Annotated in this window: 60 protein-coding genes and 2 tRNA genes (1 of these 62 running past the window's edge); 41 read left to right on the plus strand and 21 right to left on the minus strand. The window is 60.5% G+C overall.

Going from position 1 to position 55420, the window contains the following annotated elements:
- Window positions 1-118: 118 nt before the first annotated feature.
- The 4 genes from hslO to orn form a co-directional block, all read right to left on the minus strand.
- Window positions 119-997, minus strand: coding sequence for an Hsp33 family molecular chaperone HslO (hslO, locus tag QWZ03_RS04650; protein WP_284197424.1), 879 nt, complete (start codon window positions 995-997; stop codon window positions 119-121).
- A 15-nt stretch (window positions 998-1012) separates the two neighbouring features.
- Window positions 1013-1594 (minus strand): MFS transporter, encoded by a 582-nt coding sequence (locus QWZ03_RS04655; RefSeq protein WP_290331680.1) that lies wholly within the window; start codon window positions 1592-1594, stop codon window positions 1013-1015.
- Window positions 1591-2091 carry a CinA family protein gene (locus QWZ03_RS04660; protein ID WP_284197426.1) on the minus strand — a complete coding sequence of 167 codons (501 nt, stop codon included), beginning with the start codon at window positions 2089-2091 and terminating at the stop codon, window positions 1591-1593. Before QWZ03_RS04660 ends, QWZ03_RS04655 begins: the two co-directional genes overlap by 4 nt.
- A 125-nt stretch (window positions 2092-2216) precedes the next feature.
- Window positions 2217-2762 (minus strand): oligoribonuclease, encoded by a 546-nt coding sequence (gene orn / locus QWZ03_RS04665; protein ID WP_290331681.1) that lies wholly within the window; start codon window positions 2760-2762, stop codon window positions 2217-2219.
- Between the two features lie 91 nt (window positions 2763-2853).
- Between orn and QWZ03_RS04670 the strand changes: the two genes are divergently transcribed.
- The 10 genes from QWZ03_RS04670 to QWZ03_RS04715 all read left to right on the plus strand — a co-directional run bounded on the left by QWZ03_RS04670 (window position 2854) and on the right by QWZ03_RS04715 (window position 11238).
- The gene (locus QWZ03_RS04670; RefSeq protein ID WP_290331682.1) at window positions 2854-4107 is read left to right on the plus strand and encodes a M48 family metallopeptidase; all 1254 of its coding nucleotides are present in this window, start codon (window positions 2854-2856) and stop codon (window positions 4105-4107) included.
- Window positions 4108-4109: 2 nt separating this feature from the next.
- A complete protein-coding gene (locus QWZ03_RS04675) occupies window positions 4110-4439 on the plus strand; it encodes a low molecular weight protein tyrosine phosphatase family protein (protein WP_290332046.1) in 330 nt (109 codons plus the stop codon).
- Between the two features lie 37 nt (window positions 4440-4476).
- The gene (locus QWZ03_RS04680; RefSeq protein WP_290331683.1) at window positions 4477-4791 is read left to right on the plus strand and encodes a 4a-hydroxytetrahydrobiopterin dehydratase; all 315 of its coding nucleotides are present in this window, start codon (window positions 4477-4479) and stop codon (window positions 4789-4791) included.
- A complete protein-coding gene (gene rsgA, locus QWZ03_RS04685; RefSeq protein WP_290331684.1) occupies window positions 4788-5651 on the plus strand; it encodes a ribosome small subunit-dependent GTPase A in 864 nt (287 codons plus the stop codon). The genes QWZ03_RS04680 and rsgA overlap by 4 nt, the downstream gene beginning before the upstream one ends.
- Window positions 5652-5788: 137 nt before the next feature.
- Complete coding sequence (rpsU, locus tag QWZ03_RS04690; protein WP_072427461.1) at window positions 5789-6001, plus strand: 30S ribosomal protein S21; 213 nt, start codon at window positions 5789-5791, stop codon at window positions 5999-6001.
- Between the two features lie 256 nt (window positions 6002-6257).
- Window positions 6258-6698, plus strand: coding sequence for a GatB/YqeY domain-containing protein (locus QWZ03_RS04695; RefSeq protein WP_284197431.1), 441 nt, complete (start codon window positions 6258-6260; stop codon window positions 6696-6698).
- Between the two features lie 156 nt (window positions 6699-6854).
- Window positions 6855-8747 (plus strand): DNA primase, encoded by a 1893-nt coding sequence (gene dnaG, locus QWZ03_RS04700; protein ID WP_308447515.1) that lies wholly within the window; start codon window positions 6855-6857, stop codon window positions 8745-8747.
- 215 nt (window positions 8748-8962) lie between these two features.
- The gene (gene rpoD / locus QWZ03_RS04705) at window positions 8963-10903 is read left to right on the plus strand and encodes an RNA polymerase sigma factor RpoD (protein ID WP_308447058.1); all 1941 of its coding nucleotides are present in this window, start codon (window positions 8963-8965) and stop codon (window positions 10901-10903) included.
- Window positions 10904-10912: 9 nt separating this feature from the next.
- A tRNA-Ile gene (locus QWZ03_RS04710) sits at window positions 10913-10989 on the plus strand.
- 173 nt (window positions 10990-11162) lie between these two features.
- A tRNA-Thr gene (locus QWZ03_RS04715) sits at window positions 11163-11238 on the plus strand.
- 266 nt (window positions 11239-11504) lie between these two features.
- Here the strand turns inward: QWZ03_RS04715 and yiaA are convergent.
- Window positions 11505-11948, minus strand: a complete 444-nt coding sequence (gene yiaA / locus QWZ03_RS04720; RefSeq protein WP_284197432.1) for an inner membrane protein YiaA — start codon at window positions 11946-11948, stop codon at window positions 11505-11507.
- A 218-nt stretch (window positions 11949-12166) separates the two neighbouring features.
- Window positions 12167-12562, minus strand: a complete 396-nt coding sequence (locus QWZ03_RS04725) for a GFA family protein (protein WP_290331685.1) — start codon at window positions 12560-12562, stop codon at window positions 12167-12169.
- Window positions 12563-12751: 189 nt separating this feature from the next.
- On the opposite strand from QWZ03_RS04725, the gene QWZ03_RS04730 reads away from it, so the two are divergent.
- Both QWZ03_RS04730 and QWZ03_RS04735 read left to right on the plus strand, forming a co-directional pair.
- Window positions 12752-13792, plus strand: coding sequence for a patatin-like phospholipase family protein (locus tag QWZ03_RS04730; RefSeq protein WP_290331686.1), 1041 nt, complete (start codon window positions 12752-12754; stop codon window positions 13790-13792).
- Between the two features lie 207 nt (window positions 13793-13999).
- Window positions 14000-15046, plus strand: coding sequence for an isopenicillin N synthase family dioxygenase (locus QWZ03_RS04735; RefSeq protein ID WP_290331687.1), 1047 nt, complete (start codon window positions 14000-14002; stop codon window positions 15044-15046).
- A gap of 13 nt (window positions 15047-15059) precedes the next feature.
- Here the strand turns inward: QWZ03_RS04735 and QWZ03_RS04740 are convergent, their stop codons facing one another.
- The 4 genes from QWZ03_RS04740 to QWZ03_RS04755 form a co-directional block, all read right to left on the minus strand.
- Window positions 15060-15881, minus strand: coding sequence for a DUF5829 family protein (locus QWZ03_RS04740; protein WP_290331688.1), 822 nt, complete (start codon window positions 15879-15881; stop codon window positions 15060-15062).
- A 71-nt stretch (window positions 15882-15952) separates the two neighbouring features.
- Entirely contained in the window at window positions 15953-17743 is a 1791-nt protein-coding gene (aspS, locus tag QWZ03_RS04745) for an aspartate--tRNA ligase (RefSeq protein WP_284197437.1), read from the minus strand.
- An 83-nt stretch (window positions 17744-17826) separates the two neighbouring features.
- On the minus strand, window positions 17827-18468 hold the full coding sequence (locus QWZ03_RS04750; protein WP_290331689.1) for a DUF502 domain-containing protein: 642 nt from the start codon (window positions 18466-18468) through the stop codon (window positions 17827-17829).
- A gap of 27 nt (window positions 18469-18495) precedes the next feature.
- A complete protein-coding gene (locus tag QWZ03_RS04755) occupies window positions 18496-18771 on the minus strand; it encodes an FmdB family zinc ribbon protein (protein ID WP_284197439.1) in 276 nt (91 codons plus the stop codon).
- A gap of 243 nt (window positions 18772-19014) precedes the next feature.
- Between QWZ03_RS04755 and QWZ03_RS04760 the strand changes: the two genes are divergently transcribed.
- The 7 genes from QWZ03_RS04760 (at window position 19015) to QWZ03_RS04790 (ending at window position 24844) form a co-directional block, all read left to right on the plus strand.
- Window positions 19015-19446: a DUF2147 domain-containing protein gene (locus tag QWZ03_RS04760; RefSeq protein WP_290331690.1), complete on the plus strand. Its 432-nt coding sequence runs from the start codon at window positions 19015-19017 to the stop codon at window positions 19444-19446.
- A 193-nt stretch (window positions 19447-19639) separates the two neighbouring features.
- Window positions 19640-20653 (plus strand): hypothetical protein, encoded by a 1014-nt coding sequence (locus QWZ03_RS04765; RefSeq protein WP_290331691.1) that lies wholly within the window; start codon window positions 19640-19642, stop codon window positions 20651-20653.
- Between the two features lie 435 nt (window positions 20654-21088).
- Window positions 21089-21805, plus strand: a complete 717-nt coding sequence (locus tag QWZ03_RS04770; protein ID WP_284197648.1) for a TetR/AcrR family transcriptional regulator — start codon at window positions 21089-21091, stop codon at window positions 21803-21805.
- 94 nt (window positions 21806-21899) lie between these two features.
- Window positions 21900-22679: a sulfite exporter TauE/SafE family protein gene (locus tag QWZ03_RS04775; RefSeq protein WP_290331692.1), complete on the plus strand. Its 780-nt coding sequence runs from the start codon at window positions 21900-21902 to the stop codon at window positions 22677-22679.
- Window positions 22680-22796: 117 nt separating this feature from the next.
- Window positions 22797-23582 carry an SDR family NAD(P)-dependent oxidoreductase gene (locus QWZ03_RS04780; RefSeq protein ID WP_290331693.1) on the plus strand — a complete coding sequence of 262 codons (786 nt, stop codon included), beginning with the start codon at window positions 22797-22799 and terminating at the stop codon, window positions 23580-23582.
- 68 nt (window positions 23583-23650) lie between these two features.
- Window positions 23651-24301, plus strand: a complete 651-nt coding sequence (locus QWZ03_RS04785; RefSeq protein WP_290331694.1) for a TetR/AcrR family transcriptional regulator — start codon at window positions 23651-23653, stop codon at window positions 24299-24301.
- A 339-nt stretch (window positions 24302-24640) separates the two neighbouring features.
- Window positions 24641-24844 (plus strand): cold-shock protein, encoded by a 204-nt coding sequence (locus QWZ03_RS04790; protein WP_284197446.1) that lies wholly within the window; start codon window positions 24641-24643, stop codon window positions 24842-24844.
- Window positions 24845-25138: 294 nt separating this feature from the next.
- Here QWZ03_RS04790 and apaG read toward each other — a convergent pair whose 3' ends face one another.
- On the minus strand, window positions 25139-25522 hold the full coding sequence (gene apaG, locus QWZ03_RS04795) for a Co2+/Mg2+ efflux facilitator ApaG/CorD (RefSeq protein ID WP_290331695.1): 384 nt from the start codon (window positions 25520-25522) through the stop codon (window positions 25139-25141).
- Window positions 25523-25643: 121 nt separating this feature from the next.
- Between apaG and rpe the strand changes: the two genes are divergently transcribed.
- From rpe to QWZ03_RS04850, 11 genes are all read left to right on the plus strand, one after another.
- Window positions 25644-26327, plus strand: coding sequence for a ribulose-phosphate 3-epimerase (gene rpe, locus QWZ03_RS04800; RefSeq protein ID WP_290331696.1), 684 nt, complete (start codon window positions 25644-25646; stop codon window positions 26325-26327).
- Window positions 26328-26361: 34 nt separating this feature from the next.
- Complete coding sequence (locus QWZ03_RS04805; RefSeq protein WP_290331697.1) at window positions 26362-27129, plus strand: SDR family NAD(P)-dependent oxidoreductase; 768 nt, start codon at window positions 26362-26364, stop codon at window positions 27127-27129.
- The gene (locus tag QWZ03_RS04810; protein ID WP_290331699.1) at window positions 27129-27797 is read left to right on the plus strand and encodes a phosphoglycolate phosphatase; all 669 of its coding nucleotides are present in this window, start codon (window positions 27129-27131) and stop codon (window positions 27795-27797) included. The genes QWZ03_RS04805 and QWZ03_RS04810 overlap by 1 nt, the downstream gene beginning before the upstream one ends.
- 164 nt (window positions 27798-27961) lie before the next feature.
- Window positions 27962-29425, plus strand: coding sequence for an anthranilate synthase component I (gene trpE / locus QWZ03_RS04815; protein WP_290331700.1), 1464 nt, complete (start codon window positions 27962-27964; stop codon window positions 29423-29425).
- Window positions 29426-29531: 106 nt separating this feature from the next.
- The gene (locus QWZ03_RS04820; protein WP_284197452.1) at window positions 29532-30101 is read left to right on the plus strand and encodes an aminodeoxychorismate/anthranilate synthase component II; all 570 of its coding nucleotides are present in this window, start codon (window positions 29532-29534) and stop codon (window positions 30099-30101) included.
- The gene (locus QWZ03_RS04825) at window positions 30094-30528 is read left to right on the plus strand and encodes a GFA family protein (RefSeq protein ID WP_290331701.1); all 435 of its coding nucleotides are present in this window, start codon (window positions 30094-30096) and stop codon (window positions 30526-30528) included. The genes QWZ03_RS04820 and QWZ03_RS04825 overlap by 8 nt, the downstream gene beginning before the upstream one ends.
- A gap of 74 nt (window positions 30529-30602) precedes the next feature.
- Window positions 30603-31814, plus strand: coding sequence for an NAD(P)/FAD-dependent oxidoreductase (locus QWZ03_RS04830; RefSeq protein WP_290331702.1), 1212 nt, complete (start codon window positions 30603-30605; stop codon window positions 31812-31814).
- A 130-nt stretch (window positions 31815-31944) separates the two neighbouring features.
- The gene (trpD, locus tag QWZ03_RS04835; RefSeq protein WP_290331703.1) at window positions 31945-32973 is read left to right on the plus strand and encodes an anthranilate phosphoribosyltransferase; all 1029 of its coding nucleotides are present in this window, start codon (window positions 31945-31947) and stop codon (window positions 32971-32973) included.
- Between the two features lie 3 nt (window positions 32974-32976).
- Entirely contained in the window at window positions 32977-33765 is a 789-nt protein-coding gene (trpC, locus tag QWZ03_RS04840) for an indole-3-glycerol phosphate synthase TrpC (protein ID WP_290331704.1), read from the plus strand.
- 448 nt (window positions 33766-34213) lie between these two features.
- Window positions 34214-35251 (plus strand): porin, encoded by a 1038-nt coding sequence (locus QWZ03_RS04845; protein WP_290331705.1) that lies wholly within the window; start codon window positions 34214-34216, stop codon window positions 35249-35251.
- A gap of 259 nt (window positions 35252-35510) precedes the next feature.
- A complete protein-coding gene (locus QWZ03_RS04850; RefSeq protein ID WP_290331706.1) occupies window positions 35511-36512 on the plus strand; it encodes a porin in 1002 nt (333 codons plus the stop codon).
- Window positions 36513-36703: 191 nt separating this feature from the next.
- Here the strand turns inward: QWZ03_RS04850 and QWZ03_RS04855 are convergent, their stop codons facing one another.
- Genes QWZ03_RS04855 through gpmI form a run of 3 tightly spaced genes read right to left on the minus strand, consistent with a single transcriptional unit; the run spans window position 36704 to window position 41083 of the window.
- Window positions 36704-38179: a S41 family peptidase gene (locus QWZ03_RS04855; protein ID WP_290331708.1), complete on the minus strand. Its 1476-nt coding sequence runs from the start codon at window positions 38177-38179 to the stop codon at window positions 36704-36706.
- Between the two features lie 31 nt (window positions 38180-38210).
- Window positions 38211-39542: a murein hydrolase activator EnvC family protein gene (locus QWZ03_RS04860; protein WP_290331709.1), complete on the minus strand. Its 1332-nt coding sequence runs from the start codon at window positions 39540-39542 to the stop codon at window positions 38211-38213.
- On the minus strand, window positions 39539-41083 hold the full coding sequence (gene gpmI / locus QWZ03_RS04865) for a 2,3-bisphosphoglycerate-independent phosphoglycerate mutase (protein WP_290331710.1): 1545 nt from the start codon (window positions 41081-41083) through the stop codon (window positions 39539-39541). Before gpmI ends, QWZ03_RS04860 begins: the two co-directional genes overlap by 4 nt.
- A gap of 135 nt (window positions 41084-41218) precedes the next feature.
- On the opposite strand from gpmI, the gene QWZ03_RS04870 reads away from it, so the two are divergent.
- Both QWZ03_RS04870 and QWZ03_RS04875 read left to right on the plus strand, forming a co-directional pair.
- Window positions 41219-41527 carry an ArsR/SmtB family transcription factor gene (locus tag QWZ03_RS04870; protein WP_284197462.1) on the plus strand — a complete coding sequence of 103 codons (309 nt, stop codon included), beginning with the start codon at window positions 41219-41221 and terminating at the stop codon, window positions 41525-41527.
- A gap of 262 nt (window positions 41528-41789) precedes the next feature.
- A complete protein-coding gene (locus QWZ03_RS04875) occupies window positions 41790-42689 on the plus strand; it encodes a hydroxymethylglutaryl-CoA lyase (protein ID WP_308447516.1) in 900 nt (299 codons plus the stop codon).
- Here QWZ03_RS04875 and QWZ03_RS04880 read toward each other — a convergent pair.
- Complete coding sequence (locus QWZ03_RS04880) at window positions 42669-42842, minus strand: hypothetical protein (RefSeq protein ID WP_290331712.1); 174 nt, start codon at window positions 42840-42842, stop codon at window positions 42669-42671. The genes QWZ03_RS04875 and QWZ03_RS04880 overlap by 21 nt on opposite strands.
- Window positions 42843-43254: 412 nt before the next feature.
- Here QWZ03_RS04880 and QWZ03_RS04885 point away from each other — a divergent pair, with 412 nt between their 5' ends.
- Genes QWZ03_RS04885 through QWZ03_RS04895 form a run of 3 tightly spaced genes read left to right on the plus strand, consistent with a single transcriptional unit; the run spans window position 43255 to window position 46648 of the window.
- Window positions 43255-43599, plus strand: coding sequence for an STAS domain-containing protein (locus tag QWZ03_RS04885; protein ID WP_290331713.1), 345 nt, complete (start codon window positions 43255-43257; stop codon window positions 43597-43599).
- Entirely contained in the window at window positions 43596-44549 is a 954-nt protein-coding gene (locus QWZ03_RS04890; RefSeq protein WP_290331714.1) for an MBL fold metallo-hydrolase, read from the plus strand. Before QWZ03_RS04885 ends, QWZ03_RS04890 begins: the two co-directional genes overlap by 4 nt.
- Window positions 44549-46648, plus strand: a complete 2100-nt coding sequence (locus QWZ03_RS04895; RefSeq protein WP_290331715.1) for a CHASE2 domain-containing protein — start codon at window positions 44549-44551, stop codon at window positions 46646-46648. The genes QWZ03_RS04890 and QWZ03_RS04895 overlap by 1 nt, the downstream gene beginning before the upstream one ends.
- A 21-nt stretch (window positions 46649-46669) precedes the next feature.
- On the opposite strand, the gene QWZ03_RS04900 is transcribed toward QWZ03_RS04895, so the two are convergent.
- Window positions 46670-47266, minus strand: a complete 597-nt coding sequence (locus QWZ03_RS04900; RefSeq protein ID WP_290331716.1) for an OmpA family protein — start codon at window positions 47264-47266, stop codon at window positions 46670-46672.
- Window position 47267: 1 nt separating this feature from the next.
- A complete protein-coding gene (locus tag QWZ03_RS04905) occupies window positions 47268-47708 on the minus strand; it encodes a FecR family protein (protein WP_290331717.1) in 441 nt (146 codons plus the stop codon).
- Between the two features lie 31 nt (window positions 47709-47739).
- Between QWZ03_RS04905 and QWZ03_RS04910 the strand changes: the two genes are divergently transcribed.
- The 4 genes from QWZ03_RS04910 (at window position 47740) to QWZ03_RS04925 (ending at window position 50219) form a co-directional block, all read left to right on the plus strand.
- Window positions 47740-48159, plus strand: a complete 420-nt coding sequence (locus QWZ03_RS04910; RefSeq protein ID WP_290331718.1) for an ATP-binding protein — start codon at window positions 47740-47742, stop codon at window positions 48157-48159.
- Between the two features lie 146 nt (window positions 48160-48305).
- Window positions 48306-48635, plus strand: a complete 330-nt coding sequence (locus tag QWZ03_RS04915) for a CBS domain-containing protein (RefSeq protein ID WP_290332048.1) — start codon at window positions 48306-48308, stop codon at window positions 48633-48635.
- Window positions 48636-48718: 83 nt separating this feature from the next.
- Window positions 48719-49120 (plus strand): YkgJ family cysteine cluster protein, encoded by a 402-nt coding sequence (locus QWZ03_RS04920; protein ID WP_284197472.1) that lies wholly within the window; start codon window positions 48719-48721, stop codon window positions 49118-49120.
- A 97-nt stretch (window positions 49121-49217) separates the two neighbouring features.
- On the plus strand, window positions 49218-50219 hold the full coding sequence (locus tag QWZ03_RS04925) for a hypothetical protein (RefSeq protein WP_290331719.1): 1002 nt from the start codon (window positions 49218-49220) through the stop codon (window positions 50217-50219).
- A 27-nt stretch (window positions 50220-50246) separates the two neighbouring features.
- On the opposite strand, the gene thpR is transcribed toward QWZ03_RS04925, so the two are convergent.
- Window positions 50247-50780 carry an RNA 2',3'-cyclic phosphodiesterase gene (gene thpR / locus QWZ03_RS04930; RefSeq protein WP_290331720.1) on the minus strand — a complete coding sequence of 178 codons (534 nt, stop codon included), beginning with the start codon at window positions 50778-50780 and terminating at the stop codon, window positions 50247-50249.
- A 310-nt stretch (window positions 50781-51090) separates the two neighbouring features.
- Here thpR and rlmD point away from each other — a divergent pair, with 310 nt between their 5' ends.
- A complete protein-coding gene (gene rlmD, locus QWZ03_RS04935) occupies window positions 51091-52410 on the plus strand; it encodes a 23S rRNA (uracil(1939)-C(5))-methyltransferase RlmD (RefSeq protein WP_290331721.1) in 1320 nt (439 codons plus the stop codon).
- A 70-nt stretch (window positions 52411-52480) separates the two neighbouring features.
- Here the strand turns inward: rlmD and folB are convergent, their stop codons facing one another.
- Window positions 52481-52840 (minus strand): dihydroneopterin aldolase, encoded by a 360-nt coding sequence (gene folB, locus QWZ03_RS04940; RefSeq protein WP_284197476.1) that lies wholly within the window; start codon window positions 52838-52840, stop codon window positions 52481-52483.
- A gap of 97 nt (window positions 52841-52937) precedes the next feature.
- Here folB and plsY point away from each other — a divergent pair, with 97 nt between their 5' ends.
- A complete protein-coding gene (plsY, locus tag QWZ03_RS04945; protein ID WP_290331723.1) occupies window positions 52938-53555 on the plus strand; it encodes a glycerol-3-phosphate 1-O-acyltransferase PlsY in 618 nt (205 codons plus the stop codon).
- A 64-nt stretch (window positions 53556-53619) separates the two neighbouring features.
- Here the strand turns inward: plsY and QWZ03_RS04950 are convergent, their stop codons facing one another.
- Complete coding sequence (locus QWZ03_RS04950) at window positions 53620-54369, minus strand: LytR/AlgR family response regulator transcription factor (protein ID WP_284197478.1); 750 nt, start codon at window positions 54367-54369, stop codon at window positions 53620-53622.
- Between the two features lie 185 nt (window positions 54370-54554).
- Window positions 54555-55420: the 3' portion of a sensor histidine kinase gene (locus QWZ03_RS04955; protein ID WP_290331724.1), read on the minus strand. The gene runs 436 nt beyond the window's last position; the window shows 866 of its 1302 coding nt (coding positions 437-1302); its start codon lies beyond the right edge, outside the window; it ends in the stop codon at window positions 54555-54557.

Consider the following 55420-nt stretch of genomic DNA (forward strand, 5'->3'; position numbering starts at 1 on the left):
GGCTGGGTCCTGTGCCTTGATAAAGATGCCACCGATACCGGTGACGCGCTCCATGGTCATATCCGCTACCCCGTCCTTGTTGAGCGATTCCGGCTCCCTGGCCATCAGCCCGGTCGCTTCAATGCCGCGTATCACCCGCTGTCGATATCGAATCCGTGGCAAACAGCTGCGCCACATCCACCGCATCAAAGCTGTAATGCTGGTTGCAGAAATCGCAATTCACTTCCACCTTGCCGGCTTCAGCCAGGATGGAATCCGCTTCTTCGCGGCCAACCATCTTGAGCATATTGCCCACCTTCTCGCGGGAGCAGCGGCAGCCGAAATGCGGATGCTCCTCCGCCATCACCCTGACGCTCTCCTGATGGAACAGCCGGTATAGTAGGTCGCTCGGCGGCAGGTTCACCAGCTCCGAAGGGGTAATGGTCTCAGCCAGGGTAGTCAGGTGCTCCCAACCGTGCGGATCGCCGTGGCCTGCGGGTAGTTTCTGCAGCATCAGGCCGGCGGCCTTGCCATCTTCACACGACAGCCACAAGCGGGTATCCAGTTGCTCCGAGCTTTGCATATAGTGCTCGATGATGGCAGCGACGCTGGTACCGGTCAGCCCCACGATGCCCTGGTAGGTCTGCCCTGCCTCACGGGGATCGAGCGTAATGACGAACTTGCCATCCCCCAGTAACTCGGCCAGCGGCAGGTCGGGCAGGTCGCCCCCCTCTTCATCCCAACGTGCTGTAGCGCGGATGGTGAGGTCCGATTCGCACTCGATGACGATCAGCTTGACCCTGCCCTTGCCATGCAGCTGCATGATCAAGGAGCCATCGAACTTCAGCATGGCCGTCATCAATACCGAAGCCGCCATCAGCTCGCCCACAATCTTCTGCAGCACGGGCGGGTAATCCCGACGGCTCAGCACCTCGCGCCAACTGTCATCCAGTTGCACGGCCTCGCCGCGCACTGGGGCAGCATCAAACAGAAAGCGTTGCAGGGTATCTTTGCTCATTGCGGTCTATCTCGTTCAATTTTCAATCGTGGTCATATCCACCACGTGCAAGGTTAGCGGCAGCGACGATCCCACATCGAACTCGCAACCGGTTTCCACACCAATGCGCGCGATATCGGCTGCAGACAGATCTGAGCGCTCGTACACAGCGCGCATGGCACCGATGGCAAAGTCGCGGCCCGAGCCTATGGCCCAGAATTGCCGGTATTCATAGACTTCACGCATCGAAAACACGCCGAAGATGCCGTGAGGATTGGCAATCAGCACCGTCATCTGGCTGGACTCATAAGGATCATCCTCTTCCTCCTCGGTCTTGAGAAAGAAGTCCTCCTTCAGCTTGGGATGCAGCTTGCGGAAACTATCGAAGATCAGCGGTCGGCTGGAAAAATCAAGCGTACGCGATTTGGCCAGCGCAGCTTGCAGCACCAGGTCATGGGCTGCCGAACCACATATGCCAAAAACGCTCCCGTGCGACTGGAACAGCTTTTCCGGCCGCGCATCGTGCAAATGTCCCAGGCGGGTATCGCCAAAGGTCGATTGGGTATCCGCCGCCATGGCAATCTGATTGCCCTTGCGGACCGCAACTAGGGTCGTCATGCCAAATGTTCATCCTGATAAGGGGCACAGCGCGCCAAAAGGCCCGCCAATGCATATTGCACAGTCTGCAACCGTACACTGGCACGGTCACCGCTAAAATGGCGCGTCTCTGCGTCGGTACCGGTGGAGGTCGCCCAGGCAAAACAGACCATGCCCACGGGCTTGTCGGCGCTTCCGCCGCTGGGGCCGGCGATACCAGATACGGCGACGGCAAGGTCGGCACCGGCAGCGGTCAGCGCGCCCTCAGCCATCTGGCGTGCCACCACCTCGCTGACTGCGCCATGTTGCACCAGCACAGCCGCTGGCACACCCACCAACTGCTGCTTAGCCGCATTGGAATACGTCACAAAGGCCATGTCGAACCAAGCCGACGAGCCGGGAATATCGGTAATGGCGCTGGCAATGCCCCCACCGGTACACGACTCCGCAGCCGTCACTCGCCAGCCACGTGCCAGCAATGCCAAACCCAGCGCTTCCGCCAGTGACGTTGTCGTCATGCTTACTTCCTGCCTTTGTGTTGTAGAGCCCGTCCTGAGCATAGGTCATGGATGGGTGGTAACGGGCTGGCAAGCACCACGGCAGCCCTGATGCTGGACGCCAGCGCCGCCTGAACCGCAGGCTCTTACATCTTCAGGAAATGCTCGCGGTAGTACTTGAGTTCGTCGATGGACTCGTACACGTCGGCCAGTGCCTCGTGCCTGCCTGTCTTCTTGAGCCCCTTGGCCACCTCGGGCTTCCAGCGCTTGCACAACTCCTTGAGGGTAGAGACATCCAGGTTGCGGTAATGGAACCAGGCCTCCAGCTCGGGCATCCAGCGCGCCATGAAGCGACGATCCTGGTGTATGGTGTTGCCGCACATGGGCGATGCGCCCTTCGGTACATGCTCACCCAAAAAGGCCAGCAACTGGGCTATCACGGCGGCTTCGTCCAATGTCGATGCCTTGACCTTGTCTATCAGACCCGATTTGCCGTGGGTGTTCTTGTTCCAGTCATCCATGGCTTCCAGCACGCTATCGGGCTGGTGCACCACCAGGACGGGGCCTTCGGCCACGGTGTTGAGTTCGTTGTCGGTAATCACCACCGCCACTTCGATGATGCGATCACGGTCGGGCTCCAGCCCGGTCATTTCCATGTCGAGCCAGATGAGCCGATTGGGGTCTTGTGCCATACTTCGCCGTTATCTTTCCGTCACTTGCTACACCCAGGGTGGGCAAGCGGCATTTGTCCTTGTAGATTTTCTTATTTTCGCACACACCGGCATGACCGCCCACGTATTCAGCCTCGTCTTTATTGCCTTCCTGGTTTTATCCACCCTCCTGCAGCTCTGGCTCAAGACCCGGCACCTGCGGCACGTACTGGCCCACCGCGCCGCCGTGCCTGCCGACTTTGCCAGCCAGATCGAGTTGGACGCCCATCAGAAAGCCGCCGACTACACTGCCGCCAAGATGCGCTTCGCCCGCATCAGCATAGCCTGGGAAGCCCTGCTGCTGGCCGCCTTTACCCTGGGCGGCGGCATAGGCTGGCTCGATGCCACGGCACGTGAGCTGGCGGGCACCGGCATCTGGGCCGGGTTGGCACTGATTGCCGGCCTGACCCTGGTGAATGGCGTGCTGTCCTTGCCGTTCTCGCTCTACGCCACCTTTGTGCTGGAAGCGCGCTTTGGCTTCAACAAAGTCACCCCTGCGGTATTCGTGACCGACATGGTCAAATCCACCTTGCTGGGCGCTGCGCTCGGACTGCCCTTGATCGCCCTGATTCTGTGGCTGATGGAAGCCTCCGGCAGCCTGTGGTGGCTGTACGCCTGGGCCGTCTGGGTGGCCTTCGGCCTGGCCGTGATGGCCATCTACCCCACCTTCATCGCGCCCTTGTTCAACAAGTTCACCCCGCTGGCCGATGCCACCCTCAAGCAGCGCATCGATGCGCTACTGAACAAGTGCGGCTTTGCCAGCAATGGCGTGTTCGTGATGGATGGCAGCAAGCGCTCCAGCCATGGCAATGCCTATTTCACCGGCTTTGGCAAAACCAAGCGCATCGTCTTCTTCGACACGCTGGTCGAACGCCTTACGCCGCTGGAAGTAGAAGCCGTACTGGCGCACGAACTGGGCCACTACAAGCGCAAGCACATCATCAAACGCATGGCTACCATGTACGGCCTGGGCCTGCTGACCATGGCGCTGCTGGGCTATATCAAGGACACCAGCTGGTTCTACGCCGGCCTGGGTGTGGCCGTACCTTCCACGGCAGCCGCCCTGATCCTGTTCTTCCTGGCCTTGCCGGTATTTACCTTCCCCTTTGGCTGGATAGCCAGCCGAGGCTCGCGCAAGCATGAATACGAGGCCGACGAATACGCCGCCGAGGTCAGCGATGGCAGCGCCCTGATCTCCGGCCTGGTCAAACTCTATCGCGACAACGCCGCCACCTTGACGCCCGACCCGCTGCACTCCCTGTTCTACGATTCGCACCCGCCGGCAGCCTTGCGTATTGCCGCATTGCGCGGACAGGGCCGGGATTGAGCGTGATACGTGCCTTGTTCCTTTGCAGCCAGAACCGCCTGCGCAGCCCGACAGCCGAGCAGGTATTCTGCAACTGGCCCAATGTAGAGACCGACTCCGCTGGCCTGGGCAACGACGCCACCGTGCCGCTGTCGCCCGAGCAGATAGCCTGGTCCAGCATCATCTTCGTGATGGAGCGCGCCCATCGCAACAAGCTCTCCAAGCACTTCAGGCAGCACCTGAACGGCAAGCAAGTCATCTGCCTGAATATCCCGGATGACTATGATTACATGCAACCCGAACTGATCAAGCTACTCGAAGTAAAAGTCGGCCCTTTTCTGCGCCTGCGCTGAAACGCCAACCATCGAGTCACAACTAAGGAACCCTTCCATGCCATTAGCTCAAGAGCCCTGCCCTGCTGTCGTCAACCCGCTCAGCGATGCTGAAACCCAAGCCCTGCTGGGCCAGGTAAACGATTGGGCCATCGAATCCGGTAAGCTGGTCAAGACCTTCCGCTTTGCCAACTATTACGAGACGCTGGCCTTCGTGAATGCCTCGGCCTACATCTCGCACAAGGTGGATCACCACCCGGAGCTGCACGTGACCTACAACACGGTGCGCATCGCCTACGACACGCACTCGGTAAACGGCCTCAGCCGCAACGACTTTGTGTGTGCTGCCCGTACGGATGCACTGTTGGGATGAGTACAGTCGCCCGCATCGTCCAGTCGCACGGCAAGGCCTTTATCGTTGACCTGGCAGGTCGCCGCTATGTGGCAACGGCGCGCCGCAAGAAGACCGACTATGCCGTGGGCGACCTGGTGGAGATCGTGGTACTGAACGAGGAGCAGGCCGTGATCGAGCGCGCCCAGCCTCGCACCAGCCTGCTGTATCGATCGGACGAATGGCGCGAGAAGCTGATTGCCGCCAACGTGACCCAGATTGCCATCGTGCTGGCAGCCGTGCCCAGTTTCTACGAGGAACTGCTGAGCCGCTGCCTGGTGGCCGCCGAGGACGCCGATATACGGGCCCTGATCGTGCTGAACAAGGCCGACCTGCCCGAGACAGCTGCCGCACGGGATGTGCTGGCGCCCTATGCGGCATTGGGCTATCCCATGCTGGAGCTGAGCGCCAAGACTGACATCACGCCACTATGGCCCTGGCTGGAAGGCCAGATCACTGTGTTTGTAGGCCAGAGCGGCATGGGCAAGACCACTCTGGTCAACGGCCTGCTGCCCGAGGCGAACGCCCGCACCAACGAGATATCGACGGCGCTGGACTCCGGCAAGCACACCACTACCCACGCCACGCTATACCGCCTGCCCAACGGCGGCGAATTGATCGATTCACCGGGCCTGCAGGAATTTGGCATGCGCCACCTGCGGGGCGATCGATTGATCAGCCTGTTTCCCGAAATGCGCCAATATGCCGGCCAGTGCCGCTTCCAGAACTGCCGGCATGACAGGGAACCCAGCTGCGCCTTGATCTCCGCCGCCGAGCGTGGCGATATCCTGCCGCAGCGGCTGCAACTGCTGCGTAAGCTGCGCAGCGAGTGCCCAAATTGATGGCCGGCAGCCCATCGCTAGCAGAAAACACCGCAAAAACAGTCTTTTAATTGCCAAACACTACCCAACCGGACTAGAATCGCAGTCCGCAGCATTTTTTATTTAACCCTTTCAGTTAGAAAGCAGGACTGATCTTCATGCCTAACGTACGCGTCAAGGAAAACGAGCCGTTCGAAGTAGCCATGCGCCGCTTCAAGCGCGCAGTGGAAAAAACCGGCCTCCTCACCGAACTCCGCGCTCGCGAGTTCTACGAAAAGCCGACCACTGAGCGCAAGCGTAAGCTCGCTGCCGCTGTGAAGCGCCATTACAAGCGCATTCGCAGCCAGATGCTGCCGAAGAAGTACTACTAAGCAGCGTTTTCCGCGTACCGTGACACGAGTGCCGTTGGCTCGTGAAACACGCGCTCAGGGCCGCCGGTTTACTGGCGGCTTTGTGTTTTTTGGGCGCAGCAGGCAAGCCCCGCTCTAGCGAGGCACGATGTATAAGGCCGATATGGCCACGGCCTTGGCAGCAGTTGCGATTTCAGCAACGCCATGTCGCCATGCGTCGGCGCCAGCCGTCGCCCCTGCCCTACCTTCTGCCCAACTTCCAGGATAAGAGCCCACCATGAGTCTGAAGCAACGCATTACCGACGACATGAAAACTGCCATGCGCGAGAAGGATACCGCTCGCCTCGGTACCATCCGCCTGCTGCTGGCCGCCATGAAGCAGAAGGAAGTGGATGAACGCATCGAGCTGAGCGACGACCAGATCGTTGCCATCATCGACAAGATGCAAAAGCAACGCCGCGATTCCATCAGCCAGTATGAGAATGCCAAGCGGCAGGATCTGGCCGATATCGAAAAAGCCGAGATGGTGGTACTGGAGGGCTATATGCCCCAGCAGGCCGACGAGACCGAAATCGCCGCCATTCTGGATGCCGCCATCGCCACCCACGGCGCCACCGTTGCCGCCATGGGCAAGATCATGGCCGAGGTCAAGCCCAAGCTGGCCGGCCGCGCCGACATGAGCAAGGTTTCTGCGCTGATCAAGGCCCGCCTGGCCTGATAGCTGCGCACTGCAGACCCATGGAATGACCAGAGGGATGCCCCGGCATCTCTCATGGCGCCAGATGGCAGCCCCAACCCTGCAAAGGGCGGGCGACATCCGCGCCCGGAAGTGCCCTACACTGCTTTACCGTCAGCCGTACAGTTGCTACCCCCCATGGCTTTGATACCGGAAGAATTCGTCCAGGATTTGCTTAACCGCCTCGATATCGTCGAGGTGGTCGAGCGCTATCTGCCGCTCAAGAAAGCCGGCCAGAACTACGCTGCCTGCTGCCCCTTCCACAAGGAAAAATCGCCCTCCTTCACCGTCAGCCCCACCAAGCAGTTCTATCACTGCTTTGGTTGCGGCGTACATGGCTCCGCCATCGGCTTTGTGATGGAGCACGAGGGCTTGAGTTTTCCGGATGCGGTCGAAAAACTGGCCGAATCGGTAGGCATGCAGCTACCCAAGAGCGAAGGCCGCAGCAACGATGCCCCCCGGCGCATCCAGCAAACCAGCCTGGTCGATCTGAACACCCGGGCCATGCATTACTACCGCGAGCAGCTGAAAGCCAGCCCTCGCGCCATCGACTACCTCAAGCGCCGGGGCCTCAGCGGCCAGATTGCCGCCCGCTTCGGGCTGGGCTACGCGCCCGACAACTGGCACCCCCTGGCCGAGTGCTTCAGCGATTACGCCACCAACGCCCAGCTGAATGAAGTGGGCCTGGTGATAGACCACGCCGATAGCGGACGCCGCTATGACCGCTTTCGCGACCGGGTAGTGTTTCCCATCATGGATGGCAAAAGCCAAGTCATCGGCTTCGGCGGCCGCATCATTGACCAGGGCGAGCCCAAGTATCTCAACTCCCCCGAGACCCCCTTGTTCCAGAAAGGCCTGGAACTATACGGCCTACCCCAGGCGCGTCAGGCCATACGGGCCAGCAATCGGGTACTGGTGGTTGAAGGCTATATGGACGTAGTGGCGCTGGCGCAGCTTGGTGTGGAGTACAGCGTCGCCACCCTGGGCACCGCCTGCACGCCAGAACACGTCAAGAAACTGATGCGCCTGGCCGACCAGGTGGTGTTCAGCTTCGACGGCGACAAAGCCGGCCGCCGCGCTGCCTGGCGCGCACTGGAAAACAGCCTGGCCCTGGCCAATGATGGCAAGACCCTGTCCTTTTTGTTTCTGCCGCAGGAGCACGACCCAGACAGCTATATCCGCGAGTTTGGCAAAGACGCCTTTGAAACCCTGATCGAGCGTGAGGCACTAGGCCTGGTGGCCTTTATGTGCCGCGAACTGGCCAGCCAGGTCGATCTGGACAGCGACGAAGGCAAGGCCAAGCTGATGCACTTGGCCAAGCCACTGGTCGAACAGATCAAGGCGCCCGCACTGGGCATCTTGCTGCGCAAGAAGCTGGCCGAAATGGCTGGGATGGACGGCGGCGAAGCAGCCCAACTGCTGGGCGGCGTGGCATACGGCCCCCAACAGGGCCAGGCTGCACGCCCAAACAAGCAGGAATGGGGTAACAAGAAGAAGCCCTGGAACAAGGACGGCGGGGGCTTCAGTGGCGAGCGTGGCAGCTGGAAAGGCCGCGATCAGGAAAACCGTGGCGCCCCACCACCCGACGGCCCGCGCGAAACCCGCGACCTGGCATTCGAGCTCTTGCAATTATTGGTGGTCGCCCCCAAGTATGCCTTGGAGCTACCGCAGCAGGCACTGCCCGCCAACCCACACAACCCCACCCAAAAGGCCATCGTGCGATTGGTGGACTATGTTTGCGAGCAGGCCCAGCCCCCCGCCAGCGGCCACCTGCTGGAAGCGCTGCGCGGCGATGACAGCCACGCCGTGTTGAACAAGGCCTTTGTCAAGAGCCGCGACAGCTATCGCGAAGGCGAGGATGCCGTGCTGGGCCAGGCTTGGAAGTTTGCCCTGGAGCGCTATCTGCTGATGATGGAAAAGCCCAGGGCAGCGCAGCGGCTGGCAGAACTGGCAAGGCTAGACTTTGGCAGCATGACCCAGGAAGAGCGCGATGAATATGGCCGCCTGACCATGCTAGGACGCAAGACATAAATCCGGCAAAACACCGGGCAGCACACTAAACTGAGTGGTAATCGCGATGGTGTCAGGCGCCATCGCCAGCAGCGCAGCGGTTTCGCCCCAGGCCTACAACCCGTGTTTCGGGCCTGCAGTGCGAAGTCGCTGTTTTCCTTAGCGGAATACCTGCCAAAAGCCGGTAGTCCGTGTTACAATTTGCGGTTTCCCCGTTCCAAATCGAGATAGCACAGATGGCGGCAGATCAAGAGCTCGACAAGTCCGAAGCCAAGCGCGACGCAGAACCGCGTCTCGACAATGAGGCCCGTAAGGCCCGCTTCAAGAACCTCATCGTGCTCGGCAAGGAGCGGGGTTACCTGACTTACGCCGAGATCAACGATCACCTGCCAGAAGACATGCTGGACGCCGAGCAGATCGAAGGCGTTATCAGCATGATCACCAATATGGGCATCCAGGTCTACGACGAGGCACCCGATGCCGAATCGTTGCTGATGTCCGACGCCGCGCCGGCCGCAGTGGCCGATGACGACGTAGCCGAAGAAGCCGAAGCCGCACTGTCGACAGTGGACTCCGACTTCGGCCGCACCACCGACCCCGTGCGTATGTACATGCGCGAAATGGGTACGGTAGAGCTGCTGACGCGCGAAGGCGAAATCGAAATCGCCAAGCGTATCGAAGACGGCCTCAAGCACATGATCCAGGCCATTACCGCCTGCCCCACCACCATCAGCCACATCATCGGCATGGTGGACAAGGCCCTGGCCGACGAGATTCGCATTGACGAAGTCGTGGACGACTTCATCGACCCCAACGCCATTGAAGAAGAAGCCGCACCGCCAGAGCTGAGCGATGCCGAGAGCGACGAAGACGTTGCCCTGGAAGACACCGGCGACGACGATGACGAAGAAGGCGAAGGCGCCGCCGCCGCCGCCGCCGCTGCCAACCTTGAAGAACTCAAGAACAAGGCTCGCGAGCACTTTGAAGTGATCCGCGACCTGTTCGACAAGATGATCAAGGCACTGGCCAAGCACGGCCCGCACAGCAAGCAGTACCTGGCCCTGCAAGAACAGGTTTCGGCCGAGTTCCTCAAGATCCGCTTCTCTGCCCGCCAGGTCGAAAACCTGTGCGACAGCCTGCGCAACATGGTGGACGAGATCCGTGGCTACGAGCGCGAGATCATGGACATCTGCGTGCAGAAGGTTCGCATGCCGCGCGAGCACTTCATCAAGACCTTCCCAGGCAATGAAGACAACCTGGATTGGGTCAAGAACGAGATCAACTCCGGCAAGGCCTACTCCGGCATCCTGGAGCGCTACCAGCACGCCGTGATGGAAAAGCAATCCAAGCTGGCCGAGCTGCAAGCCAACGCCATGCTGCCGATCAAGGACCTGAAGGAAATCAACCGTCAGATGTCCACCGGCGAAGCCAAGGCACGCCGCGCCAAGCGCGAAATGATCGAGGCCAACCTGCGCCTGGTGATCTCCATCGCCAAGAAGTACACCAACCGCGGCCTGCAGTTCCTCGATCTGATCCAGGAAGGCAACATCGGTCTGATGAAGGCCGTGGACAAGTTCGAATACCGCCGTGGCTACAAGTTCTCGACCTACGCCACCTGGTGGATCCGGCAGGCCATCACCCGCTCGATCGCCGACCAGGCCCGTACCATCCGTATCCCGGTACACATGATCGAGACCATCAACAAGATGAACCGCATTTCGCGGCAAATCCTGCAGGAAACCGGCCTTGAGCCCGATCCGGCGACCTTGGCCGAGCGCATGGACATGCCCGAGGACAAGATCCGCAAGATACTCAAGATCGCCAAGGAACCGATCTCGATGGAAACCCCCATCGGTGACGACGACGACAGCCATCTGGGCGACTTCATCGAGGACCAGAATAACCTGGCCCCGGTGGATGCTGCGGTCTACGCCAGCCTGCGCGACGCAACCCGCGACGTGCTGGACACGCTGACCCCGCGCGAAGCCAAGGTACTGCGCATGCGCTTCGGTATCGAGATGAACACCGACCACACGCTGGAAGAAGTCGGCAAGCAGTTCGACGTCACCCGCGAGCGTATCCGCCAGATCGAAGCCAAGGCCCTGCGCAAGCTGCGTCACCCGACGCGCTCGGAACGCCTGAAGAGCTTCCTCGATAGCCTGACCAGCGAAGGCTGATAAGTTTTTGGGCCTGTAGCTCAGTTGGTTAGAGCAGAGGACTCATAATCCTTTGGTCCACGGTTCAAGTCCGTGCGGGCCCACCAGTAGTCTCAAAGGCCTGTGTCGCAAGACACAGGCCTTTGTTACGTCCACCCAACCAAGCCACGACCCGCCAACGGCAGCCTACAAGCTCACCATAAACTCGCAAAAGCATATTCACAACCTGCCCCGGCATCGCTATACTAGTGGGCTGTATATGAGCTGACACAGCTCAAGTGCCGGTGTAGCTCAGTTGGTAGAGCAGCGCATTCGTAATGCGAAGGTCGTAGGTTCGACTCCTATCTCCGGCACCACAGAATCAAGGGCTTAGCCGCAAGGCTAGGCCCTTTTCTTATGCTGATATCGACCAAGTGTCGGTGCAGAATTTTCGGCAACGAAACTGGTGGCGCCGGGCTGCAATAGCTCCTCCCCCAGTTTTGTGAGCGAACGAAAAGGCCGCATATATGATTGGGCGGCCGTAGGTTTACCCCCTATCCGGCATCAGATTTCCCCTTCGCCGAAACAAAAACGCAAAAGCCACTCATCGAGTGGCTTCTGCGTTTCCGTCCTGCAGGCCAGACTACTCCAGCGGCTGCGGGCGGGTATCGCCTATGGGGGTAGTACCGCCTTGCAACAGGGCAACGTCGCGCACATTCTTCTGTACGGTGACTGCGGCAAACAGGCTCAGTATGTAAGCCATGGCGTAGAAGCCTTTTTCGGCTGGGGCCAGCGTGGCGTTCCAAAGGCCCACTGCCAGCAACAGCAGCGACAAGCCCACCGACACCCAGCACAGGCCAAAATAAAGCCCTGTCGCGGGGATGCCTTCCATGCGGTCGCGCACGGTTTTCTGCAGGGATACGGCCGAGAACAAGCCATACATCAGAATCACGAAGTAGTAACCCTTCTCGTTGAGCTGCATGGCGGCATTCCATAAGCCGGCCATATAGGTACCTGCTCCCACAAACAGGGCCACCCAAGCTGCGCCGACAAAGGCAGCAGTAGGACGTTGCAACTGAGGTTTCATGCGTTCTCCCTTATCCTTATTTGATTGTTCACCCTGTCAGCACCCTTGCTGCGCGTAAAGTGCCTGCATGCTGGCTTGCGCAGCAAAACGCAGCGCCAGCCTGATGGATTATTCAGTCGGCATAGTATAGCAAGCACCTGGCGACGCAATATCCGGCCACTCCCAATGGCGGAGTTTGCGCACGATTACCATCTTCGCCGCTGTCCATAGCGTGCTGCTTAATGGATGTGCTCCGCATCAGCTGGCGGCACAACCCAGCTGTGCATGCGCTCCTCATAGACGGAGACACTAGGCGCAGGGAAGCCCGGATCAGCGAATGCCCCTACGGGAATGGCGAGGTACTCATCCAGCCCACCCAGCTCGTAGTAGACCGTAGCACCGCAATGGGGGCAAAAGTGGAACCGGACCTGCGAGCCTTCATCCCCGATCCGCACATACTCGGTCGAGGTGCCTGCAAGCACTACCTGCTCACGACGGAATCTGGCCTGCTGGCCAAATACGCTGCCCGTCCTGCGCTGGCAGGCCAGGCAGTGGCAGATGGAGACGCGCACAGGTTCGCCGACGACCTGTGCCGTGAGCTGACCGCAACTGCATGATGCCAGGCGCTGGGACATAGGATCTAACCTTCCTCAAGGATAATGGCTGGATGATAGCGACAGCGGCAACCAGGGTCAGCACCCACCGGACACACCCAGTCCTGGCAGGCATCCGGCAGTCACGGCTCAGTGTATATTGGGTAGCGACCATACATCATGCCAGCAACCGCGTTGCGATTCCCTTCCAACCCTGAGATTGCCGCCACCATGACCACAACCACCATCAAGCGTAAGAAAATCGATCTCGGCCTGCAGGGCGGGGGAGCCCATGGTGCATTTACCTGGGGGGTATTGCACCGGCTGCTGCAGGAACAGGACCTCGACATCGTCGGCATCAGCGGCACCAGTGCTGGTGCCATGAATGCGGTTGTGCTGGCAGATGGCCTGGCCAAGGATGGCCGGGAAGGTGCGATAGCCGCACTGGCGCACTTTTGGCGCGGGGTCAGCAATCTGGGTTTGCTGTCTCCCTTCAAGCGTACTCCTTGGGATGTGCTGTTTGGGCGCTGGAGTCTGGATTCCTCGCCCTATTACGCCTTGTTCGACATGATGTCGCACTTGGTGTCGCCTTATGACATCAACCCGCTCAATATCAATCCGCTGCGCAACCTGCTGGAAGACGCCGTGGATTTCGAGCGCTTGCGCAGCAGCCGGCAGCTCAAGCTGTTTGTCACGGCTACCAATGTGCGTTCCGGAGCTGCGCGGGTGTTCGAGCGCAATGAGTTGACCGCCGATACGGTCATGGCCTCGGCCTGCCTGCCCTACCTGTTCCAGGCGGTGGAAATCGACGGCGAGGCCTATTGGGACGGCGGCTACACCGGCAACCCTTCGCTCTTCCCCCTGATACACGATACCCGTGCCGATGACCTGCTGATCGTCCAGGTCAACCCCCTTCAGCGTGACGAAGTGCCGGAAGACACCCGTGCCATCCTGAACCGCATCAACGAAATCACCTTCAATTCCAGCCTGATCAAGGAGCTGCGGGGCGTTGCCCTGTTGGGCAGACTGGCCCGCCGCAACGAGGTACTGGATGAGCGCTACCGCGAACTGAACGTGCACCTCATCCACGGCGAATCCTGTCTGGAGCGTATGTCGGCCTCCAGCAAGATGAATACCGAATGGGCCTTCTTCGAGCTGCTGCACGATATCGGCTTCGACGTCGCCAACAGTTGGCTGGCCGAGAACGGCGAGCACATAGGACAAAAGTCCACCCTGGACTTTGGCGACGCGCTGTTCCGCTGGACAGACTGAACCTGGCCGCCCAGGCCAAGCACAGCGGGATTGCATCACCCGTTCCGTTCGGCCAAGCGCACGCCAGAAACCCCCCTGGCTGAGCAAGCGCATGTGTCACCTCATGCACATGCGTCGCCTTGGCACTTCATCAATAGACCATTTTGTTATTTTAATTTGTTTTGTGTTAGCATTTTGGAATAAGCAACGCTTGCTACACAGACCCGTATGCATCCACATCAGCCAGCAGAACCCGCACTATCCACACCTAGCCTGCCCGTACTCGACTTCAGCCACTTTCATGCAGCAGAGCCTACCAGGCAGGCCTTCCTCGATCAGCTTCGCCGGGCGGCACATGAGATCGGCTTCTTCTATCTGACTGGCCATGGCATAGACCCGACGCTGCAGCAGCAGGTATTGGCAGTCAGCAGGCAGTTCTTCAACCTGCCTGCAGCGGCCAAGCACGGCGTCAGCATGGTCAACTCGCCCCACTTCCGGGGCTACACCCGGATAGGCAGTGAGCTGACGCTAGGCAAACAGGATTGGCGCGAGCAGTTCGATCTGATGGAGGAGGCCATTGCGCTCAGCAGCATTGCCAAAGACCAGCCCTGGCTCCAGCTGCAGGGCCCCAATCAATGGCCCGCAGCACTCCCCACCATGCGTGGCATTGTCCTCACCTGGCAAGAGAGCCTGCGCAAGCTGAGCCAGCAGCTACTGCAAGCCTTTGCGCTGGCGCTGGGCCAGCCAGCCACGGCCTTTGATGCCTCGGTGGCAGAAGGGGCTTTTCAGCATCTCAAGCTGATACGCTACCCCGGCCGTGAGCAGACTCGGGATGATCAAGGTGTGGGTGCCCACAAGGATGCCGGCTACCTGACCCTGGTACTGCAGGATGAGCAAGCGGGGCTGGAGGTATTGCTAGACGACCACTGGCACACCATTGCGCCCATGGCCGGTAGCTTTGTGGTGAACATAGGCGAGCTGCTGGAGCTGGCGTCATCAGGCTATCTGCGCGCCACCTTGCATCGCGTAGTCACGCCACCCGCCGGGGTGGAGCGCTATTCATGCGCGTACTTCATGGCGGCGCACCTGAACGCCACCGTGCCGGTCTTGCCGCTGTCCGGTCAGCTCGCCCTTGCCGCCCGAGGCCCCCAGCAGGAGCAGCACAACGCGCTGTACTACGAGGTAGGCCGCAATATCCTGAAAGGCCGCCTGCGCTCGCATCCGGATGTGGCTGCAGCACACTATGGCGCCCTGCTGGCCCAGGCAGCCGCCTGAGGTGCGGCCTGGTTCAGCCGGTAAACCGCCAAATGGCGCTGTCAGGCCGATCAAACTGCAGTACCGACCCAGAACCAAACCGGTATTCGGTTTCGCCCTGCTTTTCCCGCTGCAGGCTCAGCCTGATGGCAATCACCCCTCGCCTCTGCCCGGTGGCCAGTTGCACACTTAGCACCATGCCAGGCCCTTGATAGGCCATGCCCTGCTCCGCCGCCGTGGCGGCGTAGCCCAGCAGACAGAGCTGCTGCCCAAACAGTGCAGCCTGATCCGCAGGCAGGGCCAGCGTGATCTCGGTCACATCCTTCAAGTAGCGGCCTGGGTCGAAGCGCTGGGCATTGTATTCTCGCCGACTGATACCCGTAGGTGCATCAGCCGCTGGCAAGCCACTACGCGCCAGATAGTCCCGCTCCACTTCCATGATCCAGGCACAGAAGGGTTCCGGCTCCCTCTCTGCCGCAGCGATCAAGGACAGATTCCAGAACCAGGGCACCTTCACCCCTTCAAGCTCCCGTTGCAGCAGTTCTATCGGGTAGTCCAGGCCTGCCTTTGCCAATACCTGCTTTGCCAGTTCAATGTCGCCCTCCGTCTCGGTGGCCAGCGCAATGCCGGCATCCCCCACAGCCTCCTGGCCTTCGTCAGCAGGGCAAAACAGTTCGATATAGGTTTGCTCACCCGTCAGGTAGACACCTGTCCACTGCCTGCCGTCGTCCATCGCAGCGGTACTGACCGTCAGCGCGGCAAACTCCTGACGCATGAAGGGCGACGCCAAGATAGCGTCGCGGGTTGCCTGGTCCAGATAGAGATAAAGATGATTGAGCGTAACCAGGGGCTGCATGCAGGAATCCTCCGAGATAGATGCAAAAACGGGACGCCTGAGCGTCCCGTCCTTTGGCCTGCAGCTGGCGATCAAGCCACTTGCGGGTTGTTGCGCAGCTTGATGTGCAGCTCACGCAATTGCTTCTCGTCCACGCTGTTGGGCGCCTGGGTCAGCAGGCACTGGGCGCGCTGGGTCTTGGGGAAGGCAATCACGTCGCGGATGGATTCGGCACCGGTCATCAAGGTCACCAGGCGATCCAGGCCAAAGGCCAAGCCGCCATGGGGTGGCGCACCGTACTGGAGGTTTTCCAGCAGGAAGCCAAACTTGTTCTGAGCTTCTTCTGCGCCGATGTTGAGTGCTTCGAATACGGTGGACTGCATGTCGGCACGGTGGATACGCACCGAACCACCACCCAGCTCCCAACCGTTCAGCACCATATCGTAGGCACGTGCCTTGCACTTGCCCGGATCGGTCTTGAGGAACTCGATGTGCTCGACCTTGGGGCTGGTGAAGGGGTGATGGCAAGCCGTCCAGCGCTTGCTGTCTTCGTCGTATTCGAACATGGGGAAGTCCACCACCCACAGCGGCTTCCATTCACGGGTGAAGAAGCCACCGGCCTCGCCCTTTTCATGGCCGATCTTGATACGCAAGGCGCCGATGGCTTCGTTCACCACCTTGGCCTTGTCCGCACCGAAGAACACGATATCGCCGTTCTGTGCGCCAGTGCGCTCGACAATGGCGGCCAGCGCTTCAGGCGTCAGGTTCTTGACGATAGGCGACTGCAGACCCTCTTCGTTGAGCTTGGTGACGTCATTGACCTTGATATAGGCCAGGCCCTTGGCACCGTAGATGCCGACAAACTGCGTCCAGGCGTCGATCTCGGAACGGGTGAAGGCAGCACCGCCCGGCACGCGCATACCGACCACGCGGCCACCGTCCATATTGGCCGCACCGCTGAACACCTTGAACGGCACGTCCTTCATGACTTCGGTCAGCTCGGTGAACTTCAAGGTCACCCGCATATCCGGCTTGTCCGAGCCATAGTAGAACATGGCGTCGTCGTACTGCATGCGGGGGAACTTGCCCAGGTCGACGCCTATGGCTTCCTTGAACACATGCACGGCCATCTCTTCCATGATGTCCATGATCTCTTCTTCACCCAGGAAGGAGGTTTCCACGTCGATCTGGGTGAATTCAGGCTGGCGGTCGGCGCGCAGGTCTTCGTCACGGAAGCACTTGGTGATCTGGTAGTAACGGTCAAAGCCCGCCACCATCAGCAGCTGCTTGAACAGCTGCGGGCTTTGCGGCAGGGCAAAGAACTGGCCGTCGTGTACACGGCTGGGCACCAGGTAGTCGCGGGCGCCTTCCGGGGTAGAGCGGGTCAGCATGGGGGTTTCGATATCGATGAAACCACGGCTGTCGAGAAAGTTACGCACCAGCAGGGCCACCTTGTAGCGCAGGCGCAGGTTCTTCTGCATGGCCGGGCGGCGCAGGTCGATGACGCGGTGTTGCAGGCGGGTCATCTCGCTGAGGTTTTCCTCGTCGATCTGGAACGGCGGGGTATTGGCCGCGTTGAGGATGACAATCTGCTTGGCCAGGATCTCGATCTCGCCCGACACCAGGTTGGCATTGGCCGTACCGGCCGGGCGCTCACGCACGATGCCGGTCACTTCCACCACGAACTCCGACCGTACGGTATCGGCCAGGGCAAAGGCTTCCGGGGTATCAGGATCGATCACCACCTGTACCAGGCCTTCGCGGTCACGCAAGTCGATGAAGATCACGCCACCGTGGTCGCGGCGACGATGCGCCCAGCCCTTGATGGTGACGGTTTGGGAGAGGTAGCGCTTGTCGATCAAGCCGCAGTAGTCGGTACGCATGGCAGTTCCAGTAACAGATTGGCCCGTATAGGGCCGGATTTTCTTGGATAACGGAAAACTAAACAGGTCAGGCGGTTAGCTGCCTATCCTGGCAAATTCGGGCTGAGCTGCTTGCAGGGCGCATCGCCATTGGCTTTGCTGCCGGGTGCAACCACACCCATGGAAATCACATATTTGAGCGCTTCGTCCACGCTCATATCTAGCTCTATGGTGGCCGACTTCTTCACCACCATGAAGTAGCCCGAAGTCGGGTTGGGCGTGGTTGGCACATAGACCGACACATGCTCTCCATCCAGCTGACAGGCCAGCTCAGGCGCTGGCGTACCGGTCAGAAAGGCCACTGTCCAGGCATCGCCGTGCGGAAAACGCACCAGCAAGGCTTTGCGGAAGGCATTGCCGGAGTCAGACAGAACGGTATCGGACACCTGCTTCACTGAGCCGTAGATGGATTTCACCACCGGAATACGGTTGAGTATCTCTTCCCAGAATCTCACCATCCGCTGACCCAGGATATTGGCGGTCAGCAAACCGGTCAGCAGCAGGATGGCCACGACCAGCACCACACCGAGGCCAGGGATGTGTACGCCTATCCAGTCGCGCGGGCGGTTACCATCAGGCAGGAGCAGCAAGAGGCTGTCCAATGCACCCACCAGGGTACTGATCACCCAGAGGGTGATGCCTAGCGGCACCCAGATCAGCAGTCCGGTAACAAAGTAGCGCTTCATCCGTGGCTTTCGGTATCGGTTATCAAATCAGGCGCAGCTACCGCAACCGCCGGTACCGCAGGCGTGGGCGCCCGCATCGGCCGTTGCCGTCTCGGTTTTTGCAGGCACGCTGGCACTGCTGCCGCCCTTGAAATCGGTGGCATACCAGCCCGAGCCCTTCAGTTGAAAGCCGGCGGCCGACAGTTGCTTGGCAAAGCTGGCCTTGCCGCATGAGGGGCAATCGGTCAACACCGGGTCGGACAGCTTGCGCAGTACTTCGGCACGATGGCCGCAATCAGTGCATTGGTAATCGTAGATCGGCATGTTCTCTCTCCTTCCTGATACAGGGAAAAGCCCAATCAAAGCCGCGCATTATAACGCAGCGCAGCAAGCGCGGTGAGGTTGAAAATGCGGGTAAACGTCTGGCAATTCAAGCGCTAGCTACACGAACGCAACACTTGCCCCCGCCAGCCGGCCCCACCGCTTAACCCGTACCGGGCAACCATGGCATGCTAGCGACCAAACCCCATTACATAGTGCGGCCGAAGCGCCGCCACGGAGACAACCATGCACCTGACCCGCCCCCTGCTTGCCAGTCTGCTGGCCCTGGCCATCAGCCCCGCCTTTGCCGATACCAACAGCCCCATAGGCAGCTGGAAGAACATCAGCGACAAGACCAACAAGCCCGAAGCCATCATCCAGATATGGGAGGAGAATGGCGAGCTCAAGGGCAAGCTCACCAAGCTGTTCGAGAGCAAGGAAACCCTCTGCACCGCCTGCAAGGGTGACAAGAAGAACAAACCCTTGATAGGGCTGGAGATTATCTGGGGCGTCAAGAAAGATGGCGACGAGTGGGCAGGCGGCAAGATCATGGATCCGGACAACGGCGATATCTATAGCGTAAAGCTGGCCTTGGCCGATGGCGGCCAGAAGCTCAAGGTGCGAGGCTATATGGGTTTCTCGCTGCTGGGCCGCACCCAGACCTGGGTACGCGAGTAGACGCCGGTTGTGGACTCAAGCCATGGACGACTGATGACGGGCTGCACCGGCACAAGGCAGCCTGAACCATCGGCAAGTATTGGCGCGCATGCCGCGCATTCATGGACCGACGCCGTCCCATACTGGAAATTTCACGTGTAGCGAGTAGGATGCGCGCCCCATACGCCCTCACTTCTCGCTCACGAGTTCAGCCATGTCTTTGTTGAAAATCCTGCGTCTACAGCCCTACGCCACGCTGGCTAAAGACCTGCCCACCCCCAGTGCCAAGGCACTGCATGACAAGGTGGTTCGTGGCAATTTTGTCGATGCGGAGCTGATGTTCGGCAAACTGTCGGGGGAGGCCAGGGAGCAGGCAGTCTATGGCTACGCCAACCTGGGCGATGCCGTCGATGCTGCGGCAGCCTGGACCAAAAGCGCACCGCGCTCCGCACTCGCACACACGCTGCTCGGCGCCTCCCTGGTAATAGCAGGCTGGAAGATACGCGGCAGCAGCTATGCAGAAGATGTTGAACAAAACGCCTGGCGTCCCTTTATCGAGCACCTGGAAGCAGCCAAATCTGCCCTGGAAAAAGCAACCGAACTCGACACCAGTGCTGCCGAAGCACTGGCCTGGTTGATACATGTCGGCGTAGGCAAGAGCGAAGACCGGGAGCAAATAGACAGCTGGTTTGAAGAGGGCCTGCGCAGACAACCCACCCACTGGGCTCTGCACATGAAGTACTTCTATGCGACGACGGAAAAATGGGGCGGCAGTCACAATGAAATGTTCGCTTATGCCGCAGACTGTTCCGCCAAATCTCCGCCCGGCAGCATGCTGCACGCCCTGGTCGCCTTCGCCTACAGCGAATATGCACTCGCGCTGAACTCAGGCCCAAGCAGCGCAAGTTTGAAAACCCTGCGCAATGAGAAAAACGCCAAAGCGTTGGTCGCCGCGCTGTACAAATGGGTAGGCGCCAAACCGGGTGAGCTGGAATCCAAGCTGATGCGCGTATCCAGTCCGTTCAGCAGCGCTGGCCTCAACCACTTTGGTGCCGCACTATATCTCTGCGGTGCCACAGATGAGGCCAAGATCGTACTGGCGGCCATGCGTGGCGAGATAGATTCAGTACCCTGGGCCTGGATAGCAACCTCCATGAAGGAGAACGCCGCACCTGCTTTCGTCTATGACAAAGCCTGTCGCGAGCTGGGACTGGCGCAGGATTGGTAGACGATGCGCCAGCCCGTTGCAACGCATATCTATTAACGTTGGCGCAACCAGCACCTACCTGCCGGTTGCCCACAAGGCCGTTCTAATACCCCGAGAGCACAAAGTCCGAAGAGAACGCCCAGCGGCGCTTATCAGCCCGGTGAATACTCAACTTCCCCACGCTGGACAGGGATATCCCAGCATTGCGGCTGGCAGAAGCCGTGCAAGCACCACAAGCCGTCCGCCCTGTCACCAGCAACCCTGCTAGCTTGCCCCGCCGACCACCAGCAGCTATGTATATCCGTTGCTGCCAAGCTTGCCGATCAAAGGTCATCAAAATACGGTACATCCGTACAATAATGACCAAAGAGCGCGCTAATTGCATGGCATGTGGCCCCCGGCCCCCACGTTTGTGGCAGGACAAAGATAAAACCTGCCGGGAAAATATTGTTGCAAATGCATACCGGTATCATTCCGGTAGAATTGATCGCCATGAACAACCTCACCATAGAGCACACCAGCAGTGCCACTGGCCGCAAACTGCAACGACGGGGCGAAGAGTCGCGCCGCCGCATACTCGACGCAACCCTGGTGTTGATCGCCAAGCGGGGGCTGCATGGCATCACCCATAGGGCGATCGCCGCCGAGGCTGGCGTTCCCCTGTCGCTGACCACCTATTTCTTCAATGGCATGAACGACCTGATCGAGCAGACCTTCGATCATTTCGTCCTGGTCGCTGCCAAAGACAATGTGGAGATGCTGAACCAGCTAAATCTCTATTTGTCCGACTTGCCGCCGGAGATCCTGCTGCGCTCGGGCGACGCACGCGTGGCGGTTCATCTCGAAGTCACCCGGCGGCTGGCCAACTTCATACGTATGCAGGCAGAGCTGCATTCCGTCGGGCTTGCCGTAGAGCTGAACTTCCTCTCGCTGTACCGGTTGGACCCACCGGTACGCGCCAAAGTGGTAGCCTATCGCGCCATGCTGGTATCCGGTATCGCGCAACTGGCCCGCATGGTGGGTTCCGACCAACCGGAAGTCGATGCCTCGCTGGTGCTCAGTGTCATCCACCGCCTGCAGTTCGAATGCATGAACCTGCCGCCACCGTGGCCCGAGAGCCTACTGGAAGCAGAGATCGGCCGCATGCTGGCCCTGGTCTTCCGTCTGCACTGAACCCGCAATTGCAACAAGCACTGGCAAACCCGCATTGCCACGCCCCTTGGGCGGCAGGCAGCATGATAGGCCTGACCGTGACAGCCCCGCCCAAATGCAAGCAATAGAACTCCTGCCGCTGGTCCTCATCGCCTTCTCGGCAGGCCTCATCGATGCCGCCGTGGGCGGCGGCGGGCTGATACAGGTGCCGGGTCTGTTTTCCACCCTCCCACAGCACACGCCCTCCACCCTGTTTGGCACCAACAAGTTCAGCTCGGTATTTGGTACCGGCATGGCGGCATGGCGCTACGCTCGCAAGATCGATATCGCCTGGAAGCTGGTCATTCCCGCCGCGCTGACCGCCTTCGCCTTCTCCTTCATCGGCGCCATGGCGGTCAGCTATATTCCGCCAGCGTGGATGCGCCCCTTGGTGCTGGCCATGTTGCTGTTCATGCTGGGCTATACATTGCGCAAGAAAGACTTCGGCGCACTGCACCGGCCCAGCCATATTGGTCGCCGCGAACTGATCATTGCGCTGGCCATAGGCGGTGCCATCGGGTTCTATGATGGCCTGTTCGGCCCAGGCACCGGCAGTTTTCTGATCTTCCTGTTCATCCGCTTTTTCGGGTTTGACTTCCTCCGCGCCTCCAGCGCCGCCAAGATTGTCAATGTGGCCACCAACCTGGCCGCCCTCGCCTTCTTTATTCCTGCAGGCCATGTGCTGTACCACTATGCCATTCCCATGGCAGTGGCCAATATCGCCGGCGCTTTTTTTGGTGCGCGCATGGCCATGCGTGGTGGCACCACCTTGATACGCAAGCTCTTCATCGGCCTGGTCAGTGTGCTGATCGCCAAACTGGCCTGGGATATCTTCGGCACATTGTTGGCGCGCTAAACACACAGGCTCACACGATCTACACACCGCAACCCGCTTGACAAATGACCGACGGTCACTTGTAATACACCCACAAAATGACCGATGGTCATATCAATCAGACGGGAATGAGCAGGCATGGACAACATCAAGGGCAAATGGGCGTTGGTCACAGGCGCATCAAGCGGCTTCGGCATGGATTTCGCCACGGCCCTGGCTGAGCGCGGGGCCAACCTGATACTGACCGCAAGGCGCACCGAACCCATGGAAAAGCTTGCCGCCAACCTGCGCGCATTGCATGGCATCGAGGTGGTGGTAGAGGCGGCCGACCTGGCCGCACCCGGTGCCGGCAGTGCACTCAAGGCCCAACTGGACAGTCACGGCCTGGCCGTGGATGTGCTGATCAACAATGCCGGTTTTGGTGTGTATGGCCAGTTTGTTGATCAGCCCTTGGGCAAGACGCTGGAGATGCTGCAACTCAATGTGCTCAGCCTGACCGAGCTGACGCATGTATTTGCGGCCGACATGGTCAAGCGTGGTGGCGGACATATCCTGCTGGTGGCCAGCATCGGCGGCTATCAGGCCACCCCGACCTATGCGGCCTACGCAGCCAGCAAGGCCTATGTGCTGCTGTTTGGCGAGGCCCTGCATACCGAGTTGGCGCCCAGCAAGGTCAAGGTCAGCGTGCTATCCCCCGGCGTAACCGCCACCAGCTTCCTCGCGGTATCGGGCCAGCAGACCACGCCTTACCAGAGACTGTTGATGATGCAATCACGCCCGGTGGTGGATATCGGCCTGAAGGCGCTGTTCAACGGCACGGCCAGCGTGATTCCGGGCGTAGGCAACAAGCTCACCATCTTCAGCAACCGCTTCGCCCCCCGCAGCCTGCAAAGCCGCGTGGCCTACCAGCTGATGAAAAACTAGCAGCAGCCTGGCCTGCAGATAGGGGCGCGGCAATTCAGCCGCTCCCCAAACAGGGTAGAATTGTGGCCATGACCCAACGTGCCCTTGATAGCGAGGACAAACAGGCCCGACGCGATGCCATCCTGGCAGCAGCGCGCGGACTGTTCCTGCAAGATACCCGCAACCTGCCTTCCGTCGCCCGGATTGCCGAAGCCGCCGGCCTCGCCAAGGGCACGGTTTATCTGTACTTCTGCACCAAGGAAGAAATCTTCATGGGCTTGCTGTGGGCCGAATGGCTCGGCCTGCTGCAGGAAGTACACGACAGCTTCAGCCCGGAAGGCGGCAGCGCCGAGGTACAGCTGACGCGCTTCATGCAGCGCTATGTCTGCTACCTGGACGAGCACCCCGAGCTGATGCGGCTGGATGCCATGGCCTATAGCGTGCTGGAGCAGAATCTGGGGCTGGAGCAGCTGCGTGCATTCAAGCTGGAGCTGACCCAAGGCTTGGTCAGTGCTGGCGCCTCCCTGGAAGCCGCCCTGGGCCTGCCGGCTGGCCGTGGACTTAGCCTGCTGACACGCGCCTATGCCCTCACCCGCGGCCTGTGGCAATCGCTGGACTACCCGGACAGCCTTTGCCGTCTGCTCGATGAACCGGTATTTGCCCCAATACGGCCGGACTTCCGCACCGAGCTGCTGGCCGCCCTGGGAGAGTACTGGCGGGGTGCGCTGGCAACCCCTTGACCCCCTGCGGGGGCCAGCATGCGTGCAGGCAATAGCTGGCGGTATCCGATGTCTAACGCTTGCCTAAAACAAAAACCCGAATAGCATAAATACCCCTTGCAAGCCTTTATGCAGGCCAATACCCAAAGCCCGATCAATCACCCCCAAAGAAATAATTATTTTTATTCATTGACTCAACCAGCAGAACTGCGTAAAACGGAGATGCAGGATCTTCAAGTAGAAAACCAGTTAGTTACTTTGTGCGTCTAAAGCTGTACCATTCGTGCTCGTTCCGTTCTCGACTCCTTGAATGTCATGCATATGGGCATGTGCCCAACACTACACAAAAGGATTTTCAAGATGGAAACAGGTACCGTTAAGTGGTTCAATGACGCCAAGGGTTTTGGTTTTATCACCCCTGATGATGGCAGCAAGGATTTGTTCGCCCACTTCTCCGAAATTCGTTCGGAAGGCTTCAAGTCGCTGGCAGAAGGCCAAAAGGTCTCCTACGTTGCCGGCATGGGCCAAAAAGGCCCGCAAGCCACCAATATTCAAATGGTATAATCTGCTACTTGGCAGAACTATATCTCAGCGAGTCGTTTGATTCAGGCGGTTGGTTTGATCCAGACCAATTAGCCTAAGATTCTGATTGCTGTAAAAAGGCAATTCCCCTCAAAAGGAATTGCCTTTTTGTATTCTGTGCGGGATTACCCTAGCTGCATTTGAATGCAGCCCATGCCTGCGCGCACTGTTGATTGCAAACTGTGCAGCGATTGCATCTCCGCCTACAAGCATGGCGTGGGGGAGATTCCCCGCGGCGGGAGATTTCCATTATCAGCCGGCCACGCCTGGCGTGGCTCAATGCAAGACCCTGGGAACCGACAGCACAAACTGATCGACGACAGCGTCAAAGCATTCACCATCCTCAGCACGGAACTGATAGCTGCCGTGCATGGTGCCGACAGGCGAACTCAGTGCGACGCCACTGGTATAGCCATATGCCTGCCCCGGCTGGAGGCTGGGCTGCTCACCCACCACCCCCTGACCACGCACCTCCTGCACCTTGCCATCGGCCTCAGTGATGACCCAGTGCCGCGTGAGCAACTGGGCGGCAACGGTACCAGTGTTGACAATGCTGATGTGGTAGGCAAACACATGACGATTCGCGTCCTCGTCCGACTGATCGGCGAGAAACTGGGTTTGCACGGTAACGGTGATGTCGTACTTGCGGGATTCGCCCATGGTGCCTTGGCGCAATGTGAGAGTGACGGACGAAGATTACACGCGAAAACGCAGTCAACGACAAGGCGCTCATCGGTTTCCGGTAAAATCTATACCTCTTCCCACCTCGCAGAGCACCGCCATGAGCCAGCCCACCTTCCGCATTGCCCCTTCCATCCTCTCTGCCAACTTTGCCAAGCTGGGCGAGGAAGTGCAGAACGTCATTGCGGCCGGTGCCGACATCATTCACTTCGACGTGATGGACAACCATTACGTGCCGAATCTGACCATAGGCCCCATGATCTGCGAGGCTATCCGCCCCTGTACCGACGCATTGATCGATGTGCATCTGATGGTCAAGCCGGTGGACCGCATCATCCCCGACTTCGCCAAGGTCGGCGCCAACATCATCACCTTCCACCCCGAGGCCAGCGAGCATATCGATCGCAGCCTGGGCCTGATCCGCGAACAGGGCTGCAAGGCCGGCCTGGTGTTCAATCCCGCCACCCCGCTGCACTACCTGGACCATGTCATGGACAAGCTGGACATGATACTGCTGATGTCAGTCAACCCAGGCTTTGGCGGCCAGAAGTTCATTCCCGGCACACTGGACAAGCTACGCGAGGCGCGTCGCCGCATCGACGAATACACGGCCAAGACCGGCCGGGAAATCTGGCTGGAGATCGATGGCGGGGTAAAGGTGGACAATATCGCCGAAATCGCCCGTGCCGGCGCAGACACTTTTGTGGCTGGCTCGGCCATCTACAACACACCGGACTACAAGGCCACCATAGACGCCATGCGCGCCGAACTGGCCAAGGCCTGACCCAGGCGGATATCCCACCAGCACAGAGCCACCTATGCACAACCGCCCCAATCGATGCTACATCCTTACCGGCGCCTCACGCGGCCTGGGCCTGGGCATCGCCCGTGCCATTGCAGCACAGGGCGACCACCTGATCGCGCTGGCTCGGCAGGAGACACCCGAGCTGGCGCAGCTGGGCGCCGCCCTGCCCGGTTACCGCTTTGTGGCCGTAGACCTGGCCAATATCGACCAGGTCAGCGAAATTGCCGAGGAACTACTGGGCTCCTTGGCGGCAATGGACTGGCAAGGCATCTACCTGATCAACAATGCAGGCGTAGTCGAGCCCATAGGGCCGGCAGGCAGTTATGGCGATGCCGAGATGGCCCGCTGCCTCACAGTCAACCTGACTGCCGCCATCCAGTTCAGCAATGCCTTCCTGCGACACCTGCGCGACCGTGCCTGCGACAAGCGCATACTCCAGATCAGCTCCGGCGCGGGCCGCAATGCCTATACCGGCTGGAGCGCCTATTGCGCCAGCAAGGCCGGGCTGGATATGTATAGCCGCTGCGTCGGGCTGGAGCAGGATGGCCTGCCCCACCCAGTGCGCATTGCATCGCTGGCGCCCGGCATCATTGATACCGGCATGCAAGCCAGCATACGTGCCACGCCCGAGGGGGACTTCCCCTTGCTGGAGCAATTCAGGCAATACCACGCCAATGGCGAACTGGCCGACCCGAATAGCCGGGGACGTGCAATCGTGCAACTACTGCATACCGACCATATCGGCCATGGCGCCGTACTGAATATCCGCGACTTTATCTGATGCCCATCAAAGCCATAGCCCTTGACCTGGACGGCACCCTGCTGGACACCATTGCCGACCTTGCCGCCGCGGCCAATGCCATGCGCAGCGAATTCGACCTGCCCGCCCTGGAACAGGACAGGCTGGCCAGCTTTGTTGGCGGCGGCATGGCGCAGCTGGTACACCGCTCGCTCACCGACGCACGCGAGGGCCAGGCCGATCCTGAGCAGCACGCGGCCGGCATCGCCGCTTTCTGCCGCCACTATGATCGCCTGCTGGCCGTCAAAACCCGCCCCTATCCCGGTGTCGTTGCCGGCCTGGAGGCCTTCAGGTCCATGGGATTACGGCTGGCGGTAGTCACCAACAAGCCTTTGCGCTTCACCGAGCCTGTGCTGGCGCAGACTGGCCTGCTGCCCTATTTCGACATCGTATTAGGCGGCGACAGCCTGCCAGAGAAAAAACCCCATCCCCTGCCCTTGCAGACGGTATGCCAGCAGTTCGGCATCACAGCGGCCGAACTACTGATGGTAGGCGACTCCCATTTTGATCGTGATGCTGCCAGAAATGCTGGCGCACCTTGCCTGCTGCTCGACTATGGCTACGAGGATGTGCGTGGGCTACAGTGCGCCGGCATCATCTCCAGCCTTGTCGAGGCGGTGGATTTCGTGAAGAATGCTGGCTCGGATTGATGGCTTGCCTGCACTTGCAGTGCCTCGATTCCGCCCCACACTATCCAGACGAACGACTTCAGACATCATGACAAGAGATTCCAAGCACTGCGGGCTGACCTGGCGATGGCGCTAATCGCGTCCTCCCGGTTTTTCACTTCACCCCTTTGCCAGGAAAGCTCGCCATGACCGAACTCGAATTCGACGCGCTCGCGCGTCAAGGCTATAACCGCATCCCCGTCGTCCAGGAAGGCCTGGCCGATCTCTACACCCCCCTGTCCGTCTATCTGCGCCTGGCCGATGCACCCTATTCCTATCTGCTGGAATCGGTCGTCGGCGGCGAGCGCTTCGGCCGTTACAGCTTTATCGGCCTGCCCGCACGTACCGTGCTGACGGTACGCGGGCATCAGACCGAAGTCAGCGTCAACGGCGAAGTGGTCGAGCGCCATGAAGGCGATCCGCTGAGCTTTATCGGCGAGTTCGAATCGCGCTTCAAAGTGCCCCAGTTGCCCAACCTGCCCCGCTTTGCCGGCGGGCTGGTCGGTTACTTTGGCTACGACACCATCAGGCTGATAGAGAAGAAGCTGGCCCAGTGCGACAAGCCCGACCCCATAGGCGCGCCAGATATCCAGTTGCTGTTGAGCGAAGAGATTGCCATTTTCGACAACCTCAGCGGCAAACTCTACCTGGTGGTCTATGCCGACCCCAGCCAGCCGCAGGCCTTTGCCAAGGCCCACTCGCGCCTGCATGCACTACGCATGCAGCTGCGTGATCCAGCTCGCCTGCCCCGTACCGAGGCCACCCCGCCCACCACGGCCAAGTCCGAATTCGGCGAAAGCAACTTCAAGGCAGCAGTAGAGAAGGCCAAGCAATACATCCTTGATGGCGACATCATGCAGGTCGTGTTGTCGCAGCGCATGTCCATGCGCTTCGAACAGCCGCCCATCACGCTCTACCGCGCACTGCGCAGCCTCAACCCTTCGCCCTATATGTTCTACTACCAGTTGGGTGATACGCATATCGTCGGTGCCTCGCCCGAGATCCTGGTCCGCCATGAGGGTGGTACCGTCACGGTACGCCCCATTGCCGGTACCCGGCCACGCGGCAAGAGCCGCGACGAAGACCTGGCCCTGGAAGCGGAGTTGCTGGCCGACCCCAAGGAAATCGCCGAGCATGTGATGCTGATGGACCTGGGCCGCAATGACGTAGGCCGGGTAGCACAGACTGGCACCGTCAAGGTGACCGACGATCGCGTGGTAGAGCGCTACTCCCACGTCATGCACATCGTCTCCAGTGTAGAGGCCGCCCTCAAGCCGGGCATGAGCAATCTGGACATACTGCGCGCCACCTTCCCGGCTGGCACCGTTTCCGGTGCGCCCAAGGTACGCGCCATGCAGATCATCGACGAGCTGGAACCCACCAAGCGCGGTATCTATTCGGGTGCAGTGGGCTACCTGGGCTTCAATGGCGATATGGATGTGGCCATCGCCCTGCGTACCGCCGTGATCAAGAACAAGACCCTCTATGTGCAGGCCGGTGCCGGCATTGTGGCCGATTCGGTGCCACAGTCCGAATGGCAGGAAACCCAGAACAAGGCCCGCGCCGTGCTGCGTGCCGCCGAAATGGCCCAAAAGGGCCTGGACGGCTGAGCCCCAGTACGCCGAGGCAAGCGCAGCCGGGTGTACCCTGCCGGCTGCCTCTCTAGATCATGCGGCCTGCCCATGGCAGGCGGCCTAATCAGGTAGTGACGCCACCATGCTATTGATGATCGACAACTACGACAGCTTTACCTACAACCTGGTCCAGTACTTTGGTGAACTGGGGCAAACGGTAGAGGTTTACCGCAACGACGAGATCAGCCTGGACGAGATTGCCGCCAAGCAGCCCCAGTACCTGGTGGTCTCCCCCGGCCCCTGCTCTCCCAGTGAAGCGGGCATCTCGGTCGCTGCCATCCAGCGCTTCGCAGGGCAAATCCCCATCCTGGGCGTATGCCTGGGCCATCAATCCATAGGTCAGGCTTTTGGCGGCAAGATCATCCATGCCAAGCAACTGATGCACGGCAAGACCTCACCGGTCAGCCACCTCAGCGTGGGTACCTTCAAGGATCTGCCCTCGCCCTTTATCGCCACCCGCTACCATTCGCTGGTGATAGAGCGCGACAGCTGCCCAGACTGCCTGGAAATCACCGCCTGGACGGAAGATGGCGAAATCATGGGGGTAAGGCATAAGACCTTGCCTATAGAAGGGGTGCAGTTCCACCCCGAGGCCATCCTTACCGAACACGGTCACCAGATGCTGGATAATTTCCTCAAGACCTATGCCTGACAACAGCCATCTCGCCACACCGCTTGAAGGACAATGCTTCTGTGGCGCGGTGCACTATCGCGTCACGGCACCCGCCAAATGGTGTGCCCATTGTCACTGCAGCATGTGCCGGCAGGCCCATGGCGCCGCCTTTGTGACCTGGTTTGGTGTGCCTCTGTCCGCGTTCTGCCTCAGCCAGGGCGAGGCCGCGCTGCAGTGGTTTGATTCCTCGCACGCCGCCAAGCGGGGCTTTTGCAAGCAATGTGGCACGCCCCTGTTTTTCCATGGCCTGCGCTGGGCCGACGAGATGCATATTGCCCGCGCCAGCCTGCGCCAAGGCAAGGTGCAGCACCCTTCCTCGCATGTGTTCTATGACAGCCATGTGGCCTGGGCCAATTGCGATGACGGCCTACCGCGATTCGACGCCAGCAATCAATTGATGCCGTGACGCCGCCCAGCCCCTCCTGGTATGCCAGCCGCCAACCTGCTCCCGCTGTGCGTCCCTGCTGCAGCGGCAGGCTCGTGGCCGATGTGGGCATCCTGGGCGGCGGCCTTACCGGCTTGTCCAGCGCGCTTTACCTGGCAGAACAAGGCGTTTCCGTGGCCCTGCTGGAGGCGGATCGCATAGGCAGCGGCGCCTCAGGCCGCAACGGGGGCCAGGCACTGCAGGGGTTTGCCGGCAGCATGGCGGTTGTCGAACAAGCCGTCGGGCCAGCCATCGCCCGGCAACTCTGGGACATGTCGCGTGAAGCGCTGGCCCTGCTCAAACAGCATATCGCCCGCTTCAATATCGCCTGCGATCTCAGCCCCGGTGGCTATGTCTACGCGGCCCTGCATGAGGGCCAGTTGGCGGAGCTGGCGCAATGGCAGCAACAGGCACGGCAGCGCTACGGCTATGCCGATCTGCAACTGCTGGACTGCAACGCCCTCCAGGCCCATGTCGGCAGCAGCCGCTATGTCGGTGGCCTGTACGACCCAAATGAAACACATCTGGACCCCTGGGCCTACACCTTGGGCCTGGCTGATGCAGCCGAGGCCGCTGGCGCGAAGCTCTACGAGCACAGCCCTGCCAGCGGTTGGCAGCGTGATGGTGATGGCTATTGCATCGTGACCCCGGCCGGGCAGCTGCACTGCCGCCAATTGTTCCTGGCCACCAATGCCACGGCCCTGACTCCACAGCTGGCCCGCCATTTCCTGCCGGTGGAGAGTTTCATCGTCGCTACCGAACCGCTCGACGCTGGCCTGGCGCGCTCCATATTGCCCAGCAATGCGGCCGTTGCCGATTGCAACCGGGTACTCAATTACTTCCGCCTCAGCCCCGACCATCGCCTCTTGTTTGGCGGTCGCGCTGCTGGCACCGCCACAGACCGCCTTGCCGATACTCAGGCGCGCATGCTGCAGGTGTTTCCGCAATTGGCCGACGCCTGGATCGAGCACGCCTGGGGTGGCCGGGTCGATGTCACGCCCCACAAGCTACCGCACCTAGGCAGGCTCCCCGATGGCACCCTGTTCGCCCAGGGTTTCAGCGGCCATGGCCTGGCCCTGAGCGGTCTCGTCGGCAAGGTCATGGCCGAAGCCATGCTGGGCCGGCCCGAACGGCTTGCGCTGTTTGAGCGCATACCCCAACATGCCCTACCTACACACCTGCCCGGCTTTACCCAAGCGGCCCTGACCCTGGGCATGGCCTGGTACCAGTGGCGCGACTGGCTGGATGCCCGCTGGCATGGCGACTGAGCTGCCACCAGTACCGCCTCCCCACAGAGCAGCCTGGAAAGTCATAAGGAAATAAGCCCATTTCCTTTGCTAGCCCCTCCACTTTAGGTTGAAATCCCTACCCACCCTGTTTGATGCAAGTGCCCACGCCATGATCACGCCACAAGCCGCCCTCAACCGCCTGATAGACGGTAACGAATTGTTCTACGACGAGATGCTCTCCGTGATGCGGCAGATCATGACGGGGGAAATGACGCCCACCCAGACCGCCGCCATACTGATAGGCCTGCGGGTCAAGGTAGAGACCGTGTCCGAGATAGCCGCTGCTGCCACGGTAATGCGCGAACTATCAAGCAAGGTCTCGGTACAGGACAGGCGCCATCTGGTGGATACCTGCGGTACTGGCGGCGATGGGGCCCATACCTTCAATATCTCCACCACCGCAGCCTTCGTCGCCGCCGCCGCCGGTGCGCGTGTCGCCAAGCACGGCAATCGCGGCGTATCCAGCAGCAGCGGGTCGGCCGATGTACTGGAGGCCTTGGGTGTCAATCTGGTGCTTACGCCCGAGCAGGTAGGCCATTGCATAGACGAACTGGGGGTAGGCTTCATGTTCGCCCCCAATCATCACGGCGCAATGAAGAACGTCGCCCCCATACGGCGCGAGCTGGGTGTACGCACCATTTTCAACATACTTGGCCCACTCACCAATCCAGCAGCTGCCGATAATCAGGTCATGGGCGTATTCCATCCCGACCTGGTCGGCATACAATGCCGCGTTCTGAAGGAGCTGGGTAGCCGTCATGTGCTGATCGTGCACGGCCGCGATGGCCTGGACGAAATCAGCCTGCGCGACACCACCCTGGTGGCCGAACTCAGGGAGGGTGAAATCAACGAATACGTGTTCGACCCACGCGAGCATGGTTTCAGCTTCTGCCAGGCGGCCGACCTGCACGCTGGCAACCCGCAGGAATCCCGCGCACGGATCGAAGCCGTGCTGGCCGGTGAGGCAGGCCCCTGCCGCGATATCGTGGTGCTGAATGCCGGTGCAGCACTCTATGCTGCCGACGTCAGCGCCACCCTGGCCGATGGTTTTGCCGCCGCCGCCGCCGCCATTGATAACGGTACGGCCCGCGCCAGGCTCGATGCTCTGGTGAACCTGACCCAACAATACAAAGCCTGATCCATGTCCGACATCCTCAAACAGATACTCGCCACCAAGATTGAAGAAGTCGCCGCCGCCCAACGGCATACCCCCTTGGCCTCCGTCCGCGCAGCAGCGGAAGCGCTGGGCGGATTGCGTGATTTCGTCGGTGCCTTGCGCAGCCAGTACGCAGACGGCCATGCAGCCGTCATCGCCGAGATCAAGAAGGCCAGTCCCTCCAAGGGCGTGATACGGGCCGACTTTCAGCCTGCGGCAATCGCTGAGGACTATGCCCAGCATGGCGCGGCCTGCTTGTCCGTGCTGACCGACGAGCAGTACTTCCAGGGCCATGCCGACTACCTCAAGGCGGCCCGTGCCGCCTGCCGCTTACCGGTGCTGCGCAAGGATTTCGTGGTGGATGCCTACCAGGTCTACGAGGCCAGGGCCATGGGTGCCGACTGTATCCTGCTTATCGTGGGCGCGCTGGAGACCGCGCATATGCTGGAACTGGAAGCCCTGGCACAGGAGCTGGGCATGGCCGTCCTGGTGGAATCGCACGATGGCGCCGAACTGGAACGTGCCCTGCACCTGAAGACCCCGCTGATCGGTATCAACAATCGGGATCTGCGCAGCTTCGAGGTCAGCCTGCAGACTACGCTGAACCTGCTGGACGATATCCCCAGCGATCGTATCGTCGTGACCGAATCCGGCATACTCAAACCAGCCGACGTCAATCTGATGCTGGAACATGAGGTATATGCCTTCCTGGTTGGCGAAGCCTTTGTGCGCGAGCCTTCTCCCGGCCAGGCACTGAGCCGCCTGTTTGCCTGAATCTGGCCCCTCCTGGCAACAAGGCGCCCTTGGGCGCCTTGTTGCGTTTAGCGCTGCGGCAAACCCTGCTGGCGCTGTTGTGCAAGCTTGCCGCACCCGCGTACTGCCTGCGCTTCCGCGCTTGGCCAAAGCTGCATTGCCGGGTTTGCTCAGCGGCGCTCAAGCGCCTGTCACGATCACGCCAGGATTACCCTGTTGCCTGCTCCGTCGTCCATGGCCCATCACTGACTTGCGTTCATAACAGCCACCAGGGTGCTGCATTGCAGCAACAGCAGCAGCTTATGTAATTTGGGTGTCACTTGGCTCCCGTATAAATCGCGCCGTTGCCCAGGCGCCGAGCGCCCGGCCCACCGCCAGCAGCGACCGCTCCTCCCACTGTTTTGTCCAGGCATGCAGGCAGGTAGCGTCCTCACGGCGCTTCCCGATTCATACAACTGGAGCCTATCCAATGAAAAAGCAACTGCTCGCCATCGCCGTCCTCGGCGCACTCGCAGCCCCCGCCTTTGCCGCTGACAGCAATGTCACCCTGTATGGCCGCCTGGAAATGGGCTACGAGTTCTTCGACAACGGCGACACTGCTGCACTCAAGGGCGTCAATACCCAGCGCGTTGAAGGCTATGCCTCGCGTATCGGCTTCAAGGGCGAAGAAGACCTGGGCGGTGGCCTGAAGGCTGTGTTCCAGATCGAAACCAAGGTCAATCCCGACAACGCCGCCCAGACGTCCTTTGCCGACCGCAATAGCTATGTCGGCTTGAAGGGTGACTTCGGTACCCTGTTGATCGGCCGTCATGACACCCCGTTCAAGCAACTGAACAAGAACGTGGACATCATGTGGGGCAATGCCGAGCAGACCGAAGTCGTCACCAACGGCAAGGCCTCAGGCGTCAGCCTGCATACCCGCCAGGACAACATCCTGCACTACACCTCGCCCAAGTTCAGCGATATCACCCTGCGCGCCTCGTTTGCCCCTGATGAAGCCAAGACCGGCTCCACCAACAAGCGCCGCTTCTCCGTCTCTGGTGAATTCGACAACGGTACCTTCAATGTCGGTCTGGGTTATGAGAACCAGGCTGACCAGGTAGCGGCAGGCAAGGATCGCCAAGGCCTGAAGCTGGTTGGCGGCTTCAAGCTGGGCGACACCACCTTTGGCGCGGCATACAGCCAGCTGGAAAACGAAACGATCAAGGAAGTGGATACCTTCGCCCTGGCCGTCAGCCACAAGATAGGCGCCGTTACCCTGAAGGGTGCCTGGGCCACCGCTAGCGAGAACGATATCGGCAGCAACACCCAGGACGGCGTCGACATGTATGGCCTGGAAGTGGATTACTCCCTGTCCAAGCGCACTGCCGTGTACGGCCTGTTCACCCAGATCAAGAACGAAACCAAGGCTTCCGCCGGCTTCGCCAACGGCACCTCCGGTGGCGCACCGATCGGTGCTGGCGCTGATCCACGCATCTTCAGCGTGGGTATCCGCCACAACTTCTGATCTCTGACCAAGGCAGGCATTTGAAGCGGATGCGGCAGCATCCGCTTTTTTATTGCCCAGGCCTCATGCACATCTTCCGCAGAAACACCATGCCTTGCTGGGTAGAGGCTGGCCATGTGTTGCAGAAAAAGCAGCAAATAGGCGCTATTTCCCTGATATCCGGGTAATCCCGATTGCGAGCACGCGCTCCAAGCGAGCAAACTTTTCCTGGCCTGAGTCCCGGACAGGCTCCCTACTATATCGAACAATGGAGAGAACTATGCGCAAGGCTCTGCTTGCCACGCTGGTAATGGGTGCACTGGCCGCTCCGGCTTTTGCCGAAGGTACGGTCACGGTATATGGCCAGATGAACGTCGGCGTGGTGTTCCACGACGAAGGCCCTGTCACCAAGACCAAGGTAGACAACCTCTACACCTCGTCGCGTCTGGGCTTCAAGGGCGACGAAAACCTGGGCGACGGGCTCAAGGCTTTCTGGCAGATCGAACAAGGCCTGCGTCCTGATGACGCAGCCACCACCAACTTCGCCAGCCGCGAAGGCTGGGTCGGCCTGCAAGGCGATTTCGGCAAGGTAGGCCTCGGTCGCGGCAAGACGCCCTACACCAATATGGTGGACTGGTTCGACATCTTTGACGGTGCCATCGGTGCCGCAGCGACTGCCTCCTACTCGGTCGACAGCATCCAGGATTCGCGCTTCAGCAACGCCGTCCGCTATGACTCCCCGAACCTGAGCGGCTTCAACCTGTCCGGTATGTACAGCTTCGGCGAAAACAAGACCAGCACCACCGGCTCGTCCGATGGTTTCTCGGGCTTGGCCAGCTACAGCAACGGCCCCATCAAGGCCGGCCTGTCCTACGGTCAGCAGCGCAATCTGGCTGGCGTGAGCGGCAACAAGAAGTCGGCCTGGCAAATCGGCGGCATATATACCCTGGGTGATCTGGGCCTGGGCCTGGCCTACCAGGCTGGTGAATGGCGCACTGCCGGGGTCGACTATGACCGCGATACCGTCACTACCACGGTGACCTACAAGATAGGTGCTGGCACCCTGCGCGCCGGTGCGCAGTTCGCTGCCGAAGCCGATGTCAATGGCAAGAGCGCTGCCGACAGCGACTTCACCCGCTACGCTATTGGCTACAAGCACGGCCTGAGCAAGCGTACCTATGCCCTGGTCGAGTACTCCGCCCTCAGCGCCGACAAGAGCATTGCTGGTGCCGCAGTGGCCGATCAACGTGGCCTGGCAGTGGGTCTGATGCACACGTTCTAAGCACCGGCTGACCTTGCCCGCTGCTCGGCAGCAAGGTCAGCAGCCGAGCGCTGCGCACAAAAAAACAGGCGGACATGGAAACCATGCCCGCCTGTTTTTTTATTCTTACCGAGCGCCTGTCATGAACTCAAGCTACGAGGGGTGACAGACTTTGCAAGCGCCAGGGCAAGCCTGGCGCTCGCCATCACGGTTTACTTGGTAGTGGCAGCCACGGCCACGCCACCCTCGCTCACCGGCGTGGTGCGGCTGACGATCTGCTGCACTTTCAGCACATTGAGCGCCTGCTGCAGTTGGTAATCCTTCTTCAGCGAAATTTCGCCCGGGCGCAGCGGCTCTTCATCCTTCAGCGGCTTACCATCCTTATCCAGCGCCTCGGGCTTAGCCTTGGCGGGTGCTGCTGGCTGGGGTGCCAGCTTGGCTTCAGGCTGCCCCTGCTTGGCCGGTGCAGTCTTGGTCTCGTCGCCGCCCTGCGGATTGCTCAGGTGGTGGTCAAGATCAGCCTCACGCACGCGGAAGGCATCACCAGTCACGCCATTGAGCGTAGCCTCTTCAACCTCGATATCCGGCACGATGCCCTTGGCCTGGATAGAGCGACCATTCGGCGTGAAGTAACGGGCCGTCGTCAATTTGATGGCCGAGTCCTTACCGACATTGATGATGGTCTGTACCGACCCCTTGCCGAAGGTCTGGGTACCGACCACCACAGCACGCTTGTGATCCTGCAGGGCACCTGCCACGATCTCCGAGGCAGAGGCGGAACCGGCATTCACCAGCACAACCAGCGGTACGGTCTTGATATCCTTGGGCAGCGGCTTGCCATCGCGAGGGAAGAACTCGCTGGACGAGTTGAATTTCTCGCTCGAACCCGGCGCCCGGCCCGTGGTGGAGACCACCAGCACATTATCGGGCAGGAACAAGGAAGACACGCCTATGGCGCCGGTCAGCACGCCACCCGGGTCATTGCGCAGATCCAGGATCACACCCTTGAGCGAACCCTTGTTTTCCTTGTAGAGGCCTTCCAGCGCGCGTGCAACATCCTCGGTGGAGCGATCCTGGAACTGGGCCAGTCGCACATAGCCATAGCCCGCTTCCAGCATGCGGGATTTCACGCTCTGCACCTTGATGACAGCCCGCTTGAGGGTGAATACCAGCGGCTTGGTCTCTCCCTTGCGCAGCACGGTGAGGACCACCGGAGTATTGGGCTTGCCCCGCATTTTGGCCACGGCATCGCTGAGCGACAAGCCGCGCACCGGCGCTTCATCGATCTTCATGATGTAGTCGCCCGCCTTGATGCCCGCCATGAAGGCAGGGGTATCCTCGATCGGCGAGATCACCCTGACCAGACCGTCCTCCAGATTCACTTCCAGGCCCAGGCCGCCAAACTCACCGCTGGTGTTGACGCGCAGATCCTTGAACGCCTCCGGATCCAGATAGGCCGAATGCGGGTCCAGCCCCGTCAACATGCCATTGATAGCCTCGTTGATGAGCTTCTTGTCGTCCACCGGCTCGACGTAATCCTGCTTGATGCGGGCATAGACATCGGTAAAGGCACGCAATTCGTTGATCGGCAGGGGCGACAGGGCTTGCTTCTCGGCCAGTGCCGTTGCACCCGCCGTCAACAGTATTCCCAGGCCCGTACCGGCTACCAGCCAGCTGATTTTTTGCATATTCGCTTGCATTGCCAATTTCCTTTACCGGCTATTTCGCCCACACCAATGGGTCAAGGGCCTTGCCAAGATATCTTATCTCGAAGTATATGCCCGATTGCTCGCTGCCACCGCTATTCCCGCTAGTCGCGATGTCATCGCCAGCCCTGACCCGGTCACCAATCTGCTTCATCAGCGCATCGGCAGCCGAATAGACACTCATATACCCGCCACCATGATCCACGATCAGGGTATTGCCAAAGCCGCGCAGCCAGTCGGCAAATACCACCTGACCGCCGGCTATCGCCTTCACCCCCTGACCGGATTGCGAACGAATGAACACCCCTTTCCACAAGGTGCCTTCGCTACGCGCCGAGCCGAATTTACCCACCACCTCACCACGCGCAGGCAGGCGCAGTTGCCCCTTCAACTCGGCAAAGCGCCGGCCATTGGCGCTACTGTCAGGCAAGGCATCGTTCTGCTTCACTACGGCATCGGGCTTGGCTTCGATCTCCGGCTTGGTCGCAGGTTCACCCTCCGCCTTGGCCGTCACTGGTTCCACCGGCTTCTTGCCAGTCTTGGCCGTACGGGCCAGCCTGGCAGCTTCCTTGGCTTCTGCCAGCTTACGGGCCTTCTCCTTGCGCTCACGCTCGCGGGCTTCCTTCTGCTCGCGTTCACGTATCATCCGGCCCAGTCTTTCCACCAGGTTGGTCAGGCGTTTTTCATCTCGCTGCAGCTTGCCGATTTCCTTGCGCTGGGTACCTATTTCGCTGGCGATCTTCGATAGGACCTCCTGTTTGCTCGCCTGTTCCGCACGCAGCCTGTCGCGTGCTGCCTTGCGGTCTGCGGCAATCTTTTCCAGCTCCTGCTGCTTCTGCCGTATCAGTTCGGCCAGGCCATTCAACCTGTCCAACTGGGCTTGCAACTCGCCGGAAAGGCGATGCTGCGCCTGGGCAATATAGCGGTAATAGCGCAGATCGCGGGTCAGGCGGTTCGGGTCCTGCTTGTTCAACAGCAGGCGCAGCGCCTCGTGCTCGCCATTACGCTGGCGCGCCCGTATCAGCGCGGCAAGCCGGCTACGGTTGGCCAGCAGGCTATCGTTCACCTGGTTGATGTCGCGATTGACGCGTGAGAGCTCGGCCTGCGACAGCTGCTGCTGCCGATTGAGCAAGGCGACCGACCGGTTGGCCTCGCTGATGGCTTGTTCCGACTCCTTCAGTGCATCAGCTGCCTCGTGGCGCGTCGCTTCGTTGGCCTGCAGCTCCTGCTTGAGGCTGTCTATCTTCTCGCGCAGTTGCTGCAGGTCCTCTTCCGGCTGGGCTGCCCAAGCCACGCCCGCCGTCAGGCCGGCAGCCAGCCATAGGGTCACAAGGCGGCGTATCACGCGAATCGGATCAGCGAATGGCCGGTCATCTCAGCCGGTTGAGGCAGGCCCATCATCGCCAGCAGCGAGGGGGCAATATCCTTCAATGCACCTTCATTACCGGGTGCCAGCGTTGCCGGGCGGCCGACATAGAGAAAAGGCACCAGGTCGGTGGTGTGCTGAGTATGCGGCTGGCCCGATCCTTTGTCCCACATCATTTCGCAATTGCCATGGTCGGCCGTGATCAGCACTTCACCGCCGGCGGCCTGCATGGCCGCCACACAGCGGGCCACACAGCCATCCAGCGCCTCAACCGCCCGAACCGCAGCGGCAAAATTACCGGTATGCCCCACCATGTCGCCATTGGCATAGTTGCAGATGATGGCGGCGTACTGCTTGCTTTCTATGGCCGCCACGATGCGATCAGTCACATCCACCGCACTCATTTCCGGTTGCAGGTCATAGGTCGCCACCTTGGGCGAGGGCACCAGCACCCTATCCTCCCCGGCGAACTCCTTCTCTTCGCCGCCCGAGAAGAAGTACGTCACATGCGGGTACTTCTCGGTCTCGGCAATGCGTAACTGCTTCAGGCCCAGGCTGGCAATATATTCACCAAAGCTGTTCTGCACTTTGGGCTTGGTATAGGCCACCGGGTAGGGATAGGCCTCGGCATAGCTCGTCAGCGTCACATAGCTGGCCAATTGCGGGCGGCGCGGGCGGGCAAAACCATCAAAACTGTCTTCGTTGATGGCCACCGTGATTTCGCGGGCGCGGTCGGCGCGGAAGTTCATGAACACCACCACATCGCCGTCTTCCATCCGGCTGACCTTGCCATCACGGCGTACCGCCGTCGCCAGGATGAATTCGTCGTTTTCTTCGCGGGCATAGCCTGCCTGCAGGGCTTCCAGCGCCGTAGCGGCCACATGCTCCGCCTCGCCATCCACAATCAGGCGATAGGCCGGCTCCACGCGCTCCCAGCGCTTGTCGCGGTCCATCACATAGTAGCGCCCAACCACCGAGACAATCTCGGCTCCGGCGCAGGCATCGCATACTGCCTGCAAGCGGCCCAGATAGCGCTCGGCGCTACGCGGTGGCGTATCGCGACCGTCCAAGAAGGCATGCACGGCAATCCGCTGCACCCCGGCCTGGTGGGCATCCTTGATCAGCGCATGAATATGGCTCTCGTGGCTATGCACGCCACCGTCCGACACCAGCCCCATCACATGCAGGGTCTTGCCCGATGCACTGGCGGTCGAGATGGCTTGGGCCAGCACCGGATTTTTTCCCAGTGCGCCGTCGGCTACGTCACAATCCACCCGGCTGATGTCTTGTTGCAACACTCGGCCAGCACCTATGTTGAGATGGCCTACCTCGGAATTGCCAAACTGGCCTGCAGGCAAACCGACATATTGCTCTGACGCATTGATGGTAGTGTACGGGTGCTGGGCCACCAGCTTGTCCCAGTTGGGCTTGCTGGCATGCAGAATCGCGTTGTCTTCACCCTCTAGGCGATGGCCAAAACCATCAAGGATTAGCAGCAGTACGGGGGTCACGGCAGTCATGGGAGTCAGCTGGGCGAGTTCATATCAAGGGCATTTTACCGTGTAGTGCGCGGTTGCGCGGCCACAGGGTGACGTTTAACATGCCGGAGATTAAAGTTTCTTATATTCCAACCGAATAATATTCAGAAGTACGCCATGTCTTATCACCTGATCCAGGACGACGAACAAATCGAGCAGGCTTCCCGCGCGATGAAAGCGATGTCCCACCCCCTGCGCCTCAAGATATTGTGTGTGCTGGGCGAGAACGAAGTAAGCGTGCAGGACATCGTCGACGCGGTCGGTACCTCGCAGAGCAATATTTCGCAGCACTTGGCCATCATGCGCGAGAAAGGCGTGCTGCGCACCCGCAAGGATGCCAACCGCGTCTACTACCGCGTGGGCGATCCGCGCACGCTGGAAGTCGTCAGCATGATGCGCGATGTGTTCTGCGGCTTCGCCAAGTAAACCGATACAGCTCCCAGACAAGGGCCGCGACCAGCGGCCCTTGTTCGTTGCGGCCTCGCCCTCAATGCTAACGAGCCTGGGCCGCCTGCAAAATCCACATCGCTGCCTCCCGCACAGGGTCGAGTCAAGCCGCGAGCGCCTTGCAGCAGGTAAAATCAGCTGACCACCGCTGAATGATCCGTCCTCGCCCCCCCAAGAAAGCCCCGCAGGTGTGGCAGGTAGACGTACTCAGGGATTCAACAGGAGACAACACAATATGGCCATGCCCAAGCAAGTCAAGATCGTCGAAGTCGGCCCAAGAGACGGCCTGCAGAACGAGAAATCGCCGGTATCCACCGAAGTGAAGCTCGCCTTTATCGACCAGTTGGCCGATGCCGGCCTGAGCGTTATCGAGGCCACCGCCTTTGTGTCGCCCAAGTGGGTGCCGCAAATGGCCGACCACACCGAGGTAATGCGTGGCCTCAAGCGCCGCCCCGGCGTACGTTACCCTGTGCTGGTTCCCAATATGCAGGGCTACGAGGCCGCCCGTGCTGCGGGTGCCGATGAGATAGCGGTATTTGCCGCCGCGTCCGAGGCCTTCTCGCAGAAGAACATCAACTGCAGCATAGCCGAGAGCCTGGCCCGATTTGCACCGGTCGTCGAGGCAGCACGCCGCAATGGCGTTGCCGTGCGCGGCTATGTGTCCTGCGTGCTGGGCTGCCCCTATCAGGGCGAAGTACCACTGGCCGACGTCGTTCGCGTGGCCAAGGCGCTCTACGATATGGGCTGCTACGAGGTATCGCTGGGTGACACCATAGGGGTAGGTACACCAGAGAAAGCCCGCCAGATGATCGCCGCAGTATCGGCAGCGGTGCCGGTAGCGCAGCTGGGTGCGCACTTCCATGACACCTGGGGCCAGGCGCTGGCCAATATCTATGCGGTACTGGAAATGGGGGTAGCCACCATAGACAGCTCTGCCGCCGGCCTGGGTGGTTGCCCCTACGCCAAGGGTGCCAGTGGCAATGTCGCCACCGAAGACGTGGTGTATATGCTGGACGGCCTGGGGATACAGACCGGGGTGGATCTAGAGAAACTCGCCGCAGCTGGCCGCTTTATCAACGGCCAGTTGGGCAAGGCACTTGCCTCCAAGGCTGCGACAGCCTTAGCGGCCAGGGCGGTCTGAGCGCTGCTCCGCTGCCATGGCCTCGTCCAGCGTCAGGAGTCGCAGCTGCAGCTCCTGGCGTGGTCTGGCTTGTTCGGTGGCCTGGGCCACATCAACCGGTTCGCCGATTACCTTTTCATCCTGGCCTGAGGCCATATCAAAGACGGTGATCATCTTGCATCCCTTCTGCGCCCATGGCGCACACTGATCAATCGGCCTTCAACCCGAATATCGGTACATTTACGGCAAAGTTCAATAGCAAATTTGCCACATTGTCCAAAACGTCGGGTGCGCGCGACAAGCGGCAAGTCAAGAACGACCAATGGACAAAGGTTCTACAGCTTTGGCGGCCTAGCCATACGCCAGGTCGGGCCGACTGATCGCACCATGAACATCGCCCTCGCCACCCGACTCCCGCACACCATGGGCAAGCATCTGGCCTGCCCCTGATCCAACCCACCCCGTGCCCCCTCTCCTGCCACCGCTGCAAGCTGTGTATCAGGCTATAAAGTCCAAATCAGGCGCTAGAATAAAACCATCAGGCAGTACCACTGCCCGGCCTTGTCCACGACTACCGGATAGCCTCATGCAATTGCGCGCACAACTGATCAATGGCATCCAGCTGCTAAGCACCCAGGGCCGCATAGACCAGGCCGGGGCCGAACCCTTCTCCGCTGCCCTGTCACCCTATCTGGCCGATTGCCAAGCAGGCCAGCCGGCCATCGTGCTGGATTTCGCCGGGGTCGAGTACATTTCCAGCATAGGCTTGCGAGCGCTAATGCTGGCCCACAAGCAGGCCACCGCTCAGCAAGGCCGCATCGCCATTGCCGCACTCACTCCCCTGGTGGCCGAAGTCTTTGTCATCAGTCACTTCGATCAGGTACTCAAGGTCTACCCCACGGTTGCCGATGCGATAGAGGACTTGCGATGAAAGTCCGCTTCTGGGGCACCCGGGGTTCCATCCCGGTATCCATGACAGCACAAGCAGTACGGGCCAAGTTGATCACGGCGCTTTCGGGGGCAGCCGGGGTAGATTTAAGCAGCCACGAGCAGGTGGTCGCCTATGTGGATCGACTCGACTTCGCCACCGCCGGCTGCTTTGGCGGCCACTCCAGCTGCGTACAACTGGAGACAGGCGGCAGCGAGCACATCATTCTCGACATGGGCAGCGGCGCCCGCCCACTGGCCGGCCATTACCTGGGGCAGCATGGCGGCAAGCCACAGACCTATCATGTGTTCATGTCCCATCTGCACTGGGATCACATCATGGGCTTCCCGTTCTTTACACCCGCCTACATCCCTGGCAACCAGCTCATCATCCACAGCTGCCACAGCGAGGCGGAATTCGCCTTTCGCCGCCAGCAGGCCGAACCGTCCTTCCCAGTGGATTTCTCCCTGCTGCGGGCCGATATCCGTTTCGATGTCATGGAGCCCGGTCGTGACTACGCCGTGGCGGGCCTGACCGTCAGCGCCAAGAAACAGCGCCATGGCGGCGACTCCTATGGTTGGCGCTTCGACGATGGCAAGGCCGTGGTGGTCTACACCACCGATTCAGAGCACGATGTCGGCGATCTGGCCGAGCGCGCCGCCTTTGCCGATTTTTTCCACCAGGCCGACCTGGTGATCTTCGATGCCATGTACTCGCTGGCCGCCGCCATCTCGGTCAAGGAGGACTGGGGCCACTCGTCCAATATCGTCGGCGTGGAACTCTGCCAGTTGGCCCAGGCCAAGCGGCTATGCCTGTTCCACCACGAACCCGCCTATGACGACCTGCAGATCGCCCAGATACTCAACGAAACCCGCCGGTTCGAGGAGTTGACCCGCGAAGGTGCCCCGCTGGAGATCCTATCGGCATGGGATGGCCTGGAAGTCGTGCTCTGATGCCGCGACGCGGCGCTGTGGCGACGCTGCTACAGGCCAGGCGGGGCCGCCCGCTGGCGATATTGCTATTGATTATCCTGCTGGGCTTCCAGCAACTGTCGCCGCAAGCTGGCCTGCCCGTCGCTCGCCTGGCCTTGTTCGATCTCTACCAGCACACCTGGCCGCGCCAGCCGCAAGGCCAGCCCGTCACCCTGGTCGAGATAGACGAACCCAGCCTGCAACAGCTAGGTCAATGGCCTTGGCCCCGCAACAAGCTGGCCAGGTTGATAGACGCCATCAATACCCACCGCCCCCTGGCCATCGGACTTGATCTCTACATGCCCGAGCTGGATCAGACCTCGCCCGCCATGGTGGCCCGCAACCTGCCTGCCAAGCAGGCCGACCTCGCCACCACCCTTGCTGCCCTACCCAGCCATGAAGCAGTACTGGTGCAATCGCTGCAGTCTGCCCCGGTGGTACTGGGCGCCGCCGGCTTCGACTACCCTACGCTATCGACCACCCAGGGCCTACGCAGCCAGCCTGTGCTGGTCCAGGGCGGCGATGCGCTACCTTGGCTGCGCGCCTATCCCTGGGTACTGGCCAGCCTACCGCAGTTGCAAGCGGCTGCCACCGGCCAGGCTGTCCTATCGGTAGATCTGGACGGTGGCGTTGTCAGGCGCATGCCGCTGGCCGTCAGCGTCAACCAGCAGCCTGTCCCCTCCCTGGCCATGGAAATGCTGCGGGTCGCCACAGGCGTACCCGCCGTCACGCTGGTGGTGGACCAGCAAGGCATACGCGAAGCCCGCGTCGCCGATTTGATCGTCCCCACCTTGCCCAATGGCGAGGTCTGGTTGCCTTTTGCACCAGCCCGCCACAGCCGCAGCGTCTCGGCAGCCCAGGTACTGTCTGGTCAGGTCGATCCAACCGCGCTGCAAGACAAGCTGGTGCTGATCGGCATCACCGGCTTTGGGCTGACCGACCTGCGTGCCACACCGCTGGATGCGCAGGTGCCCGGCGTGGAAATCCAGGCGCAGCTGATGGAAAGCCTGATAGCCGGGCAGTTTCTGCAACGACCCGCCTGGATGCGCCACCTCGAAGGTGGCGTGCTACTGCTGGCCGGCTTGCTGCTGATAGCGGCCGTACCGCGTACCCGACTGCGCTGGCTGGCGCCCGGCACAGCCGTGCTGTTCAGCCTCGTCGCCGCTGCCGGCTTTGCCGGGTTCCGGTATGGTGGGCTGCTGTTCGATGCGGCCAGTATCCTGATCGGCCTGTGCCTGCTGCTGGGCAGCCTGCTGAGCAGCCGATTTCTCGAGACCGATACCCAGCGGCGACAGGCGCAGCAAGCCCTGCAGCACGAGCGCGAACTGGCGGCCAAGGTGGCGGGCGAGTTGGCCGCCGCACGCCGCCTGCAGCTGGGTTCGCTGCCTGATGCCACCCGGCAGTTCCCTGGCGAAACCCGTTTTCAGCTGGCCGCCGTACTGGAGCCCGCACGCGAAGTAGGTGGCGACCTGTACGATTTCTTCATGCTCAGCACCGACCATCTGTTCTTCATCGTGGGGGATGTCTCGGGCAAAGGACTGCCGGCCAGCCTGTTCATGGTGGTGGCCAAGGCGCTGGGCAAGAGCATTGCGCTACGGGGTGAGGACGACATCACCGCCATCATCGGCCAACTGAACCACGAACTGGCGCGCGAAAACCCCGAAACCCTGTTCATTACCGTGGTGGCCGGGATACTGGATGTAGCGACAGGCAAACTGCATCTGATCAACGCAGGCCATGATGCACCCTGGCTAAGGCGCAGCAACGGCAGCCTGACACAGCTCAAGGGTGCTGGCGGGCCGCCGCTATGCATACTGGAAGATTTTCCCTACCCCGTACAAGCCTACCAACTGGCAGTTGGAGATACGCTTTGCGTGATCACAGATGGCATTACCGAAGCCATGAATGCGCAATCCGAGCTATATGGCATGGCACGACTGGAAGCCTTGCTGACCGGTATGCCAATAGATGCACCACTCGAACACATGGTCCGCACAGTACAGGCTGATGTGCAGCAGTTTGTCGGTGACGCCCCGCCATCGGACGATCTCACCCTGCTGCTGTTACGCCGCAATAGCTAGCAACGGCCGCCCGCAGCACGATCAGCGGACAATGATCTCCACCCGGCGATTCCGGCTTTCGGCCACCTCATCCGCCGTATCCACCGCCAGCTCCCGCTCTCCCCTGCCGGCAATCTCCATGCTTTGTGCCTTGACCCCGCTGTCCAGCAAGCGCTGGCGCACCATGCCCGCCCGGGCCAGCGACAGTACATCGTTATCGGCCTGACTACCCACTCGGTCGGTATGCCCCACCACCACAATCTCGGGCACCGGCCGCCGTAGCAGCTCTGCCTTGAGTGCATCCAGTTGCCCAGCCGATTCCGCCGTCAACGCCTCGGCCGATCCCGATAGATAGTAGACGGTGAACGAAACCGGCCTGGCCGGCAATGCCGCCAACGTATCGCCATAACGCGCCTGCACACTGGGGCCATCTGCCGTACTGCCGGTCAAGTTGCCATCGGCGCTGGCTTCTGCGGCGGCAAAGGGTTGCGCCAGTAGCAACTCGCCCTTTGCCGTGCTCAGTTGCACCGCCCCCGCACGGCCATCGGCGCTGGGCAGCAACACCACCCTGTCGTTGGCCGGCTCATGGTTCAGGGCAATCAGCCAGGTCGCCAGGGTAAAGGGCACAAACAATTCCATCTCAATCGTCCTCGCCGTGCGCTTCAAGTATGAACTCGGTACCCCGCACACCCAGCGTGACTGCCGTAGTACGAAAATGCACAGCATCCGGCGAGGTTTTGGCAATCTTGCCCGAGATCACCGACAAGGTGCCGCGCTTGAGCGAAGCGTCTATCCGCCCCTGATGGGTCGTCGGGTTGAACGCATACTGATCCAGCGACAAGCTCGAATTCGCCCCCGCCGACAGCAAGGTATTGTCCCGTAGCGTAATGCCCACGCTGCTGGCCGCACCGGTCTGCACCTTGTCGGCCTGCATCACAGCAAAGCCCGGCCCAGCCGGCAAGCGCTGGCCGCCGCGCACCACCTCCACCTTGCCCTGCGCCGTCTTGATCATGCCGGCAGCCTCTTCGGCCTGGGCGGGAAGGGCAAGCAGCACTGCCACAGCTATCACTTTGATATTCATGATGTGTACCTCCATCTACTATCGTATAGCAATGATTCAGTACGCCCGCTGCTTTCCCGCGCAATTCAGCCAACTCCACCCCCTGCAGGACTGGCTGACACAATCATGCCGGGCGCTGGGCCTTGCTCAACAGGAAGCCTTGAGAGCCCAGCTGGTGGTGGAAGAGTTGTTCGCCAACACCGTGCATCACGGCTACAGGCCCGACACCCCCGCTGAACAGGCTCTGGTGTGGCTGGAAATCACCCGCCGCGCAGACGAGGTCGAAATCTGTTATCTGGATGCCGCCCAGCCCTATAACCCGCTGCTGCAAGATGCCCATACGGTGGAGCACGGGCAGGTAGGCGGGGTAGGTTGCCTGCTGGTGAAGTCACTACCTAGTCGATGCCACTATGTCTGGCGTGAAGGTAGAAATGTGGTGGCACTCAATTTCAAGTGCTGGCCGGGGACATGATGATCGCCACCAGCGCTCACGCAGCTCCCTGTTGCCTGCTGCCCAAAGCCCAGTGCCCACGTTCGATCCACATTATATAATCTCGGTGCCACCCTACAGGCCCCCCCTCACTGGGGGAACCCTGAGCGCAACCGCGCCAGCACCGCATCAAAGCCTTGCCTGTGCTGAATCCACAAGGACATGTACTGGGCATCGTCACCCTGCATGACTTCCTGATCACGCCTGACGGCCAAACCCAGATGCACCCCCGGCAGGAGACGCTGCCGGTATCGAGCATCATGACGACCCAGGTACTGACCACGCAGGAGGACCAGGCCATTACCGACCTAGTCCAGCCGCTATCCGATGGCGGCATGCACCATCTGCCCGTACTCAACCATCAGGCACAGTTGGTAGGCATGCTCACACAGTCCGATCTGATTGCTGCCTTGTATAGGGCAGGACTGGAGTACGCCGGGGCCGGGAAAAGCCACTAGTCCATTTAGATTCAAGGACTTTGCCGCAAGAGCAGCCCAAGTCCGATATAATCCCCGGCCTGCTTCCCTCACCGCCTTACTGCATGACCGCCAAGCCCATACTGTTGCACCATGCCGATCTGGACCGTACCGGCACCTGGCTGAAATACCGCGATGGCTTGTGCGATAGCTGCATGGCCACCTGTTGCACCATGCCAGTCGAGGTCAAGCTGGCTGACCTGGTACGCATGGGCGTGGTGGATGCCTTTGAAGCCGAGGGCGAGCCGCCCAAGCAAATCGCTAAGCGCCTGATGAAGGCCAGGATCGTGCAGCACTTCAACTTCAAGCACAGCATCTACACCCTCACCCGCCGGGCCAATGGCGATTGCCTGTACCTGGATGCCCAAAGCCGCCGCTGCACCATCTACGCCAAGCGCCCCAATACCTGTCGCAATCATCCACGTATCGGCCCGCGCCCCGGTTTTTGCGCCTACCGCACCCGTTAACGCCACCAACACTCCGCTACAGCGGGTTGAAATGGTGACGTGCCAAACCCGTGCGCTATGATTCCACCCCCACACCCCCTGTACTCTAGAGCCTTGCATGATTCCAAACAGCGCCCCCAGCCCTCAGGCACCTTCCACACATCGCTGGGCCATCAGCCTGGCTGGCCTTTGCCTGCTGCTCTTGGTGCTGTCGGTGATACTGCCCTTGGGCAAGGCAGTCAGCCTGCCCTATACCGTGGGCTATAACCTGCCCGTGGCCCTGGTGCTGTTCGCGGTTTTCTACCTGGTCTTCGGCCGGCGCCACGGCAATACCAAGGCCGGCATTGCCCTGTTGGCCGTGCTGGTCACCGCAGGTCTCGGCAGCCTGGCCGCCCACAGCATCGCCAGCAAGCGACAGGCCGATCGCGCAGCCTTGCAAGTTGCGGTGAGCGAGATCCGTGGCGAGATCAACAGTATGAGTGCCGACCTGCTGAATGGTCAGGACGGTCTACCCAAGCAGGGCGCACTTATCGATACCACGCCCAGAGCCACCGGCTCGGCTGGCGAGCTGGAGCGTTTCATCAAGACCTTCTTTCGCGATTTGACTGCCTTGCGCAACGATTATCAGCGCGAAATCAGCAATTCAGGCTGGGAGAACCTGCTCAATGCCAGCCAATTCTCGCAAGACCCCGGTTTCCATCAACGCCGGGCCTTGGTGCACGAGGTCCGCCAGATTGCCAATACCTATCAGGCTCGTAACCATCAAGCCATAAACAACACCCTGGCCAGTATCAGCACACTGAATATGAGCGAAGCAGACAAGTCAGACCTGAGGTCTGGTTTTGAACAGGGCTTGGTCAAAGCGCGCAGGAACATAGACAAGCTGTGGGCGCTGGAAAACCAAGCCATCGATGAAATGGGGGCGATGGTGGATCTGTTGGCCCGCAACCCCAAGGCATGGGAGGTAGAGCAAGGCAATGTGGCGTTCAACAATCAAGCCCTGCTTGATCGCTACAACGCTCACTTCAGGCGTGTGCAAGAGATCGTGCAGGAGCAAGAGGCGATGCAGCGCCAAAGCCTGAACAATGCCAATGCCGAGTTGGGTGGTCTGCAGCCGTAAGGGCCTGCTCAATGCCTGCTTACACCCCTAGGCATTCAGCTGATAGCTCTCCAACACCTGGTATTCCGGCCCCTGCTCTCCCTCTGTCGAGGATGCCACCAGCCGGAATCCCCTGATCGGCCAGACTAGCGGCGCATCATCCGGCCAAGCCGCTGGTGGGTGGCCATGCCGCAGCATGGTCACATGCGGCTTGAAAGCCTTGCGGTCATACTTCAGACCCAGTTCATCCAGGGTAGCGCGTAGCTTATCCACAAGCTGCAACAGGGCAGGCGGCGGGTCCGACGGGCCCAACCAGGTGATGCCAGGACGCCAGCGGCCATAGTGATCCAGCCGTAGCTCGGCAGGCATCAGGGCTACCTGGGCCAGCGCCGCCATCAGTGCCGGCAGGCGCGACCTGGGTGTATTACCCAAAAACACCAGAGTCAGGTGCAGTGTGTCACGCCGCATGCGGCGCCCGCCGCACAAGGCCTGCAGCCTGCCACTGGCAGCATGCAGGGCATCAGCCACGGCCTCGTCTGGCCAAAGTGCCAGGAATAAACGAATGTCGTTGGTTGCAGGCATAGCCCTGATTTTAAAGCCGTAGCCGCCCTGGGCGTCGGCAGGCCGCCATACGGCAGGCCTCATGCCATTGACCGCTCATGAAACGACGGACGGTATGACAATGACTTGCAAACAGCATACCGGGGGCTATAACGGATATCAGTCGAACAGACACAATCTCCCTCGAAGGCGGCCAACGCCGCCTGACTCACAGGCCGACACCCAGATAGTGTCGGCCTCGTTTTTTCCGCCGCCCCGGCCAAAGGCAATTTCCCTAAACGACTCAAGCGCTTATAATCGCCGGCTTTTTCCGCTTCCCAGCCCTTACACCATGACCGAACCACGCCGTAATCCCGTCGCCACCATAGAATCCCTGGACTACGACGGCCATGGTGTCGCCCACGTAGATGGCAAGACCATCTTCATCGATGGCGCCCTGCCTTTCGAAGTGGTCGAGTACTCCAGCTACCGCAAAAAGCCCACCTTCGAAAATGCCCAGGCCGTGGCCGTGCTGAAGGAAAGCTTTCTGCGCACCACGCCGCAATGCCAGCACTATGGCGTCTGCGGTGGTTGCTCCATGCAGCATGCCGAGGCCAGTGGCCAGGTGGCCGCCAAGCAACGCGTGCTGGAAGAAAACCTTTCGCGCATCGGCGAAGTCAAGCCAGAAACCCTGCTGACACCCATTTACGGCCCCACCTGGGGCTATCGCCACCGTGCCCGCCTGTCGGCCCGTTACGTGGCCAAGAAGGGTACCGTGCTGGTGGGATTTCATGAAAAGCGCTCCAGCTTCATTGCCGACATGAAGTCCTGTGAAATCCTTCCTCGGAAGATTTCCGACATGCTAGTGCCGCTGCGCGAACTGGTCATGCAACTCAGCATCCGCGAGCGCATGCCGCAGATAGAGCTGGCCGTGGGCGAGCATGTAGATGTATTGGTCCTGCGCATCATGGACCCCATCAACACCGACGACGAAGCCCTGCTACGCAGCTTTGCAGACCAGTACCAGGTGCAATTCTGGCTACAGCCCAAGGGACCGGACACGGCTTACCCCTTCTACCCGCTCGATGCGCCGCAACTCAGCTACAGCCTACCCGAGTTCGGCATAGTCATGCCCTACAAACCCACCGAATTCACCCAGGTGAACCCGCATATCAACCGCGTACTGGTCGGCCGTGCATTGCGCCTGCTGGATCCACAGCCGGGCGAGCGGATTGCCGATCTGTTCTGCGGCCTGGGCAACTTCACCCTGCCCATCGCCCGACTGGGTGCCCAGGTGCTGGGCATAGAAGGCAGCCAGCAGCTGGTTGAACGCGCCCGCGAAAACGCCATCAAGAACGGCCTGGAAAACCAGACCGAATTCCAGGTTGCCAACCTGTTCGAAATGACCGAAGAAATCATGGCTGGCCTGGGTCAGTTCGACCGCATGCTGATCGACCCACCACGCGACGGCGCCATGGAAGTGTGCAAATCCATCTCGGCCGAACATGGCCCCAAGCGCATCGTCTATGTCAGCTGCAACCCCGCCACCCTAGCCCGCGACGCCAATGTGCTGGTCAACGTCAAGGGCTACACCATGAAGACCGCCGGCGTGGTCAATATGTTTCCCCATACCGGCCACGTCGAATCCATGGCCTGGTTCGAGAAGCAGTAAAGCGACACAACCGGCAAACCAAAACAAAAAAGCGACCGTGGGTCGCTTTTTTGGTTGTTTTACCACCGCATCAACCGCCTCGGTGACCACGCTCAACCGTGACGCCAACACGGCCCACCTCGTGCAATATGCCCAGCTTGGTAACCGACACCCGCACCCAGGGCGTACCGAATTCTCCCATCACATCCTGGGCAATATACTCGGCCAAGCGTTCCAGCAGCAGGAAGTGCTGCTCGGCCAATACACCCCGCAGACGCTCCACCACCTTGGCATAGTCTATGGTATCGGCCAGTTCATCGGTCTGGCAGGCGCGGGCACTGGGTATGCCTAGCTCCAGGTCTATCTCCACCACCTGGGGTGCTACGCGCTCCCAATCGTAGACGCCGATCAGCGTCCTGGCCTTCACACCGTGCAGGTAAATAATGTCCATATCGTGTCCCAGTGCACGCTCCAGCGCTTGCTCGCTATCGCTGGATGCCGCAACCGGCTTAGAATCCGAGGCTGCCCATTGTAGTGGAATTCTGTAGATGCCGCCCTACGCCTTGCCGCTTGCCTTTGTGATCGCCGCCTACCTGGTCGGCTCGCTGTCTTTTGCCGTCATCGTCAGCCGTGCGATGAAGATGGCAGACCCCCGCTCTTACGGCTCGGGCAACCCCGGTGCCACCAATGTGCTGCGTTCAGGCAAAAAGCTGGCCGCCGTGCTCACCTTGCTGGGCGATACGCTCAAAGCAGTGGTGGTGGTACTGGCTGCCAAGTTGGCCGACCTTCCTGACCCCTGGCTGGCTGCGGTGGCAGTGGCCGTCACCGTAGGCCATATGTGGCCGGTGTTCTTCCGCTTTCTGGGTGGAAAAGGTGTCGCGACAGCGGCTGGCGTGCTGCTGACGCTGGATTGGCGCCTGGGCCTCGCCACCGTGACGGTCTGGCTGGTCATGGCTGCAACCACCCGTATCTCGTCGCTGGCCGCCATAGTGGCCGCCGTCGCGGCGCCCATAGCCTGCCATCTGCTGCTGCCCGGCCGACCCGCACTGTTCGGCGCGGTCTTGCTGATTGCAGCATTGCTGGTACAGCGCCACAAGCGCAATCTGCTCAATCTCCTGGCCGGCACCGAAGGCAAGATAGGCGAGAAAGCCAAAGCGGAAGAATAATTGCCCGGCGGGCGCTACCCACAAGGCTGGATGTCACCCGATGCACTACTCGCCTATCTGACGTTCAATCTCTGAACAGATGGGTAAAGGCGCGGCTGACCGGCAGCTTTTCGCTGCATCCCTTCACCAGCACTTGCATACGCTCGGCATCAATGCGCTCTGCGGCAGCAATCGCATTGACATTGACCATGGTGCCCCGGTGTATCTGCCAGAACTTCTCCTGGTCCAATCCCGCCAGCAAATCCTTCAGCGGGGTCCGTATCAGCGCCTCTGAGTCCGCCAGCACCACCCGGGTGTACTTGGTATCCGACTGGAAGAACAGCACGTCTTCCACATTGATCAGCTTGATCTGCTTGCCCACCGTGGCCTTGATCCACTTGAGCTTCTCGGCTGATTGCTGCGGCACCACCGATTTCAGCTTGCTCAATATCTCGGCCAGGTCGGCCGGCTGAGCGGCCAGCTTGGTCTTGATACGCTCTACTGCCTTGGCCAACCGATCCACTTCAACCGGCTTGAGCAGGTAATCCACCGCGCCTGCCTCAAACGCCTCCACCGCGTACTGGTCGTATGCCGTCACAAACACCACATGGGCGCCACCCGCTATGCGCTCAGCCACTTCCAGCCCGGATAGCCCAGGCATGCGGATATCGAGGAAAACCACATCGGGTTCGTATTCGAGATAGCCATCCCAGGCGTCATTACCATTCTCGGCCACCGCCACCAGCTCGGCCTCAGGCCAGGTCTTTTGCAGCAAACCTTCCAGGCGCTCGCGCATCAGGGGTTCGTCTTCGGCGATCAGGATACGTGTACTCATTATTCTCTCTGCTTCAAAGTGTTATTGCATAACTGGTGGAGCCACTTCGCACCAGGGTAGCCACAGCCTCACCAGGGTATCAACCAAGCCTGACGGGAGCGTATCAAACCCACCGCAAGCGCCGTAACAACAGCTAGTTTTTCCCCTCTCGGTGTTGCACCGACGCTAAGCGCCTGTTCAAAGGGCTAACCTGCGCCATCCACCAGCGGCAAACGCAACTCAGCCAGCGCGCCCTCCTCCTGCTCCAGCAGCACCAGGCCAGCACGCTCGCCAAAGCCCAGTTGCAGGCGCTCCCGGATATTGGCCAACCCTACACCGCCTTCAAGCATGGGCGGCAAGCCAACACCGGTATCACGCACCTGCAGACAGAGTTGCCCTCCCTCCATGCTGGCACTCACCGTAATGCTGCCGCCCCTTAGCGCAGGCTCGATGCCATGTTTGATCGCGTTTTCCACCAGGGTCAGCAGCATCATGCTGGGTATGGTCTGGCTTGCCAGGTCAGGCGGCAGTGCCAATGTGTAGCGCAAGCGGCTACCAAGCCTGGCCTGCATGATGCGCAGATAGGCCTCCACCAGGGTAAAGTCCTGGCCCAGCGTCACCATGCCATTGCGCAACTGCGCCAGGCTGCTGCGCAGAAACTGGATCAGGCTGGCTGTCAGGTTGGCAGCACGGGGAGCGCCATCCTCCGCCAGCTGTTGCACTGCCCCCAGGGTATTGAACAAGAAGTGAGGCTCTATCTGCGCCTGCAGCAGCCTCAGTTGCGCCTCGCTCAGCTGCCTTGCCATTCGCTCTGCATGGGCTTCGGCTGTCAGCCTACTGCGTAGCTCTTCCATCTCCTTGTTGCGCCAATGAGCAAAAGCCACCGTCAGCATGGCTCCCACGCACATACCCAGCCCTACGGCCAGCATGGCCATATTGCCCAGCAGTCGCGTCACCAGCATCTCGCCCAAGGCTTGCAAAGGCGAGCCTGTGGTACGTAAAAACACTCCCGCAGCACCAAACAGAATCATCAAGGCAAGCGGTAGCAGCACCACCCAAGCCACCAGCTTGA

It is taken from the genome of Chitinimonas viridis (genome assembly GCF_030409555.1).
Taxonomy (GTDB): domain Bacteria; phylum Pseudomonadota; class Gammaproteobacteria; order Burkholderiales; family Chitinimonadaceae; genus Chitinimonas; species Chitinimonas viridis.

Bases quoted from the DNA above. Each gene is read 5' to 3' on its own strand.
- hslO (WP_284197424.1), bottom strand. From the start codon at position 997: ATGAGCAAAGATACCCTGCAACGCTTTCTGTTTGATGCTGCCCCAGTG.
- QWZ03_RS04655 (WP_290331680.1), bottom strand. From the start codon at position 1,594: ATGACGACCCTAGTTGCGGTCCGCAAGGGCAATCAGATTGCCATGGCG.
- QWZ03_RS04660 (WP_284197426.1), bottom strand. From the start codon at position 2,091: ATGACGACAACGTCACTGGCGGAAGCGCTGGGTTTGGCATTGCTGGCA.
- orn (WP_290331681.1), bottom strand. From the start codon at position 2,762: ATGGCACAAGACCCCAATCGGCTCATCTGGCTCGACATGGAAATGACC.
- QWZ03_RS04670 (WP_290331682.1), top strand. From the start codon at position 2,854: ATGACCGCCCACGTATTCAGCCTCGTCTTTATTGCCTTCCTGGTTTTA.
- QWZ03_RS04680 (WP_290331683.1), top strand. From the start codon at position 4,477: ATGCCATTAGCTCAAGAGCCCTGCCCTGCTGTCGTCAACCCGCTCAGC.
- rsgA (WP_290331684.1), top strand. From the start codon at position 4,788: ATGAGTACAGTCGCCCGCATCGTCCAGTCGCACGGCAAGGCCTTTATC.
- rpsU (WP_072427461.1), top strand. From the start codon at position 5,789: ATGCCTAACGTACGCGTCAAGGAAAACGAGCCGTTCGAAGTAGCCATG.
- QWZ03_RS04695 (WP_284197431.1), top strand. From the start codon at position 6,258: ATGAGTCTGAAGCAACGCATTACCGACGACATGAAAACTGCCATGCGC.
- dnaG (WP_308447515.1), top strand. From the start codon at position 6,855: ATGGCTTTGATACCGGAAGAATTCGTCCAGGATTTGCTTAACCGCCTC.
- rpoD (WP_308447058.1), top strand. From the start codon at position 8,963: ATGGCGGCAGATCAAGAGCTCGACAAGTCCGAAGCCAAGCGCGACGCA.
- yiaA (WP_284197432.1), bottom strand. From the start codon at position 11,948: ATGAAACCTCAGTTGCAACGTCCTACTGCTGCCTTTGTCGGCGCAGCT.
- QWZ03_RS04725 (WP_290331685.1), bottom strand. From the start codon at position 12,562: ATGTCCCAGCGCCTGGCATCATGCAGTTGCGGTCAGCTCACGGCACAG.
- QWZ03_RS04730 (WP_290331686.1), top strand. From the start codon at position 12,752: ATGACCACAACCACCATCAAGCGTAAGAAAATCGATCTCGGCCTGCAG.
- QWZ03_RS04735 (WP_290331687.1), top strand. From the start codon at position 14,000: ATGCATCCACATCAGCCAGCAGAACCCGCACTATCCACACCTAGCCTG.
- QWZ03_RS04740 (WP_290331688.1), bottom strand. From the start codon at position 15,881: ATGCAGCCCCTGGTTACGCTCAATCATCTTTATCTCTATCTGGACCAG.
- aspS (WP_284197437.1), bottom strand. From the start codon at position 17,743: ATGCGTACCGACTACTGCGGCTTGATCGACAAGCGCTACCTCTCCCAA.
- QWZ03_RS04750 (WP_290331689.1), bottom strand. From the start codon at position 18,468: ATGAAGCGCTACTTTGTTACCGGACTGCTGATCTGGGTGCCGCTAGGC.
- QWZ03_RS04755 (WP_284197439.1), bottom strand. From the start codon at position 18,771: ATGCCGATCTACGATTACCAATGCACTGATTGCGGCCATCGTGCCGAA.
- QWZ03_RS04760 (WP_290331690.1), top strand. From the start codon at position 19,015: ATGCACCTGACCCGCCCCCTGCTTGCCAGTCTGCTGGCCCTGGCCATC.
- QWZ03_RS04765 (WP_290331691.1), top strand. From the start codon at position 19,640: ATGTCTTTGTTGAAAATCCTGCGTCTACAGCCCTACGCCACGCTGGCT.
- QWZ03_RS04770 (WP_284197648.1), top strand. From the start codon at position 21,089: ATGCATACCGGTATCATTCCGGTAGAATTGATCGCCATGAACAACCTC.
- QWZ03_RS04775 (WP_290331692.1), top strand. From the start codon at position 21,900: ATGCAAGCAATAGAACTCCTGCCGCTGGTCCTCATCGCCTTCTCGGCA.
- QWZ03_RS04780 (WP_290331693.1), top strand. From the start codon at position 22,797: ATGGACAACATCAAGGGCAAATGGGCGTTGGTCACAGGCGCATCAAGC.
- QWZ03_RS04785 (WP_290331694.1), top strand. From the start codon at position 23,651: ATGACCCAACGTGCCCTTGATAGCGAGGACAAACAGGCCCGACGCGAT.
- QWZ03_RS04790 (WP_284197446.1), top strand. From the start codon at position 24,641: ATGGAAACAGGTACCGTTAAGTGGTTCAATGACGCCAAGGGTTTTGGT.
- apaG (WP_290331695.1), bottom strand. From the start codon at position 25,522: ATGGGCGAATCCCGCAAGTACGACATCACCGTTACCGTGCAAACCCAG.
- rpe (WP_290331696.1), top strand. From the start codon at position 25,644: ATGAGCCAGCCCACCTTCCGCATTGCCCCTTCCATCCTCTCTGCCAAC.
- QWZ03_RS04805 (WP_290331697.1), top strand. From the start codon at position 26,362: ATGCACAACCGCCCCAATCGATGCTACATCCTTACCGGCGCCTCACGC.
- QWZ03_RS04810 (WP_290331699.1), top strand. From the start codon at position 27,129: ATGCCCATCAAAGCCATAGCCCTTGACCTGGACGGCACCCTGCTGGAC.
- trpE (WP_290331700.1), top strand. From the start codon at position 27,962: ATGACCGAACTCGAATTCGACGCGCTCGCGCGTCAAGGCTATAACCGC.
- QWZ03_RS04820 (WP_284197452.1), top strand. From the start codon at position 29,532: ATGCTATTGATGATCGACAACTACGACAGCTTTACCTACAACCTGGTC.
- QWZ03_RS04825 (WP_290331701.1), top strand. From the start codon at position 30,094: ATGCCTGACAACAGCCATCTCGCCACACCGCTTGAAGGACAATGCTTC.
- trpD (WP_290331703.1), top strand. From the start codon at position 31,945: ATGATCACGCCACAAGCCGCCCTCAACCGCCTGATAGACGGTAACGAA.
- trpC (WP_290331704.1), top strand. From the start codon at position 32,977: ATGTCCGACATCCTCAAACAGATACTCGCCACCAAGATTGAAGAAGTC.
- QWZ03_RS04845 (WP_290331705.1), top strand. From the start codon at position 34,214: ATGAAAAAGCAACTGCTCGCCATCGCCGTCCTCGGCGCACTCGCAGCC.
- QWZ03_RS04850 (WP_290331706.1), top strand. From the start codon at position 35,511: ATGCGCAAGGCTCTGCTTGCCACGCTGGTAATGGGTGCACTGGCCGCT.
- QWZ03_RS04855 (WP_290331708.1), bottom strand. From the start codon at position 38,179: ATGCAAAAAATCAGCTGGCTGGTAGCCGGTACGGGCCTGGGAATACTG.
- gpmI (WP_290331710.1), bottom strand. From the start codon at position 41,083: ATGACTGCCGTGACCCCCGTACTGCTGCTAATCCTTGATGGTTTTGGC.
- QWZ03_RS04870 (WP_284197462.1), top strand. From the start codon at position 41,219: ATGTCTTATCACCTGATCCAGGACGACGAACAAATCGAGCAGGCTTCC.
- QWZ03_RS04875 (WP_308447516.1), top strand. From the start codon at position 41,790: ATGCCCAAGCAAGTCAAGATCGTCGAAGTCGGCCCAAGAGACGGCCTG.
- QWZ03_RS04880 (WP_290331712.1), bottom strand. From the start codon at position 42,842: ATGATCACCGTCTTTGATATGGCCTCAGGCCAGGATGAAAAGGTAATC.
- QWZ03_RS04885 (WP_290331713.1), top strand. From the start codon at position 43,255: ATGCAATTGCGCGCACAACTGATCAATGGCATCCAGCTGCTAAGCACC.
- QWZ03_RS04890 (WP_290331714.1), top strand. From the start codon at position 43,596: ATGAAAGTCCGCTTCTGGGGCACCCGGGGTTCCATCCCGGTATCCATG.
- QWZ03_RS04895 (WP_290331715.1), top strand. From the start codon at position 44,549: ATGCCGCGACGCGGCGCTGTGGCGACGCTGCTACAGGCCAGGCGGGGC.
- QWZ03_RS04900 (WP_290331716.1), bottom strand. From the start codon at position 47,266: ATGGAATTGTTTGTGCCCTTTACCCTGGCGACCTGGCTGATTGCCCTG.
- QWZ03_RS04905 (WP_290331717.1), bottom strand. From the start codon at position 47,708: ATGAATATCAAAGTGATAGCTGTGGCAGTGCTGCTTGCCCTTCCCGCC.
- QWZ03_RS04910 (WP_290331718.1), top strand. From the start codon at position 47,740: ATGATTCAGTACGCCCGCTGCTTTCCCGCGCAATTCAGCCAACTCCAC.
- QWZ03_RS04920 (WP_284197472.1), top strand. From the start codon at position 48,719: ATGACCGCCAAGCCCATACTGTTGCACCATGCCGATCTGGACCGTACC.
- QWZ03_RS04925 (WP_290331719.1), top strand. From the start codon at position 49,218: ATGATTCCAAACAGCGCCCCCAGCCCTCAGGCACCTTCCACACATCGC.
- thpR (WP_290331720.1), bottom strand. From the start codon at position 50,780: ATGCCTGCAACCAACGACATTCGTTTATTCCTGGCACTTTGGCCAGAC.
- rlmD (WP_290331721.1), top strand. From the start codon at position 51,091: ATGACCGAACCACGCCGTAATCCCGTCGCCACCATAGAATCCCTGGAC.
- folB (WP_284197476.1), bottom strand. From the start codon at position 52,840: ATGGACATTATTTACCTGCACGGTGTGAAGGCCAGGACGCTGATCGGC.
- plsY (WP_290331723.1), top strand. From the start codon at position 52,938: ATGCCGCCCTACGCCTTGCCGCTTGCCTTTGTGATCGCCGCCTACCTG.
- QWZ03_RS04950 (WP_284197478.1), bottom strand. From the start codon at position 54,369: ATGAGTACACGTATCCTGATCGCCGAAGACGAACCCCTGATGCGCGAG.